Annotated in this window: 50 protein-coding genes and 1 tRNA gene (2 of these 51 only partly in view); 19 read left to right on the plus strand and 32 right to left on the minus strand. The window is 65.9% G+C overall.

From position 1 onward, the window contains the following. The 10 genes from FVD38_RS09230 to FVD38_RS09275 all read right to left on the minus strand — a co-directional run. Positions 1–175: the beginning of a tetratricopeptide repeat protein gene (locus tag FVD38_RS09230; protein ID WP_147934545.1), read on the minus strand. 848 nt of this gene lie to the left of the window's left edge; 175 of the gene's 1023 nt are visible here — the first part of the coding sequence; the start codon lies at positions 173–175; its stop codon lies beyond the left edge, outside the window. Further along, positions 172–1062, minus strand: a complete 891-nt coding sequence (locus tag FVD38_RS09235) for an ExeA family protein (protein ID WP_147934546.1) — start codon at positions 1060–1062, stop codon at positions 172–174. Before FVD38_RS09235 ends, FVD38_RS09230 begins: the two co-directional genes overlap by 4 nt. Continuing rightward, positions 1062–2870: a pilus (MSHA type) biogenesis protein MshL gene (mshL, locus tag FVD38_RS09240; RefSeq protein ID WP_147934547.1), complete on the minus strand. Its 1809-nt coding sequence runs from the start codon at positions 2868–2870 to the stop codon at positions 1062–1064. Before mshL ends, FVD38_RS09235 begins: the two co-directional genes overlap by 1 nt. 14 nt (positions 2871–2884) lie before the next feature. Further along, positions 2885–3232 (minus strand): hypothetical protein, encoded by a 348-nt coding sequence (locus FVD38_RS09245; protein WP_229493542.1) that lies wholly within the window; start codon positions 3230–3232, stop codon positions 2885–2887. After that, positions 3229–3903 (minus strand): type II secretion system protein GspM, encoded by a 675-nt coding sequence (locus FVD38_RS09250; protein WP_147934549.1) that lies wholly within the window; start codon positions 3901–3903, stop codon positions 3229–3231. Before FVD38_RS09250 ends, FVD38_RS09245 begins: the two co-directional genes overlap by 4 nt. Next, a complete protein-coding gene (locus FVD38_RS09255; RefSeq protein WP_147934550.1) occupies positions 3900–4547 on the minus strand; it encodes a hypothetical protein in 648 nt (215 codons plus the stop codon). The genes FVD38_RS09250 and FVD38_RS09255 overlap by 4 nt, the downstream gene beginning before the upstream one ends. Then, positions 4544–5476 (minus strand): type IV pilus biogenesis protein PilM, encoded by a 933-nt coding sequence (gene pilM / locus FVD38_RS09260; RefSeq protein WP_147934551.1) that lies wholly within the window; start codon positions 5474–5476, stop codon positions 4544–4546. The genes FVD38_RS09255 and pilM overlap by 4 nt, the downstream gene beginning before the upstream one ends. A 73-nt stretch (positions 5477–5549) precedes the next feature. Next, positions 5550–6008 (minus strand): type II secretion system protein, encoded by a 459-nt coding sequence (locus FVD38_RS27140; RefSeq protein ID WP_147934552.1) that lies wholly within the window; start codon positions 6006–6008, stop codon positions 5550–5552. Positions 6009–6207: 199 nt separating this feature from the next. After that, on the minus strand, positions 6208–7440 hold the full coding sequence (locus FVD38_RS09270) for a type II secretion system F family protein (protein ID WP_147934553.1): 1233 nt from the start codon (positions 7438–7440) through the stop codon (positions 6208–6210). A gap of 11 nt (positions 7441–7451) precedes the next feature. Next, positions 7452–9155 carry a GspE/PulE family protein gene (locus FVD38_RS09275; RefSeq protein WP_147934554.1) on the minus strand — a complete coding sequence of 568 codons (1704 nt, stop codon included), beginning with the start codon at positions 9153–9155 and terminating at the stop codon, positions 7452–7454. A gap of 302 nt (positions 9156–9457) precedes the next feature. On the opposite strand from FVD38_RS09275, the gene FVD38_RS09280 reads away from it, so the two are divergent. Both FVD38_RS09280 and FVD38_RS09285 read left to right on the plus strand, forming a co-directional pair. Further along, a complete protein-coding gene (locus tag FVD38_RS09280) occupies positions 9458–13561 on the plus strand; it encodes a response regulator (RefSeq protein ID WP_147934555.1) in 4104 nt (1367 codons plus the stop codon). An 11-nt stretch (positions 13562–13572) separates the two neighbouring features. Further along, a complete protein-coding gene (locus FVD38_RS09285) occupies positions 13573–14511 on the plus strand; it encodes a diguanylate cyclase domain-containing protein (protein WP_147934556.1) in 939 nt (312 codons plus the stop codon). Between the two features lie 55 nt (positions 14512–14566). Here the strand turns inward: FVD38_RS09285 and FVD38_RS09290 are convergent, their stop codons facing one another. From FVD38_RS09290 to FVD38_RS09350, 11 genes are all read right to left on the minus strand, one after another. After that, entirely contained in the window at positions 14567–15022 is a 456-nt protein-coding gene (locus FVD38_RS09290; RefSeq protein ID WP_147934557.1) for a MaoC family dehydratase, read from the minus strand. Between the two features lie 10 nt (positions 15023–15032). Next, a complete protein-coding gene (locus FVD38_RS09295) occupies positions 15033–15566 on the minus strand; it encodes a MaoC family dehydratase (RefSeq protein WP_147934558.1) in 534 nt (177 codons plus the stop codon). After that, on the minus strand, positions 15563–16819 hold the full coding sequence (locus FVD38_RS09300; RefSeq protein WP_147934559.1) for an acyl-CoA dehydrogenase family protein: 1257 nt from the start codon (positions 16817–16819) through the stop codon (positions 15563–15565). The genes FVD38_RS09295 and FVD38_RS09300 overlap by 4 nt, the downstream gene beginning before the upstream one ends. Before the next feature lie 7 nt (positions 16820–16826). Further along, positions 16827–18029 (minus strand): acyl-CoA dehydrogenase family protein, encoded by a 1203-nt coding sequence (locus FVD38_RS09305; RefSeq protein ID WP_147934560.1) that lies wholly within the window; start codon positions 18027–18029, stop codon positions 16827–16829. Between the two features lie 143 nt (positions 18030–18172). Continuing rightward, on the minus strand, positions 18173–18916 hold the full coding sequence (locus FVD38_RS26440; RefSeq protein ID WP_187271526.1) for a PEP-CTERM sorting domain-containing protein: 744 nt from the start codon (positions 18914–18916) through the stop codon (positions 18173–18175). A 370-nt stretch (positions 18917–19286) separates the two neighbouring features. Beyond that, positions 19287–21593, minus strand: a complete 2307-nt coding sequence (locus FVD38_RS09325; RefSeq protein WP_147934561.1) for a carboxy terminal-processing peptidase — start codon at positions 21591–21593, stop codon at positions 19287–19289. A gap of 183 nt (positions 21594–21776) precedes the next feature. Then, complete coding sequence (locus FVD38_RS09330) at positions 21777–22355, minus strand: hypothetical protein (RefSeq protein ID WP_147934562.1); 579 nt, start codon at positions 22353–22355, stop codon at positions 21777–21779. Positions 22356–22362: 7 nt separating this feature from the next. After that, positions 22363–22914: a thymidine kinase gene (locus FVD38_RS09335; protein WP_147934563.1), complete on the minus strand. Its 552-nt coding sequence runs from the start codon at positions 22912–22914 to the stop codon at positions 22363–22365. 97 nt (positions 22915–23011) lie between these two features. After that, on the minus strand, positions 23012–23539 hold the full coding sequence (locus tag FVD38_RS09340; protein WP_308616798.1) for a sugar O-acetyltransferase: 528 nt from the start codon (positions 23537–23539) through the stop codon (positions 23012–23014). A gap of 45 nt (positions 23540–23584) precedes the next feature. After that, entirely contained in the window at positions 23585–25828 is a 2244-nt protein-coding gene (locus tag FVD38_RS09345) for a penicillin acylase family protein (RefSeq protein WP_147934565.1), read from the minus strand. Positions 25829–25851: 23 nt separating this feature from the next. After that, positions 25852–26643 (minus strand): ParB N-terminal domain-containing protein, encoded by a 792-nt coding sequence (locus FVD38_RS09350; protein WP_147934566.1) that lies wholly within the window; start codon positions 26641–26643, stop codon positions 25852–25854. Positions 26644–26853: 210 nt separating this feature from the next. Between FVD38_RS09350 and FVD38_RS09355 the strand changes: the two genes are divergently transcribed. From FVD38_RS09355 to paoC (FVD38_RS09400), 9 genes are all read left to right on the plus strand, one after another. Continuing rightward, positions 26854–26940: transfer RNA gene (locus FVD38_RS09355), tRNA-Leu, on the plus strand. A 979-nt stretch (positions 26941–27919) separates the two neighbouring features. Next, complete coding sequence (locus FVD38_RS09365; RefSeq protein ID WP_147934567.1) at positions 27920–28204, plus strand: Rap1a/Tai family immunity protein; 285 nt, start codon at positions 27920–27922, stop codon at positions 28202–28204. Between the two features lie 203 nt (positions 28205–28407). Then, positions 28408–28683 carry a hypothetical protein gene (locus FVD38_RS09370; RefSeq protein WP_147934568.1) on the plus strand — a complete coding sequence of 92 codons (276 nt, stop codon included), beginning with the start codon at positions 28408–28410 and terminating at the stop codon, positions 28681–28683. Between the two features lie 395 nt (positions 28684–29078). Continuing rightward, positions 29079–29927: a universal stress protein gene (locus FVD38_RS09375; protein WP_147934569.1), complete on the plus strand. Its 849-nt coding sequence runs from the start codon at positions 29079–29081 to the stop codon at positions 29925–29927. 10 nt (positions 29928–29937) lie between these two features. Further along, the gene (locus FVD38_RS09380) at positions 29938–31749 is read left to right on the plus strand and encodes a PHA/PHB synthase family protein (protein ID WP_229493544.1); all 1812 of its coding nucleotides are present in this window, start codon (positions 29938–29940) and stop codon (positions 31747–31749) included. Positions 31750–32032: 283 nt separating this feature from the next. Next, entirely contained in the window at positions 32033–32686 is a 654-nt protein-coding gene (paoA, locus tag FVD38_RS09385; protein WP_147934570.1) for an aldehyde dehydrogenase iron-sulfur subunit PaoA, read from the plus strand. Further along, complete coding sequence (locus FVD38_RS09390; protein WP_147934571.1) at positions 32683–33636, plus strand: FAD binding domain-containing protein; 954 nt, start codon at positions 32683–32685, stop codon at positions 33634–33636. The genes paoA and FVD38_RS09390 overlap by 4 nt, the downstream gene beginning before the upstream one ends. A gap of 4 nt (positions 33637–33640) precedes the next feature. Then, positions 33641–35848 (plus strand): aldehyde oxidoreductase molybdenum-binding subunit PaoC, encoded by a 2208-nt coding sequence (paoC, locus tag FVD38_RS09395; RefSeq protein WP_147934572.1) that lies wholly within the window; start codon positions 33641–33643, stop codon positions 35846–35848. A gap of 88 nt (positions 35849–35936) precedes the next feature. After that, positions 35937–38138, plus strand: a complete 2202-nt coding sequence (paoC, locus tag FVD38_RS09400; RefSeq protein WP_147934573.1) for an aldehyde oxidoreductase molybdenum-binding subunit PaoC — start codon at positions 35937–35939, stop codon at positions 38136–38138. 4 nt (positions 38139–38142) lie between these two features. Here paoC (FVD38_RS09400) and FVD38_RS09405 read toward each other — a convergent pair whose 3' ends face one another. The 3 genes from FVD38_RS09405 to FVD38_RS09415 form a co-directional block, all read right to left on the minus strand. Further along, positions 38143–39120 (minus strand): diguanylate cyclase, encoded by a 978-nt coding sequence (locus FVD38_RS09405; protein WP_147934574.1) that lies wholly within the window; start codon positions 39118–39120, stop codon positions 38143–38145. 99 nt (positions 39121–39219) lie between these two features. Further along, a complete protein-coding gene (locus tag FVD38_RS09410) occupies positions 39220–39429 on the minus strand; it encodes a hypothetical protein (RefSeq protein ID WP_123070961.1) in 210 nt (69 codons plus the stop codon). Then, positions 39430–39834 carry a hypothetical protein gene (locus FVD38_RS09415; protein ID WP_147934575.1) on the minus strand — a complete coding sequence of 135 codons (405 nt, stop codon included), beginning with the start codon at positions 39832–39834 and terminating at the stop codon, positions 39430–39432. Between the two features lie 111 nt (positions 39835–39945). On the opposite strand from FVD38_RS09415, the gene FVD38_RS09420 reads away from it, so the two are divergent. Beyond that, positions 39946–40626: an SOS response-associated peptidase gene (locus tag FVD38_RS09420; RefSeq protein ID WP_147934576.1), complete on the plus strand. Its 681-nt coding sequence runs from the start codon at positions 39946–39948 to the stop codon at positions 40624–40626. Positions 40627–40693: 67 nt separating this feature from the next. Here FVD38_RS09420 and FVD38_RS26640 read toward each other — a convergent pair whose 3' ends face one another. The 4 genes from FVD38_RS26640 to FVD38_RS09440 all read right to left on the minus strand — a co-directional run bounded on the left by FVD38_RS26640 (position 40694) and on the right by FVD38_RS09440 (position 45543). Further along, entirely contained in the window at positions 40694–42079 is a 1386-nt protein-coding gene (locus FVD38_RS26640; protein ID WP_222706910.1) for a right-handed parallel beta-helix repeat-containing protein, read from the minus strand. Between the two features lie 251 nt (positions 42080–42330). After that, positions 42331–43485 (minus strand): right-handed parallel beta-helix repeat-containing protein, encoded by a 1155-nt coding sequence (locus FVD38_RS26645; protein WP_222706911.1) that lies wholly within the window; start codon positions 43483–43485, stop codon positions 42331–42333. 272 nt (positions 43486–43757) lie between these two features. Then, on the minus strand, positions 43758–44912 hold the full coding sequence (locus FVD38_RS09435) for a right-handed parallel beta-helix repeat-containing protein (RefSeq protein ID WP_147934577.1): 1155 nt from the start codon (positions 44910–44912) through the stop codon (positions 43758–43760). Positions 44913–45105: 193 nt separating this feature from the next. Next, complete coding sequence (locus tag FVD38_RS09440) at positions 45106–45543, minus strand: hypothetical protein (protein ID WP_147934578.1); 438 nt, start codon at positions 45541–45543, stop codon at positions 45106–45108. A 221-nt stretch (positions 45544–45764) separates the two neighbouring features. Here FVD38_RS09440 and FVD38_RS09445 point away from each other — a divergent pair, with 221 nt between their 5' ends. After that, the gene (locus FVD38_RS09445) at positions 45765–46136 is read left to right on the plus strand and encodes an Lcl C-terminal domain-containing protein (RefSeq protein WP_147934579.1); all 372 of its coding nucleotides are present in this window, start codon (positions 45765–45767) and stop codon (positions 46134–46136) included. A gap of 24 nt (positions 46137–46160) precedes the next feature. Here FVD38_RS09445 and FVD38_RS09450 read toward each other — a convergent pair whose 3' ends face one another. Together FVD38_RS09450 and FVD38_RS09455 are read right to left on the minus strand one after the other, a co-directional pair. After that, entirely contained in the window at positions 46161–47603 is a 1443-nt protein-coding gene (locus tag FVD38_RS09450; RefSeq protein WP_147934580.1) for a M20/M25/M40 family metallo-hydrolase, read from the minus strand. A gap of 112 nt (positions 47604–47715) precedes the next feature. Continuing rightward, positions 47716–48846, minus strand: coding sequence for a metallophosphoesterase (locus FVD38_RS09455; protein ID WP_147934581.1), 1131 nt, complete (start codon positions 48844–48846; stop codon positions 47716–47718). Positions 48847–49041: 195 nt separating this feature from the next. Between FVD38_RS09455 and FVD38_RS09460 the strand changes: the two genes are divergently transcribed. From FVD38_RS09460 to FVD38_RS09480, 5 genes are all read left to right on the plus strand, one after another. Then, positions 49042–49554: a glycine zipper 2TM domain-containing protein gene (locus FVD38_RS09460; RefSeq protein ID WP_147934582.1), complete on the plus strand. Its 513-nt coding sequence runs from the start codon at positions 49042–49044 to the stop codon at positions 49552–49554. 89 nt (positions 49555–49643) lie between these two features. Continuing rightward, positions 49644–50606 carry a protein kinase domain-containing protein gene (locus FVD38_RS09465; protein WP_147934583.1) on the plus strand — a complete coding sequence of 321 codons (963 nt, stop codon included), beginning with the start codon at positions 49644–49646 and terminating at the stop codon, positions 50604–50606. After that, a complete protein-coding gene (locus FVD38_RS09470) occupies positions 50603–52948 on the plus strand; it encodes an FtsW/RodA/SpoVE family cell cycle protein (protein ID WP_147934584.1) in 2346 nt (781 codons plus the stop codon). Before FVD38_RS09465 ends, FVD38_RS09470 begins: the two co-directional genes overlap by 4 nt. Beyond that, positions 52918–54495: a hypothetical protein gene (locus tag FVD38_RS09475; protein ID WP_147934585.1), complete on the plus strand. Its 1578-nt coding sequence runs from the start codon at positions 52918–52920 to the stop codon at positions 54493–54495. Before FVD38_RS09470 ends, FVD38_RS09475 begins: the two co-directional genes overlap by 31 nt. Before the next feature lie 8 nt (positions 54496–54503). Then, on the plus strand, positions 54504–54968 hold the full coding sequence (locus FVD38_RS09480) for an SH3 domain-containing protein (RefSeq protein WP_147934586.1): 465 nt from the start codon (positions 54504–54506) through the stop codon (positions 54966–54968). 39 nt (positions 54969–55007) lie between these two features. On the opposite strand, the gene FVD38_RS09485 is transcribed toward FVD38_RS09480, so the two are convergent. Continuing rightward, a complete protein-coding gene (locus FVD38_RS09485) occupies positions 55008–55406 on the minus strand; it encodes a nuclear transport factor 2 family protein (protein WP_147934587.1) in 399 nt (132 codons plus the stop codon). Beyond that, positions 55406–56194, minus strand: coding sequence for an NAD(P)H-dependent oxidoreductase (locus tag FVD38_RS09490; protein ID WP_147934588.1), 789 nt, complete (start codon positions 56192–56194; stop codon positions 55406–55408). The genes FVD38_RS09485 and FVD38_RS09490 overlap by 1 nt, the downstream gene beginning before the upstream one ends. An 88-nt stretch (positions 56195–56282) precedes the next feature. On the opposite strand from FVD38_RS09490, the gene FVD38_RS09495 reads away from it, so the two are divergent. Further along, positions 56283–57129: the 5' portion of a LysR family transcriptional regulator gene (locus tag FVD38_RS09495; protein WP_147934589.1), read on the plus strand. Its footprint extends 47 nt past the window's final position; 847 of the gene's 894 nt are visible here — the first part of the coding sequence; it begins with the start codon at positions 56283–56285; its stop codon lies off the right edge, out of view.

Below are 57129 nucleotides of genomic sequence, written 5' to 3' on the forward strand. Positions count from 1 at the left end.
CGATCACGCCGGCCGCGGCGACGGCGATCACCGCCCCACCCGCCAGCGCGCCACGCATCCACTGTCCCCGCGGCTCGGGCGCCGGCGGCAAGCGCACGTCGGCCGGCAGCGGCGTGGCGCCGGGCTGGCCGGCGCGCGCATCGAGGTCTTGCAGCATCTTGTTAATCAGACTCATAACGCGAACGCCCAGGCCAGGCCGCCCGCCGCGCCGGCGACGACGGCGCCCCCTAGCAGCCAGATCCAGATCGTGCGCGTCACGCCCACCGTATCGCGCGCGGCGATCGCCACGTGGCTGCCGGCCACCTGCTGCTTGCCCTGGCCGTAGCTGAGCATCAGCGCCTTGTGCGCCATGATGTTGACCAGGCGTGGCACGCCGCCGCTGGCTTTATACAGGCCACGGATCGCCGCGCCAGTGAACAGGCGCGCGCCGTCGAAGCCGGCCACGCGCAGGCGATGCGCCACGTAGAAATCGAGGTCGTCGCGGCTCAGGGGACCAAGGTGATAATGAAAGGTGATGCGCTGGGCCAACTGGCGGATCGCGTCGAGTTCGAGCTTGCGGTTCAGTTCCGGCTGGCCGAACAGGACGATCTGCAGGAGCTTCCTCTTCTCGGTCTCGAGATTGGTCAAGAGACGCAGCGCCTCCAGGCTCTCGACCGGAATTGCCTGCGCCTCGTCGAGGCACAGCACCACGCGCAAGTCCTGGCCGGCCAGCTCGAGCAGGCGCAGGTTGATCGCCTTGAGCAGCTGGTGCTGGTCGACGTCGCGCTCGAGCGGGATGGCCAGTTCGTCGGCCAGCGCCAGCATCAGGGTGCGCGGCTCCAGGTAGGGGTTCGGGATATAGGCGGTGACGAAGCCCTCGCCCAGCGTGGCCATGAACTTGCGGCACAACAGGGTCTTGCCGGTGCCGACTTCGCCGGTGATCTTGATGAAGCCTTCGCCGCCGCGCGTGGCCACCAGCAGCGTGTTCAGCGCTTCCTGCGAGCGCGGGCTGCCGAAGAAGAAGCTGGTGTCGGGCGTGATCCCGAACGGCAGCTCGCGCAGGCCGAAGTGCGTCGCGTACATCAGTCCGCGCCCAGGGTACGGCCGCGGCTGCGCGGGTCGAGCTGTTCGATGCGGCGGCCGGCGTCCAGCATGTCCTGGCTCCAGTCGCTCGCCCCTTCGACGATGGTCGGCTTGATCAGCACCACCAGCTCGCGCTTCTGGCTCATGCGGGCCTTGTTGCGGAACAGATTGCCCAGCAGCGGGATCTTGTCGGCGCCCGGCAACTGGTCGGTGTCGCCGCTCGAGGCCTGGCGCATCAGGCCGCCGATGGCGACCACCTGGCCGTCGCGGCCGCGCACGATGCTGTCGAGCTCCGAGGTGCTCGACGCCGCCAGCGGCAGGCGCAGCGTGCCGCCGGAGCCCAGGTCGACGTCCTTGTTGACGGTCGTGACCTGGCTTACCGAAGGGTGCACGTGCAGCAGGATGTTGCCCTTGTCGTCGATCTGCGGCGTCACGTCCAGCACCACGCCGGAGAAGAACGGCTGCACCGTCACGCTCGGGCTGACGATGGTGCTGTTATTGCTGGTGTTGATGTTGTTGGTGATGCCGGTGACGAAGAATTCGTCGGTGCCGATCTTGAGCACAGCCTTCTGGTTGTTGATCGCCGCGATGCGGGGGCTGGACAGCACGTGCACGCTGCCCTGCGACTCCAGGAAGGTGATCAGCGCCGCGAAGTTATTGGTCTGGAAGGCGAAGCCGAATAGCGAACCGGCCGCGCTGGCCGCGTTCGACAGCGAAAAGCCGGTGCTGGCCGCCAGGCCCGAGCCGTTGTTGATCGGGGCCGGCTGGCCGCCGTTGTATGGCAGCGGCGCCAGGTTCGCGCCGGGCGAGATCATGCCGCCCGAGACGCGGTTGGCGGTGCCGCCGCGGAACGAGGCGAACGAGGCCCAGTTGATGCCGCTCTGGAAGCTGTCGGAGAGCTCCACTTCGAGGATCTTCGCCTCCAGGATCACCTGGCGGTCCACCGACAGCTGGGTCGCCTTCAGGTAGGCGTCGACGTTGCGCAATTCGTCGGGCATGGCGCGGATCACCAGCACGCCGGACTGCGGGCTCACCACCACGCTGCGCCCGCCCTCGAGCGTGCCGACGATGGCAATGATCGATTCCTTCAGGTCTTTCCAGAAGTCGTTGTCGGAGCGGGTCTGGACGTCGGTGCTGTTGAGCTGGCGCTGGCCGTTCTGGTTGTTGCCGTTCTGGCCGTTCTGCCCGTCCTGGTTGCCGAAGCCCTGCCCCATGCCACCGCTGTTGCCGCCGCCATTGTTACCGCCGTTATTACCATTGTTGCCGGCATCGGCGACCGAGGTCGAGGACACGCGCGTGTTCGACATCCCGCTCCGGCTGGCGGTCAGGTAGTTCACCTGGAACATGCGGGTCTGCATGGTCAGCGGGCGAATGCTGATGCGCGCGCCGTCGATCCTGTAGTCGTAGCCGTACATATCGCGCACTGCTTCCAGCGTCTCGACCAGGGTCACGTCCTTCAGGTTGGCGCTGATATTGCCGCTCACATCAGGGTGCACCAGCATGTTATAGCGGGTGCCGGCCACGATCGAGCGGAAGAACTGCTGCGCGGGCACGTTGTTGAAGGCCACATTGAAGCGCTCCTCGAGCGCCGGCCGGGCCTTGGGCAGCTGGCTGGCCAGGGTCGCTGCCGGCGGCAGCAGCGCATTGGCCACCGCATCGTCGACCGCCGGCCGTGGCGCCGGCTGGGCGTTGGCCTTGGCCATCTCCTGGGCGATGGCGTCATAGGTGGCGTTCGGCGGAGCGCTTTGGCAGCCGGCCAGGAACAGCGCCGCCGCCAGCGCGCAGGGAGTCGCGAAAAGCTTGGTCATGATGGATTGCCTTGTCATTTGGCGGCCGGCGTCATGCCGGGCAGCGGTGCGTCCATGCGCAGCACCTGGCGTTCGGCGCCGCGCACCAGCACGACCTCGTTGGCGCTGACGCGGGCCACGCGCGCGCCCTTGAAGCGCTCGCCCAGGCGCACCGTCTCGCCGTCGATCACCGCAACATGGCGGCCACCCGCATGGCGCGCGATCAGCACCGACTGCAAGCGCGGCGCATCGTCGTCGGCGGCCAGTTTCGGGGCGATCCGGTCCATGCCCGGCGGCGGACGGGTGGGGTCGAGCAGCGCTTGCGCGGCGGCGGGTTGGGCCAGCGCCAGGCAGGCCAGCGCGGTCAGGAACAGGTTCTTCACAGCTTCATCCATTGTCGGTCCAGGCTCAGGGTATGCAGGGTGAGCGTCAGGCGCGCGGCGGGATACTCCTCCACGTCGAGCTGGGCACGGCCCCAGAACATCCGGGTCGGCATCGCATCGAGTGCGCTCATGTAGTCGACCATGTCGAGATAATTGCCGCGCACCGTGACTTCGATGCCGTGGCGGTATAGCAAGGGCGAGGCGGCCGATGCCGATGCCGCGGCTGGCGCAGGCGCCTGCTTGTCTGCCAGCGGCTCGACTGGCAAGGTGCGCATCGACACCAGTTTCAGGCGCCCGTTGGCGCGCAGGATGCCATCGACCAGGGGTCCCATGCGCTCGGGCGGCAGCAGGCCGTGCTCGATGGCCAGCAGCTGGTCGCCGAGCTGGCCCATTTCCTGGCGCAGCGCATTCAGGCGCGCGCGCGATGCAGCATCGGGGTCGAGCTGGAAAGCCTGCACCCGGCCCGTGATGGCCTCGTCGATCGCCGCCATCTCGGTGCGCTGCTGCGCGATCTGGCTGCGCAGCGTTTCCTGGGCCGCTTCCATCGGCGCCAGCACCAGGGTGTGGCCGGCGAAGGCCAGCAGCGCACACGCAGCCAGGCATACCATGCCGCGTTCGCGCAGCGACAACGCGTCGATGCGCGCGCGCAGGATCAGGATCCGCTCTTTCATTTACCCTGCTCCTCGGGCACCGATTGCAGGCTGAATTCGATGTAGGGCGCCGGGCGCATGGCGGGCTTGCCGTCCGCATCCTGCACCTGCAGTGGCGCGGCCTCGCCGATCTGCAGGCTGGCGAAGGATTTACCCCGCATCAGCGGCTCGTGAGTCAGGCGGTTCAGGTAACCCGGCACCATGGCCGGATCGACCGTGCGGCCTTTGATGCCGATCTGCGCGCCGCCGGCGCCGACCGTCACGCCGGTCAGCCACAGGCCCTGCGCGCTCTGGCGCGCCAGCGCCTTGAAATAACCGGCGAAGCCGCTGGTGTCGCCCAGTTCACCGCGCGACAGCGCGCCGGAGATGTGGCGCATCGCGGCCAGCTGGGAGTTGGCCTCGGCGATCTGCGTCTCCAGTGTGGCGTCCTTCTGGCGCGGGGTGAATTCGCGGTTGGCCGTGGCCAGGCGTGCCTGGCGCTTTTCGAGCTGGGTGGCGCCGCTGCTTGCCTGCTGCTGCAGTTCAGCGGTTTCCATCTTGCCGGCCACGGCAAGGATGGCGATGCCGACGATCACGACACCCACGGCCAGCGCGATGGTGGCGCTCGACAGCACCTGCTTCTGCGGCTGGAAGGACGGATTGAACAGGTTGATCTGTTGCTTCATGAGCCCTCGCCTTCGCGCAGCGCGGCGCCGATCGCGAGAAAGAAGCGCTGCTGCTGCGCCTTTTCCGCCAGCTCGGGCGTGCGCGACAGGTCGAACAGCGTGGCCAGGTCGAGCGTCTCGACCGGCGTGTACAGATTGCTCGACAGGTATTCGTCCAGGCCGCTCACGGGCGACGGTCCGAGCACCAGCTTGGCGATGCTGATGAAGGAATACTGGCGCTCGAAATGGTCGAGCGAGCGTTGCAGCTCGAGGGTGATCTTGTCGAAGCTCTGGTGCTTGCGCTCGTGGTCCGGCTCCAGCAACTGCGCCAGGGTGACGTCGAAGCGGCGCGACAGATACAGCTCGCCGCGATAGGACACGGTCAGCAGGCCGCCGTCGTCGCCGAACGACAGCATGGCGATGCCGCGCCCTTCCGGCTCCAGCATGGCCGACACATTACGCTGGGCCATCTCGGGGATGTCGATCGCGTGCAGATCGACTTTCGCGTCGAGGAAGAGCTTCTGGCGCGGCTGGATCACGGTATTGCGGGCGGCGACAGCGAAAATCGATTGCTGGGCGCGCGAATTGGCGTCGAGGGGGATGTCGAGCACGTCGATGGTCGCTTCCGCCGCCGGGAAGTCGAGGAGGTCCTTCAGGCGCCAGCGGATGGCGGTCTTCAGCTCTTCGCGCGGCACGTTCGGCGCTTCGACGTTGAGGATCTGGTATTCACCGCCGGACAGCAGCGTGACGACGTGGTGCGAGGCGGCCTGGCCTTGGCGCGCCACCTTGTCGATCGTCTCGACGCCAACCGGACCGGCAACGAACGCAGCCAGGCGCAGCATGGGAGTGGCGTTGGCGACGCGTTCAATGGCGGTGACGGCAACGCCGTCGCGCGCGATGGCGATGGACAACCAACCATCCCATTTCTTCGCTCTCTTAAACAAACGCATCCGCAAGGCCATATAACGTCTCTAACAAAACAGGCGCTGACTGGCAGCGCCTGTTTCCGGGTTCATGCGCAGCTTATTCGCACTTACTTGCCGTGATCACGATCGCCGGCGCGGCAACCGCCGCGGTCGCTTCGGTATAGGTGACTTTACAGGTCTCGGCAAGTGCAGCAGGCAAGTTCTTCGGATGCACGGTCATGGTCTGTCCGTTGGTACTGATGTCGAAGTCAGTGTCCGCAAGGCCTGCTGCCGTTTTGATGGTGGCCACGTCCGGGTAACCAAGAACGATGGCGATATTAGATCCTTCGGTCACGATCGGGTTCGCGTTCGAGATCAGCCATTTACCGTGGACCATCGCCGACGCGGCGCTGATCGATCCTTTGGCCCCCTGCAACGCGGCAGCGCGCGCATCGCCGCTCAAACTGGCGAACTTCGGCAACGCGGTCGCCGCCAGGATACCCAGGATAACGATCACAACGATCAGTTCGATCAGGGTGAAACCACTCTGTGCATTTTTATTGAAACGAACCTTCATTTTCTTTTTTCTCCTAACGATGATTGGGACGAGTGGTCGTCCTGATATGTATCGACTGCTGCAACAATTCTACCGTGAGAATGTGCAACTTTGATGTCGTGACAGCAAAAGGATCGCCGCAATGCAATGTTTCGTTGATGAAAGTTTAAGTTTGATCAAGCCGATGCGTTCTTTTTGCAACAGCGCACTCCAAGCACGCTCATTTCGGATGCAGCGCCGCCTGTCCCAGGTCCCAGATCGGCAAGAAAATTCCCAGCGCCAGGATCAACACCATCACCCCCAGGAAGGTGATCAGGATCGGCTCGATCTGGCTCGACAGGGTCTTGAGCTCATAGTCGACCTCGCGCTCGTACATCTGCCCGATCTCGTCCATGAGGTCGTCGATCGATCCGGTCTCTTCCCCCACTGCGATCATCTGCAGCACGATCGGCGTGAACACGTTGGCCGCGGTGGAGGTGCGCAGGATGCTCTCGCCGCGCTCGACGCCGTCGCGCATCTGCTCGATGCGCGAACTCAGGTAGGCGTTGTCGGCGGTCTGCGACACCACCGTCAGCGCATGCACGATCGGCACCCCGCTGCGCATCGACAGTGCGAAGCTGCGCGCGAAGCGGGCCATCGTGCCCTTGTGGATAATCTTGCCGGCGATCGGCAGGCGCAGCTTGTAGCGGTCCCAGGTCAGGCGCCCTTGCGCGGTACGGGTCCAGGCCCGGAAGCCGAACCAGCCAAGGGCCGCGACACCTGCCAGCGCCGGCCACCACTTGACCGTGAACCCCGACGTCGCCAGCAGGATGCGCGTCATCAGCGGCAATTCGGAGCCGAACGACTTGAACACCGAAGCGAACTGCGGAATAACGAAAATGTTGACCACCACCATGGCGATAATCATGGCGATCACCACGAAGCTCGGATAACGCAGCGCCGTCTTGACCCGCTCGCGCATGTCGCGGTCGAACTCCAGGTGGTCGAACAGGCGCAGGAACACTTCTTCCAGCCGTCCCGTCATCTCGCCCACCTTCACCATCGACAGGTAAAAAGGCGAAAAGCATTGCGGGTGGCGCATCATCGCGGCCGACAGTTCTCGCCCGGCGTCGAGCGACTCGCGCAAATCCTTGATCACGCGCGCGAACGATTTGCTGATTGCCGACTCCTGCAACCCGGCCAGGCCGCGCATGATCGGTACGCCGGACTTGAGCAGCGTATAGATCTGGCGGCTGAACAACTGCACGTCCATCGACGTGACCTTCTTCTCGAACAGGCGCTCGCGCCATCCCAGGCCGCCATTGGTCGCGGCTTTGCGCGTGACCGTGATCTCGATCGGCGTGACGCCGCTGCCGAACAGCTGGTCGGCCACGGCTGCGCTATCGGCGCCTTCGAGCACGCCGTGTACCGGCTCGCCGCGTCCGTTGCGGCCCTTGTAGGCGAAATATGGCATGGGCTGTTAAATCAGTCGTCCATCTGGTTACTGACCCGCATCGCCTCGGCGATCGTCGAGCGTCCCTGCACCGCCAGGCTCACCGCGTGGCGGCGCAAGGTCTCGCCGCGCATCTCGGTGTGGGCGACCTTGAGGAAGTGGCCCGGATCCGGATGGTTGACCGCGTCGGTGACGGCGCGCGTCATCTCCAGCAGTTCGTAGACCCCGGTGCGGCCGCGGTAGCCGGTGCCGTTGCAGTGCGAGCAGCCCTTGCCGTGATAAAAGCGCGTGGTCGCGGCATGTTCGCCCAGTTCGGCGCGCAGCCAGTCGGTCTCGTTGGCGGCCGGCTGGTAGTCGACCGTGCAGCTCTCGCAGATCACGCGCACCAGGCGCTGGGCCAGCACCGCCTGCAGCGAGCCGCTCACCATATAGCGTGGCACGCCCATGTCCATCAAGCGCAGTGGGGTCGAGGCGGCGTCGTTGGTGTGCAGCGTCGACAGCACCAGGTGGCCCGTCATCGCGGCGCGCAGGCCGATGGCGGCGGTTTCCTGGTCGCGCATTTCGCCGACCAGCACAATGTCCGGGTCTTGCCGCAGCGCCGAGCGCAGCACGCGCGCGAACGACAGCTCGATCTTGTCGTTGACCTGCACCTGGTTGATGCCCGACAGGCGGTATTCCACCGGGTCCTCGACCGTGATGAGCTTCTTCTCGACCGAGTTCAGTTCCGACAAGGCGCTGTACAGGGTGGTGGTCTTGCCGCTACCGGTCGGCCCGGTCACCAGCACCAGGCCGTTGGGCCGGGCGACGATGGCGCGAAAGCGCTCGACCAGGCGCGCCGGCATGCCGATCGCATCCAGGCGCAGGTTGGCGCTGACCTGGTTCAAGAGACGCATGACCACCGATTCGCCGTACTGGGTCGGCATGGTCGAGATACGCACGTCGATGCGCTGGTTGCGCACCTTGACCGCGAAGCGGCCGTCCTGCGGCAGGCGTTTCTCGGAGATGTCGAGATCGGCCATCAGCTTCAGGCGCAGCGCCAGCGGCGTCGCGACCTTGAGGTCGGCCTCGGTCTGCAGGTGCAGCACGCCGTCGATGCGGAAGCGGATCTGCAGCCGCCCTTCCTGCGGCTCGATGTGGATGTCGGAGGCGCGCACCTGGGCCGCGTCGTCGAACACCGATTGCAGCAGCTTGACGATCGGCGCTTCCTCGAGCCCCGGATTGGCGGCCAGCGCGCCAAAGTCGATCGAGACGTCGCCCAGGTCGGCCTCGACCTCGCGCGCGAGGCCCGTGATCTCGCCGGTGCGGCGGTAGATGCGGTCGATCGCCGCCAGCACCTCGGTCTCGTTGACCACCGCCAGCTCGACGCCCTTCTTGATCAGGCGCGCGATCTCGTCATAGGCGAACAGGTCGGTCGGGTCGGAGACGCCGACCAGCATCGTCTCCTTGCGGTCTTCCAGCACCAGCGCGCGGAAGCGCCGCGCCGCGGTCTCGGGCAGCAGGCGCACCAGCTCGGCGTTGATGTTATAGAACTTCAGGTTCAGGTAAGGGATGTCGAGCTGGCGCGCCAGCGCGCCCGAGATCTGGTCTTCGGTGACGAAGCCGCTTTCGACGAATACACGGCCCAGCTTGCGTCCGGTGCGCTTCTGGTCGGCAAGCGCCTGCTGGAGTTGCTCTTCGCTCAACAGTTTCTGCTGCATCAACACTTCGCCGAGGCGGACTTTCTCTGGCCTTGCCATACCATCCCTTGGGTTAATTCTTGCAAGAGGGATTTTAATGCCTGAGGGAACAATAGTGATTATCGGCATCGCGCCGGCTTGCAATTCTGTCGCGGTTTCGCCTCGCTGCCTACGCTTGATGGTAACAATCCGCCATCGACCGACGATTATTTCGCATTTCATAACGGCAATATGGCCGTTCCGCCATGTTGCAGAGTGAAGACGATGCACTGCGGCAATCAAATGCGCCGCTATGCGGTATGGATGGGGCCAGCTAACATGACGCCTTGCGCCCTTTACCGTGTTGAAACCAGGAGTCGTCTTTGCCGTTTGCCCGTCTTTCGCTGCCCTCGATCCGCGCCAAGCTCTATATCCTGGTGCTGGCATGCGCGCTGCCGATCCTGGTCGGCTACGTCGCCCTGGCGCGCGATGCCGCCTTGCGCGAACGCGACCACGTCTCGCGCGATGCCCAGACCGTGGCCGAGGTGCTGGCGGCGGCGGTCGACCGCGATATCCAGAGTGGAGAGACCGCGGCCCGGGTCCTGGCCGCGACGGCGATGATGGCCAGGGGCGACATGGTCGCCATCCACGCGGTCGCCAGGAGCCTGCTGCGGCCCGACTTCCCGGCCCAGGCTTTCGTACTGAGCCTGCCGAACGGCATGCCATTGATCAATACACGCTATCCCATCGGCGTCCCGCTGCCGCGCACCGGCAACGAGGACGATATCCGGCGCGTGGCCGAGACCGGCAACACCGTGGCGTCCGGCCTGCACCGGCTGGACGGTGGCGGCCAGTACGCGCTGTCGGTCGAAGTGCCTATCTGGCACGAGGGCGAGGTGCGCTTCGTGCTGTCAGTGCACCTGCGCCCGCGCCGCATGGCCGAGCTGCTCGACAGCCAGCACCTGCCGGACGGCTGGATCGCCAGCATCCATGACCGCCACCTGTTGACCGTCTCGCGCAGCGCCGATGGCGGCCAGCACCTGGGCTTGCCGATGGAGCCGGCGCTGGCCAAGGCCGTGACGTCGGGCAGCGCCGGCACCGTCGCACTGCCGCAGGATGGCGGCGGGCGCGGCTTCGCGGCCTTCGCCCACTCGCCGGCGCACGGCTGGGTGGTGACGATCCGCTATCCGCACAACGCAGCCGGCGAACTGCTCGGGCAGTCGATGGCCAAGACCGTGGCCGCGATCGCCGGACTGCTGGCGATCAGCCTGGCCCTGGCCTGGGCCCTGGGCGGCTCGATCGCGCGCGCCGTGCAGGGCCTGGCCGGTCCCGCCGAGCGGCTGGGCAGCGGCGAGCCGCTGGTCTTGCCTCCGTCCGACATCCGCGAGGTGGAAGCGGTGGCGCATGCGCTGCGCCGGGTCGACGCCGAGCTGCAGGAACACCGGCGCGGCCTCGAGACGCTGGTGGCCGAGCGCACGCAAGAACTGAAGCGCTCCAAGGCGCAGCTGGAAACCGTATATGCCTCGATTCCCGTCGGCCTGTGTTTCATGGACGCCGATCTGCGGGTGGTGATGGTCAACGACTACCTGGCCGACATCAACGGCCGTCCGGCGCGCGACCATGCCGGCCGCAGCCTGCCCGAACTGCTGGGACCGGTCGGCGAGGAATACGAAGCCAACTACCGGCGCGTGATCGCCAGCGGCCGGCCGCTGGTCGAGATCGAGGCCACCGGCGACGCCCCATCGGCGCCGGGCAGCGCGCGTCACTGGATCTCCAGTTACTTCCCGGTGTATGGGCCGGACCGCCAGCTGATGGGCGTGAACGCGGTGGTGCTCGACATCACCGAACGCAAGCGCCAGCAGCAGCGCGAGCGCGATCACCAGGAGATGTTCCGCGCCCTGTTCGAGGCCGCCGGCGACGCCCACCTGCTGCTGGCCTATGGCGCCAGCTACGTCAGCGCCAACCAGGCGGCGGCCGACCTGTTCGGCTTCGCCACCCCGGCCGCCCTGCTCGAAGAGTCGCCGGCCAGCCTGTCGCCGCTGTTGCAGATCGACGGCCGCCCGAGCAACGAGGTGGCGCTGGAGCACATGCGGCGCACGCTGGACGAGGGCCGCGACGCCTTCGAATGGCTGCACCTGCGCGCCGACGGCAGCGAGTTCCATGCCGACATCCTGCTGACCCGGGTCGACATCGGCGGCGTCGGCATGATGCAGGCCACGATCCGCGACATCAGCACCCGGGTCGCGGCCGAGGCCGCGCTGCGCGCGACCGGCGTCCAGCTCGAGGCGGCGCTGCGCCTGGCTGAACAGGCCAGCCGCGCCAAGAGCGAGTTCCTGGCGAACATGAGCCACGAGCTGCGCACGCCGATGAACGCCATCGTCGGCCTGGCGCGCCTGCTCGAGGAAGGCCAGCTGGGCCAGCGCGAACGGGGTTACGTGGCGCGCATGCGCACCGCCGCCCGCTCGCTGCTGGGCATGCTGAGCGACCTGCTCGATTTCTCGCGCATCGAGGCCGGCCAGCTGACCCTGGAGCGCATCCCGCTGCGCATCGACGACATCCTGGCCAGCATCGCGGTACTGCACGGCCCCGGCGCCTGGGCCAAGGACGTCGAGCTGGCGTTCGCGGTCGATCCCCACCTGCCGCCGCTGCTGCAGGGCGACCCGGTGCGGCTCGAGCAGGTGCTGCTCAACCTGGTCGGGAATGCGGTCAAGTTCACCGACCGGGGCGAGATCGTGCTGTCGATCGCGCTGCGCGGCGAAGCCGGCGGCCAGGCGCGCCTGGCGTTCGAAGTGCGCGACACCGGCATCGGCATCGCCCCCGAGGTGCAGGCCGGCATCTTCGAAGTGTTCTCGCAGGCCGACAGCTCGACCGTGCGCAAGTATGGCGGCGCCGGCCTGGGCCTGTCGATCGCGCGCCGGCTGGTGGAGCTGGCCGGCGGCGCCCTGCGCCTGGACAGCGTGCCGGGCGCCGGCACCACATTCCGCTTCGAGCTGTCGTTCCCGGTGCTGGAAGCCACGCCCGGGGCGCCCGCCCTCGAGGACGACGCCCTGCGCGTCCTGGTCGCCGACGACAATGCCAGCGCGCGCGGCGCCCTGGCCGCAGCCTGCACCGCCTTCGGCTGGCGGGTGGAGACGGTACACGATGGCGATGCGGCCCTGGACGTCCTGCGTCGCAGCCGCTATGACCTTGCCTTCGTCGATCAATCCATGCCGGGGCTCGACGGCGTGCCCTTGATCGCGGCCGTGCGCTCGGCGCAAGTGCAGATGCCCCGCCTTTGCCTGCTGGCGCCCGATCCCGATACCGAACGCTACGCCGAGCTGGCCGACGAACTGGGCGTGGCGGCCGTGCTGGGCAAACCCTTTACCGGCGCCAGCCTGCGCGCGGCCGTTGACCGGCTGCTGGGCGGCGCCGGCGCGGCGCATCCCGCGCCCGCGAGCACGCCACTGGCCGGCGCCCTGCGCGGCCTGCGCGTGCTCGTGGTCGAAGACAATCTAATCAATCAGGAGGTGGCCAGCTTCATCCTGGCCCACGCCGGCGCCACGTTCGAGATCGCCGCCAACGGCCGCGCCGCGCTGAGCATGCTGCAGGAAGACGCGGCCTACGACGTGGTGCTGATGGACTTGCAGATGCCGGTGATGAACGGCTTCGAGGCGACCGCCGCGATCCGCGCCGCCGGCCTGGACCTGCCGATCGTCGCCATGACCGCGAATGCGATGGACGAGGACCGCCAGCGCTCCCTCGACGCGGGAATGCAGGCCCACCTGGCCAAGCCGATCGACGTCGACGCGCTGGTGGCAACCCTGTCGCGGGTCACCGACCGGCCGCAGGGCACGCCCGCCGCCGCCAACGCCGAGCCCGCGCTGCCAGCCTCGCTGCCGCACCTGCCCGGCATCGACCTGAAATCAACGCTGCCGCGTTTCGCCGGCAGCGTCGAGCGTTTCTGCGAGCTGTTCATCCGCTACGCCGAAGGCCAGGCGCAAACCTTCGGCGAGCTGCGCGCGCACGTCGAGGCCGGCGAGCGCGGCGCCGCCGGCCAGCTGGCGCACCGGCTGCGCGGCGTGAGCGCCAATCTCGGCGCCACCGAGGCAGCCGAGACGGCCCATGCGCTCGAACACGCGCTGCGCGACGCCGACGACGGCACGGTGCGCCTGCGCCTGGCCGACCTGGCGCGCGCGCTCGAGGCCGTGACCGCGACCGCGCGTGAGCTGGCGCCCCCAGCCGCCAAGCTGGTCTCCCAGGAGGCGGCCCAGGACCTACCCGGTATGGATGAGGGCGCCACGCTGCACGATACACTGGCGCGCCTGCTCCACTTACTGGAGAATAACAATATGAGGGCGATCGCCGCCGAAGCCACCTTGCGGCCGGCCCTGGCGCTCGATGCCGGGCAGCCAGCCGCGGCCGCGCTGGCCGACGCCGTCGCCACCTTGCGCTTCGACGAGGCGGCGCGCCAGGTGGCAGACCTCATGATGCGAAAGGGAACCCTGTGAGCTGGACCGAGATGGCACTCAATGGCCGCATCCTGGTGGTCGACGATGCGATGGAAAACATCCAGATCCTGCATGCGGCGCTGCAGGAAGAGCAGGAAGTGCTGTTCGCGCTGGACGGCGCCCGCGCGCTCGAGCTGGCGCGCACCCAGCACCCCGACCTGATCCTGGTCGACGCCATGATGCCCGACATGGACGGCTACGCCGTGTGCGGTGCCCTGCGCGCGGCGCCCGAGACGCGCGACATCCCGGTCATCTTCGTCACCGCGCTCAAGACGCCGGAAGACGAGACCCGCGCGCTGGAGGCCGGCGCGGCCGACTTCATCACCAAGCCGGTCAACGCGGCCGTGGTGCGCGCCCGCGTGCGCACCCAGCTGACCGTCAAGCGCCAGGCCGACGCGCTGCGCGCGCTGACCCTGACCGACCCGCTGACCGGCGTGGCCAACCGCCGCGCCTTTGACGAGCGGCTGGAAGCCGAGTGGCGCCGCTGCGCGCGCGCCGGGCTGCCGGTGGCGCTGATCCTGGCCGACGTCGACCATTTCAAGGCCTATAACGACCACTACGGCCACCAGGCCGGCGACGCCTGCCTGGTGCAGGTGGCGGCGGCCCTGCGGCGCGGCGCCGGCCGCACCCATGACCTGGTCACGCGCTATGGCGGCGAGGAATTCGCGATCCTGCTGCCCCAGCTCGACGCGCTCGGCGCCGAAGGCGTGGCGCACCGCCTGCTGGAAGAACTGGCCCAGCTCGGCCTGCCGCATGCGGCCTCGCCCACGGCGCCGCAGCTGACGATGAGCCTGGGGCTGTCGAGCCTGGTCCCGCGCGATGCGCAAGGGGCCGATGTATTGGTAGCCAGCGCCGACGCCCTGCTCTACCAGGCCAAGGCAGGCGGGCGCAATCAATACCGGATGGGTGGCGTGGGCGCGCTCGGCAACGCCGTCGGCCACGGTTCATGAAAGCATCGCCTCAGGTGCCTTGGGTGCCTCTGTTGCCTTAGTTACCTTAGTTGCTTCAGGCGTAGCAGCGGATCAGGAATTCGGCCACGCACACGGGCTTGGCCGCCCCTTCGGCCTCGATCGACACATCCCAGTTAAATTGCCAGCCGCCGGCGACCGCGTCGGCGCCGCGCAAGGTCCAGCGCCCGCGCACCCGGCTGCCGGCCGGCAGCGGACTTGGGAAGCGCACCTTGTTCAGGCCATAGTTCACGCCCATGCGCATGCCCTCGATCGCCAGGGCGCTGGTGAGCATGGACGGCAGCAGGGAGAGGGTGAGAAAGCCATGCGCCACCGGCTGGCCGAATGGCGACTCGCGCTTGCAGCGCTCGGGATCGAGGTGGATCCACTGGCGGTCGTCGGTGGCTTCGGCGAAGGTGGCGATGCGGTCTTGCCCGACCTCGAACCAGTCGGAGACGGCGACTTCGCTGCCGACGCGCGCCGGCAACGCTTCGAGTGCGATCGTGGTGGCCATTAGCTTTCCCTTAGTTATTCCTGGTAGGCCGGCGCCCGTAGAGGCCGATGCCGTCGACCGTGCACACCTGGTCGCCGTGCTGGTTGGTGGCGATCCAGGTCGACCAGACGACGCCGCGATCGGGTTTGCTGGCGGACGCCTTGACCTGGCGCGTCAGGTAGCGCACGCGCAGGATGTCGCCGGGCCGTACCGGTTGCAGCCAGCGCACGCCATCCAGGCCGGGCGAGCCCATACCGTCGGCCTCGTTCAACAGGCCATCGACCACCATGCGCATCATCATGCTGCAGGTGTGCCAGCCGCTGGCGATCAGGCCGCCGTAGGGCCAGGCTTGCGCCGCGCCGGCATCGACATGGAAGGACTGAGGGTCAAAGGCGTGTGCGAAGGCGAGGATTTCGGCCTCGGTGACGGTGCGCTCGCCCAGGTCGATCTCCTGGCCGGGATAGAAGTCTTCGAAATACCAGCGCTTGCCGGCCGGCGCATCGGCCTGGACGTGCCCGCGCTTGTCCGCCAGCATGCCCGCTCCCTCGTCTGGTCCTGCCGTCATGCGGCCTCCCGGAAGCCTGGCTGCGCGATGAAGCGCTCCAGGTGGTGGTCCATATCGCCCAGCGTCAGTTCGATCATCGACAGGCGCTTGAAGTAATGCGAAGCCGGCAGCTCGTCGGTGACGCCCATCCCGCCATGCAGCTGGATGGCGCCCTGGCCGATAAAGCGCGCGGCCAGGCCAACGCGATACTTGGCGGCCGACACCACGCGCCGGCGCATCGCGAGGTCGCCGTCGGCATCGCGACCGGCGCCGGCATTGACGCCGGCATTGACGCCGGCATCGGCATTGGCACTACCGGCGCTGCCAGCCGAACGCGTCAGGGCCAGCGCCGCCAGCAAGGCCATCGACCGCGCCTGCTCGAGATGGATCGCCATATCGGCCATCCGGTGCTGCAATGCCTGGAACTTGCCGATCGGCGCGCCGAACTGCTGGCGCGTCTTGAGATACTCGAGCGTCGTGTCGAACAAGGCCTGCATCACCCCCAGCGCCTCGGCGCACAGTAGCCCGGCGCCATAATCCAGCGCCGCATCGAGAATGGCGGCGCCCTCTTCCACCGGACCGATCACGGCATCCGGCCCGACCATAACGCCGTCGAGCACCACGCTGGCCGCACGCAAGCCATCGAGCGTGCGGTAGCCCGTGATGCGCAGGCCGGCGCTGTCGCGCGGCACGACGAACAGGCTCACGCCATCCATGCCTTGCACATTGCCCACATTCGCTGCGCTCCCCAAGCCCACCGCGCTCTGCGCGCTTCGGGCCGACACGATCAGCGCATCGGCTTCGGCGCCATGCAGCACCACCAGCTTCTCGCCGTGCAGGCGGTAGCGGCCATCGATATCCTCGGCCCGGGTCGAGATGTCGAAGGCGTCGTGACGCGACTGTCGCTCGCCCAGCGCGCAGGCAAGCTTCGTTTCGCCGGCCGCAACCCGCTCGAGCAGCGCGCCGTGCCCGCCACCCTGGCGCAGGAATTCGGCGCCCAATACCGTCGCCACATACGGTTCGACCACCAGTCCACGGCCGAGTTCCTGCATCACGGCGAACATGGAGAGGGCGTCGCCGCCGAATCCTCCGTGTGCCTCGGGCACCGGCAGCGCCGTCAGGCCCAGTTCGACCATCGTCGCCCAGGCTTCAAGCGAGACGCCCGATTCGGAATGGACGATCGCGCGCCGCGTCTCGAAGCCGTAGTCGCGGCCAATCCAGCGCCGGATCGCATCGGCCAGCTGCTGCTGTTCCCCGTTCAGTTCGAAATGCATGCCGTCCTCACAGTCCCAGGATCATCTGGGAGATGATATTGCGTTGGATTTCGTTCGACCCGCCATAGATCGAGGTCTTGCGGTAGTTGAGATAATAGCCTGCCAGCGGGGCCGCATCGTCGTCGCCCGCGATGGCGTGTTCGCGCGCGCCGTCCAGGTAATCCGGATCGAAGGGCAGCGCCAGCGGACCGGCCGCTTCGACCATCAGCTCGGTGAGCGCCTGCTGGATCTCGGTGCCCTTCACCTTCAGCATCGACGCTTCTGGGCCTGGCGCGGCCTCGCCCCTGGCCAGCACGCGCAACACCGTCATTTCGAGCGCCATCAATTCGATCTCGAGCGCCGCCACCTTCGCGCCGAACAGCGGGTCGTCGAGCAGCGGCCGTCCGCGCTTCTGTTCGCGCAGCGCCAGGCGCTTGACGAAGGCCAGCTCGCGCTTGGAACGGCCGACGGCGGCGATGCCGGTGCGCTCGTGGCCAAGCAGGTACTTGGCATAGGTCCAGCCGCGATTTTCCTGGCCCACCAGGTTGGCGACCGGCACCCTGACGTCGTCGAAGAAGACTTCGTTGACTTCGTGATCTTCGTCCAGCATCGCGATCGGGCGTACCGTGACGCCGGGACTGCGCATGTCGATGAGGAGGAAGGAAATGCCCTCTTGCTTGCGCACGCCGGGATCGGTGCGCACCAGGCAGAAGATCATGTCGGCGTGCTGGGCCAGGGTGGTCCAGGTCTTCTGGCCATTGACGATGTAATGGTCGCCATCGCCGTCCTGCACGTGGACCGCTCTGGTCTTGAGCGCCGCCAGGTCGGAGCCGGCGCCGGGTTCGGAATAGCCCTGGCACCACCAGTCCTCGCAGGACAGGATGCGCGGCAGGTAATAGTCCTTCTGCTGCTGGCTGCCGAAGGCCATGATCACGGGCGCCACCATATTGACGCCGAACGGCAGCACTTGCGGCGTGCCGGCCAGCGCGCATTCTTCCTCGAAGATGTGGCGCTGCAGCGGCGTCCAGCCGGGGCCGCCGTATTCGACCGGCCAGCCGGGCGCGGCCCAGCCCTGGGCGGCCAGGATGCGGTGCCAGCGGACGTAGTCGTCGCGGGTCAGGCGCAGGTGCTGCCGAACCTTGTGCTGCAGTTCAGGGGGAAGATGGGAAGCGAGAAAAGCGCGGACCTGGTCGCGAAAGGCCAGGTCCCCGTCGGAATAGTACAGGTCCACGTCGTCTCCTTGTTGTTGTCGTCATGAATAGCACGATCGTTCACAAGGATTGTACCTGAATCGACCGCGCCGCCAAGCGTGGACGGCGCGGATGGCCGGAACTGGCCCGGGCGCGACGCGACCAGGCCAGGCCAGGAAGCCGATTACTGCTTGGCGTTGCGGCGACGCGAGAAGGCGCCGGCGCCCACCAGGCCAGCCAGCATCAGTGCGATGGTGCCTGGTTCCGGCACGGCGTTGACTTCGTCCGGCAGTGCGCCGATCTGGTCCTGGACCGGCAGGGTGAAGACCGGATCGGCATCCGGCGCCGGCACGGTCACGTTGCCGCCACCGCTGTCGCTGCCCGTGCCTGGCGTGGCAGGGCTGCCGCTATTGCCGCCAGGGGCCGGGCTGGCGCCACCCACTGGGGCGCCGCCACCGCCGACCGGGGCACCGCTGCCACCACCGCCACCGCCACCGCCACCGCCGGCAGCCGGGGCGCCGGCCGCTGGTGCGCCAGGAGCGACGCTGCCGCCCCCCCCATTCTGGCCAGGCACGATCTTCACGCCGTCGCCATCGTTGATGACCGAGACCGAATTACCGTAACGGGCCGCCAGCAGGCCGTTACCGGCGCTCAGCACATAGGCGGCGTCGATGCCTTGCTGAACGAAGAGTTTCTGTGCATCGGCGGACGACAGGCTGGCGCTGGCCTTGCCGATCAGGTTGCCAGTGGTGCCGTGTGCGACGCCGCCAACTAGGCTAACGTCACTACCCAGCACACCCGAACCGATCACACTGGTGCCGTTCCCGGCGGTCCATCCATTCTGGAAGCCTGTCGTGGAGACGACATCTGCCTGGGCTGCACCGGCGCAGGCCAGCAGGGCAGCAACAACGAGGTGACGTGTTGACATGAAGATAACTCCTAAGAGAAGTGAGGATTATTATTTTTACAACTACAGAGTTATCGTATCACAAACCAAAAAAACTTAAGTTTTGATCAACCGCAAATCGTGCATGCGATTTTATTGCTGAGTTATAGTCGTTCTGTGCCTCCAATCTATCTACTGACAGCAAGTTCATTTTATTAGGAGCGTTACTGCCAGAACATGTACTTTCGAAGGGGGCGCTGGAGGATGCGGTGTGCACCCTGATAAACTTGCTAGTTATTCTGGCAAGAAACGTGATGGAAACGAATTGTTTTGAGCAGCAGAAAAAAGGCCACACCGTCACGGCGTGGCCTTTCATGGCATCGCGCGACGTTATGCCGCGCTTCGTAGGTTATTACTTGCTGTCAACCACCGTCATATACGGCATGACGCGCGACGCCATCCGGGTATCGGTCTTCAGCATGCCGACCTCGTCCGCCAGGATATTGGCCGCTTCTTGCAGCATCACGTCCTTGGCGTCCTTGGCCGCCTTCTCGGCCGCCAGTTCGGCCTGGAGATCTCGCTCGTCGCCTTGCAGGCCATCGTCCTGGCGCGGGGTGCCGCGCAGGGCAACCACCGATTTCTCGGGCTTGGTCGGGTCCGGCGCCTCGGCGCGCTTCTCCGCGCTGCCCGGACCGCTGGAAGGCTCGCCCGGCGTGGCCGAGGTGCCAGCCAGCCGTGCTTCGCGCAGCTTCGAGCGGGCATCCTGGGCATCGCGCTCCTTGCGGCGCACTGCCTCGTTCAGCGAGATGACATTCTCCTTGCGCAGCTTCAGCACCTCGTTGATGTCTTCTTGCAGGAACTGGAAGTCCTTGTCGTTGGCAATGCGTTCTTCATGGCGCTTCTGCAGCGGTGCGACAAGTTCCTTCAGGTCGCCCAGCGGCATGTATTGCGCCGGCTTGATCGCCACCCATGGCAAGGCATTGTCGTAGGACGATTCGCCAAAGGTGTCCAGATCGGTCAGCACCGGCAGCTTGATGTCCGGCGTCACGCCGCGCAGCTGGGTGGTGCCGCCATTGATGCGGAAGAACTGGGCGATGGTCATCTTCAGCTCGCCATAGCGCATCTTTTCGTTCGGCGCAAAGCGGTCGAGGTCGATCAGTGTCTGGACCGTGCCCTTGCCGAAGCTCGGTTCGCCGATCACGAGGCCACGGCCGTAATCCTGGATCGCCGCCGCAAAGATCTCGGACGCCGAAGCCGAACCGCGGTTGATCAGCACGCCCATCGGACCGTCCCAGGCCAGGCCGGGTTTAGTGTCGCTTTCGACTTCGACCCGGCCTTCGGCGGTGCGCTGCATGACGACCGGTCCCTTGTCGATGAACAGGCCGGTCAGCTCGACCGCCTCGGTCAGCGAGCCGCCGCCGTTATTGCGCAAGTCGATCAGGACGTTGTCGACCTTCTCTTTCTTGAGTTCGACCAGGATGCGTTCGACGTCGCGGGTCGCGCTGCGGAACTCGCGGTCGCCCTTGCGGCGCGCTTCGAAGTCCTGATAGAAGGTCGGCAGCGCAATGACGCCGATGCGGCGCTCAACGCCGTTTTCCTTGACCTTGATGATCGACTTCTTGGCGGCCTGCTCTTCCATGCTGATCTTGTGGCGCACCATCGTGACGGTCATGTGCTTGGCGTCGACGCCGCCGGCGCCGGGGATGACGTCCAGGCGCACGGTCGAACCTTTCTCGCCACGCACCAGCGCCACCACGTCGTCCAGGCGCCAGCCCAGCACGTCGACGAACGGCTTGTCGCCCTGGGCCACGCCGACGATGCGGTCGCCGACCTTAAGCTTGCCGGACTTGTCGGCCGGGCTGCCGGGCACGATCTCGCGGATGATGGTGTAGTCGTCGCGCGACTGCAGCACGCAGCCGATGCCTTCGAGCGACAGGCGCATCGCGATGTCGAAGTTGTCGGCCGAGCGTGGGCCGAGGTAGTTGGTGTGCGGCTCGATCGCGGTCGCATACGCGTTCATGAACATCTGGAACACGTCCTCGTTGTTCAGCTTGCGGATGCGGTTGACGTAGTTGTCGTAGCGTTTATCGAGCGTTTCGCGGATCGATTTGTCGTCCTTGCCCGCCAGTTTGAGGCGCAGCCAGTCGTTCTTGACGCGCTTGCGCCACAGGTCGCGGATTTCGTCCTCACTCTTGGCCCAGGACGCCTTCTCGCGGTCGAGCTCCATCGTCTCTTCGGTGGTGAAATCGAAGTTGGTCTTGAGCAGGCCGCGCGCATAGGCCATGCGTTCGGCAAAGCGCTTCTGGTAAAGGTTGTAGATGGCGAACGGCGCGGTCAGGTCTTCGTTGTTGATGGCGTCGTCCATCTGGGTGCGCAGCGCGGCGAATTGATCCAGGTCGGCCTGCGCGAAGTACAGCTTCTCGCCGTCGAGCCCATCGAAGTAACTGTCGAAGATCTTGGCCGACATCGCGTCGTCCAGCGGCACCGGACTGTAGTGGTAGCGGCCCAGCACGCGCGAGGCCCACAGGGCGGCCTGGGTCTGGGCAGCAATCGGCTTCATCTCGAGCGAAGCGGGGGCCGCGGCGGTTTTCTTGGTGGAGTCTGGGGCCTTGGCGGGCGCCGCGGGCGTTGCGATGGCAGCCGATTTCTCGGGCTGTGCGGTCACCACATGGGCGGACATGGCAAAAGCCATGGCGGCGATGAGCACGTGCTTCTTCATTCTGCGTTTCTCCGTACGGAATTCCTTGCGGATGCGACATGACCAAATATCGATAAGCCAGCCATACCGCGCTTTGCGATCCATTCTACAGGATAGAACCACGTGCCAGAGGCGGCTTGTCCCACTTGAAACGCCGGAATCGCCGCAAATTAAGTCTGCCGTAAGCGATTTATTTCCGAGTATTTACGCCTTGATAATACCCAAGGCCGCATCCTTGAAATACCAGCATGCCAGGACCAGCGCCAGCAGCGGCGCCCAAGGCCAGGACCGGGCCGCCAGCCTCCAGTCGACCGGCGATGGCCAGAATGACAGGAACTGGGGCGCGAGGAAGAACATGATGGCCAGGTCGACCGGCTCGAAGGCCAGCCCCCCACGCGTGCGCCACCACGCCACGCCGAGCGGCACCAGCAGCACCAGCAGCGGCGCCAGCGCGGCCGGGGCCGCGTTATACCAGCGCAGGTTGGCGAAGGTGACCGAACCGAGTTCCCAGTTATGCCCTCCCTTGGGCCGCTTGATGCGGCGCGGGAAGACGCTCATCCCGACTGGTTCGGCATTGGTCAGCAAGCCCACCGAGAAATGGGCGAGCTCATGGCACAGGGTGCCGGCGGCGGTGAAGACGAAGAAGGCGGGATGGGCGCTGGAGGCGATCCACAGCAGCACGGCCAGCGCGGCCGAAGGAATCAGGTAAACAAAGATGTCGAGCGCGGGCCCGGCCGCGGCGCAGGCGGCGACCGGGAGCCAGGCGCCGCAAGCGAAGGACATGGCGGGCTCAGGCCGAATAGAAACAGCGCCCGCAGGCCTGGCGGTAGCTTTCGTTGCCGCCGATGCTGACCTGTTCGCCTTCGCGGATGCGGCGGCCCTGTTCGTCAACGCGGATATTCATGGTCGCCTTCTTGCCGCAGGTGCAGATATTCTTGATTTCCTCGATATCGTCGGCCAGCGCCAGCAGGTAGGCCGAACCGGGGAACGGTTCGCCGCGGAAATCGCTGCGCAGTCCATAACAGATGACGGGCACGCCGCGCACCTGCGCCAGCTGGTGCAACTGGCTGACCTGGGCGCTGGTAAGGAATTGAGATTCATCGACCAGCAGGCAAGCCACGCCGGACACTTGCTCAAGGAAATTGGTCTCGGTCTCGAACACCTCGGCATTGCGCTGGGCGCCCAGGCGCGAGGTGATCAGGCCGACGCCGTAGCGGTTGTCGATCGCCGCCGTATAGAGCTTGACCTGCTGGCCCTGCTCTTCGTAGTTATGGGCGACCTGCAACAGGGCGGTCGATTTGCCGGCGTTCATCGCCGAGTACCTGAAATAGAGTTTGGCCACTGCCCTGTCCTGCCTTGCTGTCCTTTGATGCGAAGCTGGGATTATAGCAAGCGGGAAACAGGCACCGCCAGCCATTCAGCGCCGGACGAGACCGCGATCAGGCCGAAATCGGCTGCGCCGGATTGCCTGCCACCTGGGCGCCTGCTGCCACGTCATGGGTGACCACGCTGCCGGCGCCGACGATGGCATCGTCGCCGATCGTCACGCCCGGCAAGATGATGGCGCCGCCGCCGATCCAGACGTTGCGGCCGATGGTGACCGGCCGCCCGGATTCGAAGCCGGCGCGGCGCAGCGCCGGATCGCGCGGGTGGTCGGCGGTATAGATGTGCACGCCCGGGCCGATGCGGCAATCGTCGCCAATGACGATCGGCGCGACGTCGAGGAAAACACAATCGAAATTGATGAAGACGCGCGCGCCGAGCGTGATGTGCCAGCCGTAGTCGCAGTGGAAAGGCGGACGCACGGTCGTGCCCTGCCCTGCGCGCGCGATCCTTTCCCCCAACAAGGACTGCCAGCTGGCCGGATCGCCCAGCGCGCCGTTGTAGCGCGCCAGCCAGGCAGCCGTCGCATTCTGCTCGGCACGCAGATCGGGATCGCTGGCGTGATACTGCATACCAGCCAACATTTTTTGCTTCTCGCTCAGTTCCACGCGGTCCCTTCTGTAGTGGGCTTACTGCCCCGGATGATATTTGCGCTCCAGGTTGCGCTCGATGTCTTCCTTGTAGAACAGCACGTCCTTGAACTCGCCGCGCGCATACATCGCCGCCTGGTCGTTGAAATGCGGCGAGCGCGGATCGCCGCTCTGGCCACCGGCCAGGATGCTCTTGGCCTTGATGCGCGGGCCGAACTCCACCGCCGCGACGAAGCTGTTGCCGCGATCGCCATAGATACGTTTGGTGTTCTGCTTGGCCGACATGCCGAACGAGGCCAGCGAACCCCAGTTGGCCGAGGCGAAAGCGACCGGAATGCTGGGCTTGCTGTCGTCATACTGCTGGTCGACGTCGCCGCTGATGCGCTGGAAACGGTTGATCTCGCCCCATGGTGTGCGCCAGTCGCCGAAGTCGGCCTGCAGCTTGTTGGAGGCGCGCACCAGCGCATCCAGGCGGTCGGCCGGGCTCAGGCGGGAAGCGATGTAATCGACCGCCGGGATGTTCTCGGCGCGCGCACGCGCGCCATGCTCCGCCACCATCTCTTGCCCCCAATAGACCGCGAGCGAAGTCGGCACCGAATCGATCGCGTAACGCAGGTTCCAGTTGCGCAGCACGGCGATTTGCTCAAGCAACGCGGCCTTGCGCGCATCGCTGTCGTGCAGCGCTTCATAATCTGCCACCACCGCCGGCACCAATGGCTCGAACGCGGCCAGGCGCGTATCGTAGGACGCCGCGATCAGGCCATCGATCGTGAGGCCCTTGGCATCCTTGAACACGCGATCGGCGTTGCGGCCACGGGCATTCTCGGGCAGCGACCACATATAGGCCGGATAACTCGCGCATTTCGGGCTGCTGCCGGCGCCGGCCGCATTACACGGCCAGTTGTTGGTGTTGGAGATGTAGCCGCTGGCCGGGTTCAGCAGGGTGATCGTTTCCTTGATCTCGTGCAGACCCTGCCACTCGGTGGCCGGATTGCTGCCGTCGACCGGGCGGGTCCAGTCGAAGCGCGGGTCGCGTTTCGGGATGAAATTGCCGTGGAAGTAGGCAATATTGCCCTGCGCGTCGGCGTACACCGTGTTATTCGAGGAATTGGTCCGCAGCTCCATCGCCTTATAGAAAGCGTTGTAGTCGCGCGCCTTGGTACGGGTATAGGACTGGGTCAGCGCATTGAGCGGGTCATCCATCAACTTGACCGACACCCATTTATTTCCCTCCTGGCGCACGACCGGGCCGTGGTGGGTGAAATAGGCGGTGACGGTGCGGCTGGCCATGCCGCCGTTCGGCGTTTTATAGGGCAGGTTGATCTGCGCGGTGCGCATCCGGCCTTCGTGCTTGCCGTATTTATAGAAGAACTCGCCGTCGCGCTCGACCACGGTCTCGAGGTATTCGTCGATCACGTCGCCGCCGCCCGAGGTGTGCATCCAGCCCAATTTGTCGTTGAAGCCCTGGTAGATGAAGAACTGGCCCCAGGTTACGGCGCCGTAGGCATTCAACCCCTCCTCGCTGACCATGTGCACCTCGGGACGGAAATAGAACGAGGTGTGCGGATTGATCATCAGGAGCGCATGGCCGCTGGCCGAGCGCTTGGGGGCAATCGCGAAGCCATTCGAGCCGCGCGGCTCTGGGTCGAAACCCTTGTCGACGCCGGCCTGGGCCAGCACCGGACGCTTGCCATAGAAGCGTTCGAGTTCCTTGAGGTCGATCGATTCGATGTCGCCGCCGATGCTGCCTTCGCTGAACGTCAGGGCCATCCAAGGTTCGAAGCGCGTGATGAGCTTTGGCTTGACCTCGGGGTGGGTGTGCAGGTAATAGTTCAGGCCGTCGGCGAAGGAATTCATCAAATTCTTCAGCCAGGCTGGGCTGGCGGCGTACTTGGCCTGCATCTCGGCCGGCTGGATGTACATCTTCATGCGCAGGTCGCGCCAGATTTCCTTCTCGCCCTCGACCTCGGCCAGGCGCCCCATCGCATTGATGTAGTTGAGCTCGATGCGGTTGAAGTCGTCCTCGGCCTGGGCGTACAGCATGCCGAACACGGTGTCGGCGTCGGTGCTGCCGTAGATGTGCGGAATGCCCCATTTGTCGCGCATGATCGTCACCCGGTGCGCGGTCGCTTTCCAGCGCGCAACGTCGGCGGCGCTGAACGCCTGCGTTGCGGGCGCGGCACTGGCCGGCGCCTTGGCCTGGGCGACGGCGAGTCCTGGGGCGCCCAGTCCGGCCAGGAGAGAGCCCAGCAGGAGCGGCGTGAACGAACGTGGAATGCGCATCTTTGGTCTTCCTTCAGGTCGTGTTATTCGTCGTCCAGGCCGGCATTGGCCAGGCGCTGCTTGAGCCGCTGGTTATCGGTGAGCAGCGTTGCCATGCGATCCTTGAGGCTTGCCACTTCCTTGCGCAGGGCCGCGAGCTCGTCTTCGGGATCGAGCTCGACCTTTTCCTTTTTCGGACGGGTGGCCATCTTCTGTTCACGCACCTGGCGCGCGGCCTGCTGCAACTCCTTGCGGCCACCGGCGACGGCGGCGATCTGCTGCTCTTCCGGCAACTGCGCCACGTTGGCGGCGGCATTGATCGAGATGGCGCCGGTGCGAACCGCCTCGCGCAACTGCGGGGTAGCGGCCTTCTGGATGCGTTCGATCTGGCTGATGGTATTGCTCGAGACGCGGGCTGCGCGCGCAACGTCCTCGCGGGTATTCCATGGCGGCGAGGTCTCGTCGGCCGGGGCGTTCTTGTCGCCCTCTTCCTGCGGCGGCTGCTCGGCCATCCGCGCCGCGACGAGTTCCTTCTTGCGCAGGGCGAGCACGCCGCGCTGGAAGTCCGACACACTGCGGCGCGCCAGATGGTTGTCGATCATCCACAGCATCACGTCTTCGAGCGAGGCGAAGTTGTTGTTGTGGACGGTGCGGAAGGGAATATTGTGCTTCGTGCAGATCTCGTAGCGGTTATGGCCGTCGATCAGCGTGTCGCGCCAGAGCACCAGGGCGTCGCGGCAGCCCTCGGTCTGCAGGCTGCGCTCGAGCGCGGCGTATTCGATATCGGTGAGCGGGTCGACGAAGGACCGCAGCTCGTCGTTGATTTTGATGTCCAATTCTTGTCCTTGCTTGGTCTTGCCAGTGGTAGCGTCAGCTTGGGTGACGCCGGTTGGCATGCTACACCATCCGGGCGGGGGTTCCAAAGATGCAAGAGACCGGTTGGGAGGGACCGGCGGGCGATCATGCCGCGTGGAGGGGCTTATCAGGAGGATAAAGTTGCCAAACCGCTCCGAATTGAGCACGCTTGTGCTAGAATCTCGGGCGTTGCCCGGATGGTGAAACTGGTAGACACCGCAGACTTAAAATCTGCTGCCAGCAATGGCGTGCCGGTTCGATTCCGGCTCCGGGCACCAAGAATTTACGCGGCTTTGCAGGTAAGTACCTGCTTCGTTTTACTGTTGCAGCTTTTCCGCAAACTGCGGGCGTTTCCGCAAAAGCGCACTTCCCCCCACCCTCTTCTACCTCGTCGGATTGACCAGCTTGCCATCGCGGTGGCGCACACATTTCTGGGTCGTCGGCGTCGTAGGAACAAGTGTTCCTGCGCGGCCCGGATCCCAGCCACTTCGTCCACGTCCGTGACCGCTTTCGGGTCGAATATCCTGGAATTGACGCTCCTCGACACATGCGCAACGCAGCTAGCCCGCATCGATCAGAACTCGAGCTGCTCGACTGAGATCCCGAGCGCCTTGGCGATCTTGCCAACGGTCGGACGACGCAGCGAGTCGCTGGCCTCCTGCTTGGCGTACGACGGTTGCGATCTCGTTTGCTCACCTCGTAGATTTCGACGATTTTAATCTCCCCGTCCCAGTCAAACAGGCCCTGTAGCTGCCAACTCGCAAGCGATAGCCGCTAGCGTGGTTCGTCAGCGCCCTGACGTTCTGGAGATTCCGCATCGCCGCCAGCTTCGTCACTGCATAGGAAATCTGGAGCTGTACCAGCTTGTCCAGTTTTCTGAACTGCTTGGCCGCTTTTGGGGTCCAGCTGACCGAGTTCAAAAAATTAGTTATAGCCTTTTTATAGCCTTTAACAAGAGAAGGCTAAAGCTGTTTTGACCTATCCGTGCCATCTCTTTGCTGAGGCGACGCTTGCAGCCCAGCCAGTGCCGAACCACAAGGCCGTCTTGCTCATCCGCATCTTTCAATTGAGAGTTGATCTGCGCCAATCTGCTATACATAGCCCCCTGCGAATATGGGTGGGCTATAAAAAGGAGATCCGATAGAAAAATTGAAAGGCGAAGCCCCACACAGGGGTGTCGTAGGCGCGCTCGGCGCACTGGTTCTGGCTTGGGCCGCGCCAGCCGTTGGAGCGCCGCAATCGCCACATGTTCCCGCGATGACCGGCGAGCAGTTTGTGCGCGATATGCGCCCCCTGCCCGACAGCGATCTTGCTTCGATTCGCCGCGAGCGGGCAATGGGCTATATGGATGGCGTCATGGATGGCACGGTCGGCCTGCTCTGGTGCCCGGCTGGGCAGCACGTTGGGCATGAGCTCAGCTATCTAGCCGCTGAGCAAATGGAGACGCTGCCGGCGGACCAGTTGAAGAAAGGTGCCGCACCACTCATCGTGGCTGCCCTGGCCAAGATCTACCCATGCCCAACTAAAGAGAGGATGTCGTGAGAACGGCACTGCTCATAATGAGCACAGCACTCGAAGTCGCCTGAGCCGCCAGCGACCACAACGCCCGTGGTCCAGCCTTTGATTCATCCATTTCGCAACACTCGAACATCCGGAAGCAAGAGACTGAGGCCGATACCCGTTCAGTATCTTGCGCACTCACAAGTTCCGTAATACGCTGACCAGGTTAACTTCTAGCGGGCATCATGGGATTTTTCTCGGCATCAAAATCGTTCTTTTCTGCCATTACGGGCGCGCTCTCGACGACCCATTCCTGGCAGTACAACGCGTACCGAGACCAGCGCACCTGCACCTGCTGTGGCAGGCATGAAGAAATGGTCCTCGACCTGGTCAGCACGAACTGGGAAGTGCTCGTTCCCGGCGACCTGAGCGCGCACGCCGCCAAGCCTATCACCAGCGATCCGCAACCGTCCACCGCGCCTGACCTTGTCGCGGCGCGTGCCCCAGGCACCTCCAGCTAAAAAAAGGCCGCTGCCGCACGAAGCAGGCAACGGCCAAGTCCTCGGCAGGGCCGAGATGGAGACACAAGAGAACCGACCACTTCGCCGGTAATGACATAAGTATGCGGCCATGCCGGATAGTCACAAGGCCTAAAAGAGGTAATCGCTACCGCGTCCTTGCGTCAGAGCAGTCGTACGCATTGCCGACAATGCTTGCAAGCATTCATCTCCCCCTTCTTTCTCAGCTTTTTGATTCACATCAACCACGTCCCTGACACGCGTCCGATCCGGGAATAAAGTGGACTTCAAGTAATCCAAGCGTATAGGCCAGATGCCGTCCAGGGTCCATCCCCTCGGCGGGATACCGGCGTGCCTATCCGCCCGAGTCCGCTTTTACCGAGAAGAAAGGAACGAGCATGTACAAGACCATCGTGGTTCATGTCGACGGCAGTCCTGAGCAAGAGGCGCGCCTGGTTGCCGGCGCCCTGCTTGCCAATGCCTTCGACGCCCACCTCGTCGGCAGCGCCGCCACCGGCATTTCCTGGTTCGACTATTCCCTGCTGGTCGGCTCGATGGGCGCGCCGATGATGCCCGAATCCGATTTCAGCGGGGTGCGCGACGCGGTCGAGGCGCGGCTCGAAGAATTCAGCACCGCCGTCCAGCGTCACGGCGTCAACAGTTTCGAAACGCGTATGCTCGAAGACGACGCCCGCTACGCCCTGCTGCTCGAATCGCGCTACGCCGACCTCGTGATCGTCAGCCGCGACGGCGAGCCGATCGCCGTGCCGGGTATTCCGGCCCAGGCGCGCGGCTTGCCCGAATACGTCGCACTGCACGGCGCGCGTCCCGTGCTGGTCGTGCCGCCCGGCTGGAAACAACGGGCCCTGCCCGGCACCGCCGTCGTCGGCTGGGACGGCAGCATGCAGGCGATCCGCGCGATCTCCGCCGCCCTGCCCCTGCTACGGCAGGCGGATGCAGTCAAGCTCGCGCTCATCAATCCCGGCGCCATGGCCGAGATGCATGGAGAAGAACCGGGCGCCGACATGGCGCTGCACCTGGCGCGCCACGGGGTCAAAGTCGACGTCGTTATCGAGACCACTCGCAGCAGCACCGGCGAGGCGCTCCTGAAGGTCGCGCGCGAGCACGATGCCGGCTTGCTGGTCACAGGCGCCTTCGGCCACAGCCGCTACCGCGAGTTCGTCCTCGGCGGCGTCACCCGCTCCCTGCTGGCGGGCAGCACGACGCCGCTCCTGATCGCGCACTGAGCGCAACCGCATGCCGCGAGCCTCCGCCATGGCGCCCGATACTCGCCCGAATGCCCGCCCCGATGCCGCCGGCAGCACGCGCCGGCTCGAAGGCAGTGCCTGGCTCGGCGGCACCCACCGCCATGCGCGGGTCGCCGGTGGGCAAGTCCATGCCGACCTCGTACTGTGGGCCTGGCTTGGGCGCCTCACCGGCAACCTGTCGCCGGCCGCGCTCGCCATGGCCTGGTTCGACTGGGCCAGCCACCTCATGATGTCGCCCGACAAGCAGCACGAGCTGGCGACCGACGCCACCCTCGGCTGGCAGCGCTGGCTGCAATACCTGGTCACGCCGGCCGCCGATGGCGCCGACCTGGTGCGGCCGCTGGCCCAGGATAAACGTTTCGTCGATCCGGCCTGGAACACCTCGCCCTGGCACCAGCTCAGCCAGGGCTTCCTGCTGAGCCAGCAGTGGTGGCACCGCGCCACCTCCACCGTGCGCGGCGTCGCGCCGCACCATGCCGATGTCGTCACCTTCGTCGCGCGGCAGATGCTCGACTGCGTGGCGCCGTCGAACTTCGTCACCACCAACCCCGTCGTGCAGCGCGCCGTGCTGGCCAGCGGCGGGATGAACCTGGCCAATGGCGCCGCGCGCGCCTGGCGCGACGTGCAAAGCCTGCTCGCAGGCACGCCACGCGTGGTCAACTTCCGGCCGGGGCGCGAGGTGGCCGTCACGCCAGGCAAGGTGGTGATGCAGAACCGGCTCATCGAGCTGCTGCGCTACGACCCGGTCGGCCCCGACGTGCACGAAGTGCCGCTGTTGATCGTGCCGGCCTGGATCATGAAGTTCTACATCCTCGACCTGTCGCCGCACAATTCCCTGGTGCGCTACCTGGTCGAGCGCGGCCATACCGTGTACATGGTGTCCTGGAAGAATCCGCAAGCCGAAGACCGCGACCTCACCATGGACGACTACCGCCAGCTGGGCATCACTGCGGCGCTCGACGCCATCGTGGCCCAGACCGGCGCCAGCAAGATCAATGCCGCCGGCTATTGCCTGGGCGGCACCCTGCTCGCGATCGCCGCCGCCGCGATGGCGCGCGACCACGACCGGCGCCTGGCCAGCATCTCGCTGCTGGCGGCCCAGGTCGACTTTACCGAGCCCGGCGAGCTGTCGCTGTTCATCGACGACAGCCAGGTCAGCTTCCTCGAAGCCGCCATGTGGCAGCAGGGCTACCTCGACACGCGCCAGATGGCCGGCGCCTTCCAGCTGCTGCGCTCCAACGACCTGATCTGGTCGCGGCGCCTGCGCCACTACCTGCTCGACCTGCCCGAGCAGGAGAGCGACCTCATGTCCTGGAACGCCGACGCCACCCGCATGCCCTATCGCATGCACGCCGAATACCTGCACCGCCTGTTCCTGCGTAACAGCCTGGCCAGTTCGCGCTACGTGGCAGGCGGGCATCCCGTCTCGCTGAGCGATATCGACGTGCCGATCTGCGCAGTCGGCACGCTCACCGACCACGTCGCGCCATGGCGCTCGGTGTACAAGATCATCCCGCTCACCGACACCGAGATCACTTTCATTCTCACCAGCGGCGGCCACAATGCCGGCGTGGTTGCCCCGCCGGGCAGTCCCAACCGCAGCTACCAGATCGCTGTGCACCGCCATGACGATCCCTACATCGATCCCGACCGCTGGCTGGCGCGCGTGCCCCAGCTCGAAGGCAGTTGGTGGCCCGCCTGGGATCAATGGCTCTTACGCCATGCCGGCAAGCATGTCGCGCCGCCGGCGCCGATCCCACACACGGCGCCGGCACCGGGCGACTACGTCCTTCAGCAATAGCTTAGCGCTCTCGTTCTGCTCCATTGCGCCGGCCAGCGCCTCCGGCCGGCGCGCAGGCCGGCGCGCAGGCCATTCATGCCGCCATCTCTACCCAACTTCTCACCCTGTCGGCTGATATTTACAGCCCTCAAGAAACTTCAAGTTTCAAGGGAACGCGGCCTTCGCGGCAGCTGACTTAGAATCAATTCGACAACTCCGCAAGCCCTTCCACATCTGTCGGCGCCGCAGTATTGACGCCGAGAACAGGCGTGGGCAACGCACTCTAGAGAAGGAAGCCACAAGCATGGACCAATTCAGCGACGTCAAGCTCACCCGGCGCGACCTGTTGATCGCCGGCGCCCTGTCGGTATCGACCGCGGCCGTCCCGGGCGCGCATGCCCAGCAGGCCGCACCAATGGCTGACGCGACCACCACTCCCGAGCCGGTCACCACCGGCGTCACTTTCACCGTCAACGGCAAGCCGGTCACCCTACAGCTGGACACGCGCACCAGCCTGCTCGACGCGCTGCGCGAGCACCTGCACCTGACCGGTTCCAAGAAGGGTTGCGACCAGGGCCAGTGCGGCGCCTGCACCGTCATCATGGACGGCCGCCGCATCAATTCCTGCCTGTCGCTGGCCGTCATGCACGAAGGCGCCAACATCACCACCATCGAGGGCCTCGGCACGCCTGAGAAGCTCCATCCGATGCAGGCCGCCTTCATCAAGCACGACGGCTACCAGTGCGGCTACTGTACCCCCGGTCAGATCTGTGCCAGCGTGTCCGTGATCGAGGAAATCCGCCAGGGCATTCCAAGCCACGTGACCGCCGACCTGAACGTAAAACCACTGCTGTCCGTGGAAGAGATCCGCGAACGCATGAGCGGCAATATCTGCCGATGTGGCGCCTACTCGAACATCATAGACGCGATCACCGAAGTGGGAGGGGTCAAGGCATGAAGGCATTTACCTATCAGCGCGCCACTTCGCCGGCCCAGGCCGCCCAGCTCGTCGCCCGCACCCCGAACGCCCGCTTCATCGCTGGCGGCACGAATCTGCTCGACCTCATGAAACTCGAGATCGAGACCCCGACCGCCCTGGTCGACGTCAACGGCCTGGGCTTCGACAAGATCGAGCCGACTTCGGATGGCGGCCTGCGCGTGGGCGCCCTGGTGCGCAATACCGACCTGGCGGCCGACGCGCGCGTGCGCAAGGATTACGCCGTGCTGTCACGCGCCCTGCTGGCGGGCGCCTCGACCCAGTTGCGCAACAAGGCAACCACCTCGGGCAACCTGCTGCAGCGCACCCGTTGCCCCTATTTCTACGATACGGCGCAGAAGTGCAACAAGCGCCAGCCGGGCAGCGGCTGCGCCGCCATCGGCGGCTTTACCCGCCACCACGCGGTAGTCGGCGCCAGCGAAGCCTGCATCGCCGTGCACCCGAGCGATATGGCGATCGCCATGCGTCTGCTCGACGCCGAGGTGGAAACCGTGAAGGCCGACGGCAGCATGCGCAGCATCCCGATCGCCGACTTCCACCGCCTTCCGGGCAACACCCCGCATATCGAGACCGTGCTCGAACCGGGCGAATTGATCACTTCCGTCAAATTGCCAAAGCCCTTGGGCGGCGTGCACGCCTACCGCAAGGTGCGCGACCGCGCCTCCTATGCTTTCGCGCTGGTGTCGGTGGCCACCGTGATCCTGCCCGACGGTAGCGGCCGCGTGGCGGTCGGCGGCGTGGCCCACAAGCCGTGGCGCGTCGAAGAGGCGGAACGCCAGATGGCGCAAGGCGCCAAGGCGGTGTCGGATCGCCTGATGGCCGGCGCCCGCACCACCGAGGACAACGCGTTCAAGGTGGCCCTGGTGCACCGCACTCTCGCCGAAGCGATCAACGCAGCGAAGAAAGGCTGATCCCATGAAATTCACCACTGCAGCCACCACCAATCCCATCGACCGCCAGCGCTACGTCGGCCAGCCGCTCGACCGCATCGATGGCCCGCTCAAGTGCACCGGCATGGCGCCCTACGCCTACGAGCACCACAAGGAAGTGCCGAACGCCGCCCACGGCTTCGTGGTCGGTTCCAGCATCGCCAAGGGCCGCATCGCCTCGGTCGAGATCGAGGCCGCGCGCCGCGCGCCTGGCGTACTGGCCGTGGTCACGGCCGCCAATGCCGGCAAGCTGGGTAAAGGCGACATGAACGTCGCCCATCTGCTGGCCGGCCCCAAGGTCGAGCACTACCACCAGGCCGTGGCGCTGGTGGTCGCCGAGACCTTCGAGCAGGCGCGCGCCGCGTCCCACCTGGTGCGCGTGAAATATGTCGAAGAGAAAGGCAAGTTCGACCTGGCCGCCGAGAAGGACAAGGCGGTAAAGCCCACCTGGGAATCCGACCCGCCCGACTCCAAGGCCGGCAACTTCCAGCGCGGTTTCGATACCGCCCCGGTAAAACTCGACGCCACCTATACCACCCCGGACCAGTCGCACGCGATGATGGAGCCGCACGCCACCACCGCGGTCTGGGAAGGCGACAAGCTGACGGTATGGACCTCGAACCAGATGATCGCCTGGTGCGTCAACGACCTGTCGAAGACGCTGAACATCCCGAAGGACAAGGTGCGCGTAATCTCGCCCTATGTCGGCGGCGGCTTCGGCTCCAAGTTGTTCCTGCGCGCCGACGCCCTGCTGGCGTCCCTCGGCGCGCGCGCGGCCAAGCGCCCGGTCAAGGTGGCGCTGCACCGTCACCTGATCTTCAATAACACCACCCACCGCCCGGCCACCATCCAGCGCATCCGCATCGGCGCCGGCCGCGACGGCCGCATCACGGCCATCGGCCACGAATCCTGGAACGGCAACCTGCCCAAGGGCAGCTCGGAAGTCGCCACCCAGCAGACCCGCCTGCTGTACGCCGGCGCCGACCGCATGACCGCGACCCGCGTCGCCATGCTCGACCTGCCGGAAGGGAATGCGATGCGCGCGCCGGGCGAGGCGCCGGGCATGATGGCGCTCGAGGTGGCGATCGACGAAATGGCCGAAAAGCTCAACATCGACCCGGTGCAGTTCCGCATCCTGAACGACACCAAGGTCGATCCCGAAAAGCCGATCCGCAAATTCTCGGAGCGCCGCTTCGTCGAGTGCATGCGCATGGGCGCCGAGAAGTTCGGCTGGAACAAGCGCAATCCCAAGCCGGGCCAGACCCGAGATGGGCGCTGGCTGATCGGCTACGGCGTGGCCTCGGCCTTCCGCAACAGCCCGGTGATGAAGTCGGCGGCGCGGGTGCGGCTCACCGGCGAAGGCAAGGTGATCGTCGAAACCGACATGACCGATATCGGCACTGGCAGCTACACCATCATCGGCCAGACCGCAGCCGAAATGCTCGGCGTGCCGCTCGAGCAGGTCGAGGTGCGCCTGGGCGATTCCAGCTTCCCGACGTCCGCCGGCTCGGGCGGCCAGTGGGGCGCGAACAGCTCGACCTCGGGCGTGTACGCCGCCTGCGCCAAGCTGCGCGAACAGGTCGCCGCCAAGCTTGGCGTCAAGGAGAGCGAGGCCGAATTCGTGGACGGCACGGTCCGCACTGGCGGGCGCAACCTGCCGCTGGCGCAAGCCGCCGCCGGCGGCGAGCTGGTGGCCGAGGACACGATCGAATTTACCGGTGGCCTGGACAAGAAGAACCAGCTGTCGACCTTCGGCGCCCACTTCGTCGAAGTCGCGGTCGACGCGGTCACTGGTGAAGTCCGGGTGCGGCGCATGCTGGCCGTGTGCGCGGCAGGCCGCATCCTTAATCCCAAGCAGGCGCGCAGCCAGGTGATCGGCGCGATGACGATGGGCGTGGGCGCGGCGCTGATGGAACACCTGGTGGTCGACAAGCGCCTCGGCTTCTTCGCCAACCACGATCTCGCCACCTACGAGGTGCCTGTGCACGCCGACATCCCGCACCAGGAAGTCGTCTTCCTCAAGGAAGAAGACGAGCTGTCCTCGCCCATGAAGGCCAAGGGCGTCGGTGAACTCGGTATCTGCGGTGTCGGCGCCGCGGTCGCGAATGCGATCTACAACGCCACCGGCGCGCGGGTGCGCGAATACCCGATCACGCTCGACAAGCTGATCGAGAAGATGCCGCTGCCGGCCTGACGCCGCATGCGGGGCGGCGCCGCGGCGCCGCTCCGCTTCTTTTCTTGATGCGAGCGCCGCGATCGCGGCGCCTGGAGAGGTCACGCCGATGAAATTCAACACTCCCGCCACCACCAATCCGATCGACAGGCTGCGCCACGTCGGCCGCCCCTACGACCGCGTCGACGGCCCGCTCAAGTGCACCGGGCGCGCCACCTATGCCTATGAACACCACCGCGAAGTGCCGGGCGCGGCGCATGGCATCGTGGTCGGTTCCGCCATCGCAAAGGGGACGGTCGCCGCCATCGACGTCGAGGCGGCGCAGCGCGCGCCGGGTGTGCTGGCGGTCGTCACCGCCGCCAGCGCCGGTAAACTCGGCAAGGGCGAGAAGAACACCGCGCGCCTGCTCGGCGGGCCGAAGATCGAACACTACCACCAGGCACTGGCCCTGGTCGTGGCCGAGACCTTCGAGCAGGCCCGCGCCGCCGCCAGCCTGGTGCGCGTGCGCTACCGCGAAGAGAAAGGCAGTTTCGACCTGGCGAAGGTCAAGGACAGCGGCATCGCGCCCAAGCCGGAGCGCGACTATCCGCCCGATACCCGCGCCGGCGACTTCGAACGCCATTTCGAGCTGGCACCGGTCAAGCTCGACGCGGTCTACACCACGCCCGACCAGTCGCACGCGATGATGGAACCGCATGCCACCACCGCGCGCTGGGATGGCGGCAAGCTGACGATCTGGACCTCGAGCCAGATGATCGACTGGTGGCGCAGCGACCTGGCCAAGACCCTGCACATGCGCAAGCAGGACGTGCGCGTGGTCTCGCCGTATATCGGCGGCGGCTTCGGCGGCAAGCTGTTCCTGCGCGCCGATGCCCTGCTGGCGGCGCTCGGCGCGCGCGCCGCGGGGCGTCCAGTCAAGGTGGCCCTGCAGCGCCACCTGGTCTACAACAACACCACCCACCGCCCCAAGACCATCCAGCGCCTGCGCATCGGCGCGGGCCGCGACGGCCGCATCGCCGCGATCGGCCACGAAACCTGGAACGGCAACCTGCCGGGCGGGCGACCCGAGGTCGCAACCCAGCAGACCCGCCTGCTGTACGCCGGCCAGCACCGCATGACCACCACCCGCGTGGCCGTGCTCGATCTACCCGAGAGCAATTCGATGCGCGCGCCGGGCGAGGCGCCGGGCCTGATGGCGCTCGAGATCGCGATGGACGAGCTGGCCGAGAAGCTGGGCATGGACCCGGTCCAGTTCCGCATCCTGAACGACACCCGGGTCGATCCCGAGAAGCCGATCCGGCCCTTCTCCGAGCGGCGCTTCATCGAGTGCCTGCGCACCGGCGCCGAACGCCATGGCTGGAGCAAACGCAACCCGAAGCCGGCGCAGGTGCGCGAAGGCCGCTGGCTGATCGGGCATGGCGTGGCGGCGGCCTTCAGGAACAGCCCCGTGATCACCTCGGCCGCGCGCGTCAGGCTGCGCGCCGACGGCACGGTGGTCGTCGAGACCGACATGACCGATATCGGCACCGGCAGCTACACCATCATCGCCCAGACCGCGGCCGAGATGCTGGGCGTGCCGCTGACGCAGGTCGAGGTGAAGCTGGGCGACTCCGACTTTCCCGTCTCGGCCGGCTCGGGCGGCCAGTTCGGCGCCAACAGCGCCACCGCCGGCGTGTACGCGGCCTGCGTCAAGCTGCGCGAGCAGGTGGCCGGCAAGCTGGGACTTGACGGCGAGACGGAATTCGTCGACGGCGCCGTGCGCGCGGCGGGCCGCAGCCTGCCGCTGGCGCAGGCGGCGCGGGACGGCGAACTGGTGGCCGAGGACGTGATCGAGTTCGGCGACCTGGCCAAGAAGAACCAGCTGTCGACCTTCGGCGCCCACTTCGTCGAAGTGGCGGTCGATGCCGTCACCGGAGAAACCCGCGTACGGCGCATGCTGGCCGTGTGCGCGGCCGGCCGCATCCTCAATCCGAAGGCCGCGCGCAGCCAGGTGATCGGGTCGATGACGATGGGCGTCGGCGGCGCGCTGATGGAGCACCTGGTGGTCGACCAGCGCCTGGGCTTCTTCGCCAACCACGACATGGCCACCTACGAGGTGCCGGTGCATGCCGACATCCCGCACCAGGAAGTGATCTTCCTGGACGAGGAAGACGAATACTCGTCGCCGATGAAGGCCAAGGGCGTCGGTGAGCTGGGCCTGTGCGGGGTCGCGGCGGCGGTGGCCAACGCGATCTACAACGCCACCGGCGTGCGCGTACGCGAGTATCCGGTCACGCTCGACAAGCTGCTGGACCGGCTGCCTCCCGTGTGAAGGTTCAGGCGGCGGCGTCCACCGCGTCGCCGTCGGCGACCACGCGATTGCGGCCGCCGCGCTTGGCCGCGTACAAGGCCTTGTCGGCCGCCTCGATCAGCGCTTCCGGCGCATTCAGGCGCGCGCGGTCGAAAGCGGCGACGCCGATGCTAAGCGTGACCTGCGGATGGTGGGCGGCCGGCGCCTGCTGCAGGCCCAGGCCGGCGACGTGGGCGCGGATGCGGTCGGCCAGCACGCGCGCCTGTTCCAATGTGGTGTCGGGCAGCACGGCCGCGAACTCTTCGCCGCCGTAGCGCGCCGCCAGGTCGGCCGGCCGCTTGAGCATGCCGGCCAGCTCCTGGGCCACCATGGTCAGGCAGCTGTCGCCCTGCTGGTGGCCGAAGTGGTCGTTATAGGCCTTGAACGAATCGATGTCGACCAGCAGCAGCGCCAGTGCGCTATCCGCGCGCTGTGCGCGGCGCAGTTCGCGCTCCAGCGCCACGTCGAAGTGGCGCCGGTTGGCGATCCCGGTCAGGCCGTCGATATAGGAACGCGCACGCAGCGATTCGGCATGTTCCAGCAAGCGCCGCTCGCGCACGGCGACGCTGCTCACGTCGCGGATCTCGACCAGGCAGAAGCGCCGGCCGTCCTCGTCGAAGGGCGTGACCGAGACCGCCTGGTCGATCAGGGCGCCGTCGAAACTGCCCGGCTCGCGCAGCGGGAATGGCGCGCGGCTATGCGAGAGCGGCACGTGCTCGGTAACCACGCCTTCGAGCAAGGCGGCGAAGATGGCCGCCTCGACACGCGAGCCGCGCAGGTCGGGAAAGACTTCGATCAGCGCATGGCCCTGCATGCGCGCCGCGCCGCGGCCGGAACGCGGCACCAGCCAGCCGTTCCAGAGGACGATGCAGCCTTCATGGTCGAGCACGATCACACCGCAATCGACGAGATTGAGCACCCGCGTCGGCAGGCTGCTGATGGATTCTGGCTTGGAGTTGGTCACGGATCGGCAAATGTTGAATTTGGGAAACAATTCAAATCATACCGGAAATTCCTGGACCAACGAAAGAAACGGGTTTGCCGGCAGCCGCGCCGGCCGGGGTCAAGGCGGGCTTTGCAGCATATGCCAGGCCATCGCCACGCAGACGATCGCCACGAAGAACAACAGGCCAAACACGAAGATGCGCATCGAATTGGCCAGGCCCGACACGGCGCGGTTGGCGCTGTCGTTAAGCTTGCCGCGCCGGCGCGCCCCGTTCAGCAGCATCGAAATGAAGATGAACAGGGTCGCGCAGATCAGTACCAGTTTCATTTATGTCCGCACTGCCACCAGGATCAGGGCCACCACCGCCAGCAAGGCCGACAGGCCGGCGGTCACGCTGAGCCAGGTGATCTTCTGGCGCTGCACGTCCATCTTGGCGATCAGCTGGGCATTCTGGTCGGCCAGGTTGGCGATCAGTTCGGAGGCTGCACGCATCTGGTTGCGCAAGTCGTTCAGCTCCGCATCGTTCTGCTCGGAGCGCGCGATCAGGAGACCGATGACGTCGTCCTCTTGCGCGGCCATCTCGGGGCTCAAGCCGGTCGCCGGGTCTACCGCCCCCGGTTTGCGATTGACCGTGTCCCACAGGCGACGCGCGCCGGTCGCCACCTGGGGCGCGGCGCTGATCACATCGCTCCACGGAACGGTCTTCAATACGGTCCACCAGCCTGCTGCCATACCTGCTCCTTGTCAATCATATTAGCCCGGAGCATACCATTGCCGGACGATGCGGCCAAACGCCACACACCTCGCGCGCTGCCTCGAGCAGGCTTGCGCTAGTATCGAGCCATGTGTGGACGATTTGACCAGAGCCAGACGGCTCGCAACTACGCCAGCGCGATCGGCTGGCTCGACGCGGTGTACGACAGCGAAGCCACGCCTGCCTATAACGTGCCGCCCGGCACCTACCGGCCGCTGCTGCACATCCAGGATGGCGAGCGGCGCGTGGACGACGTGTACTGGAGCTACCAGGCGCGCTGGGCCAAGGGCAAGGTGCCGGTGACGATCAATGCGCGCATGGACAAGCTCACCAACCGCTACTGGCGCGGGCTGCTCAAGTCGGGGCGGGCTCTGGTGCCGGCCCAAGGTTGGTATGAATGGACCGGAGAGAAAGGGCATAAACAACCCTGGCACATCCACCGCCGCGACGGTGCGCCGCTGTTCATGCTGGCCCTGGCCAATTTCGGCAGCTTTACCGAAAACCGCGCCGAAGCCGGCTTCGTGCTCGTGACCGACGATGCCACGGGCGGCATGCTCGACATCCACGACCGGCGGCCGGTGGTGCTGGATGCGCGCGATGCCGAAACCTGGCTCGATCCGGCGCTCTCGAGTGAAGAAGCGCTGGCGTTCGCGCGCCGCGCTGCCCTGCCCTCGGACGCGTTCGAGTGGCACGCAGTCAGCACGCTGGTTAACCGGGCCGGGCTCGGTGGGCCTGAAGTCGTGCAGCCGATCGATACCGACGCCGATTAAAAAAATGGCCCGGACGCTCTCACGTCCGGGCCATTCACCCCGCGGTCATGCCGCCATCACAACCCCATTAACGCTGGTATGCGCCCAGGTCGATGCTGCTGCCACGCGCCTTGCCGTCGATGTCGTTCTTCGGCGCGTAGGTGGCGATGCCGCGGCCGACCGCCGGCGAGCTCGCCGTCAGCTTGTAGTCCGGCGTTGCCGCGGTGCGCGAGTAGCCGGAGAACAGCGGTTCCGAGCTGATGGTGCCCGTATGGGTCAGGCCGTTGCGCAGCTGGAAGTTATAGGTCGTGTTCTTGGTGACCAGGTTGTTTTTATACGTGTTGCCCTTGCCGGTCGTGCCCTGCTCCGAGATGCCGTACTTGTTGTCGTACACGATGTTGTTGTGCACGTGGACGTTGTTGGCCCCTGCACTCGTGAAGTAAAAGTCGCCGCCACCGACGATGATGCCAAACACCGACGAGCTCACCGTGTTGTTGACGATCTGGAGGTCGGTCGCATCGTGCCACAGGTGGATCGCAGCCGAGCCCACGCGGTAGACGATGTTGTTCTTGATCGTGCCCGAGGTGCTGTGATAAATGCCCTGGACGTAGGTGCAGCCGGCCGGGCCGATATCGTGCACGACGTTGCCGATCACATCGCCCTTGACGCCCTTGTAGTAGCTGTCGACGCCGATCGCCGAGCCACCGGCGCTATTGCACGGAATGGTCGTCGCCATATGGTGCACGCGGTTGCCCTCGATGATGTTGTACGAACCGCCGGTGTAGATACCGAGCACCCACTTGGTGCCAGTGCCGATCTTGCTGCCGTCGACATCGAAACCAATGATGCTGACGTAGTTGCCGCGGTTGTCCCAGGCAGTTTTGTTGGTCGACTTGGCAGGTGGCACGATCTTGGCTCCCCACTTCGTGGTCGACACCCAGTAGATGCGGTTGCTTGCGGTACCGCTGGCGGTGGTCCTGATGCCGCCGGCATAGGTGCCAGGCGCCACGAACACGGTGGTACCGGCCTTGGTCGCGACCTGGGCGGCGCGCGCCAGCGTCTTGAAAGGCGCGGCCTTGGTGCCGGCGGCGCTGTCCGAGCCGGTCGGCGAGACGTAGTAGTTATACGGCGTGGCCGGGATCGTGCTCGGGCCGGCCACAGGGCCTGGATTGCGCTTCGTGTATTCGGTGCTGCGCTTGATTTCCGTTTCGACGGTCGCCAGGCTCACCCCACGGCTCACGGCCTGGGTCCAGTACTGCAGGCCGGCCGCATCCGGCTCACGGCCGAGCAGGGTCAGGTACAGCTGACGCACTTGTTCCTGGGCCGAGGCAGCGGCAGTGGCGGCTGGCGCCGCGCTTTGCGGAACGGCGGCAGCCTGGGCCGATGCGGTAGCGGCCAGCAGCAAGGTTGCTGCGGCGGCGACACGGGTCATAGTGGTGCGAAGGTTCGAGGCGATCATGGTGCTGCTTTTCATCTAAGGTTTCCTTCTAGTCCGGAAAAAAGACCGGGCAATGGAGGGGCCGCGCGCAGGGCGCGACTGTCCACGCGAGGCGTGGGCTTCTCCTGATGTGTCGGAGCGGACGGGGCGCATGCGCCCGTCCACGAGATCGGCCAGCTGGCGCTGGCGCGGGTGACGCCGGATGAAGCTGGCCTGGGCTGGCTTCGGTCCGGGTCGGTGCTGCCGGGGGTGCTGCCGGGGTGCTGCTTAGTACTTCCTGGTACTGCTTAGTGTTGATAAGCGCCCAGGTCGATGGCCGTGCCGCGCGCCTTGCCGTCGATGTCGGCAGCCGGGGCGTAGGTCGCGAGGCCGCGGCCGATTGCCGGCGAGCTGGTCGACAGCTTGTAGTTCGGCAGTGCCGCGGTACGCGAGTAGCCGGCGAACAGCGGTTCCGAGCTGATGGTGCCCGTATGGGTCAGGCCATTGCGCAGCTGGAAGTTATAGGTCGTGTTCTTGGTGACCAGGTTGTTTTTATAGGTATTGCCCTTGCCGGTCGTGCCCTGCTCCGAGATGCCGTACTTGTTGTCGTACACGATATTGTTGTGTACGTGGACGTTGTTGGCGCCGGCTTTCGTGAAGTAGAAGTCGCCACCGCCGACAATGATGCCGAACACCGACGAGCTCACCGTGTTGTTGACGATCTGGACGTCGGTCGCGTCATGCCACAGGTGGATCGCTGCCGAGCCGACGCGGTAGACGACGTTGTTCTTGATGGTGCCCGAGGTGCTGTGATAAATGCCCTGGACGTAGGTGCAGCCGGCCGGGCCGATGTCGTTGACGACGTTGCCGATCACGTCGCTCTTGACGCCCTTGTAGTAGCTGTCCACGCCGATCGCCGAGCCGCCCGCGCTATTGCACGGAATGGTGGTCGCCATGTGATGCACGTGGTTGCCTTCGATCACATTATACGAACCGCCGGTGTAGATGCCGAGCACCCATTTGGTGCCGGTGCCGATCTTGCTGCCGTCGACGTCGAAACCGATGATGCTGACGTAGTTGCCACGGTTGTCCCAGGCCGTCTTGTTGGTCGAGTTGGCAGGCGGCACAATCTTGGCGCCCCACTTCGTGGTCGACACCCAGTAGATGCGGCTGCTGGCGGTGCCGCTGGCGGTGGTCCTGATGCCGCCGGCATAGGTGCCAGGTGCTACGAACACGGTGGTGCCGGCCTTCGTCGCGGCCTTGGCGGCGCGCGCCAGGGTCTTGAACGGTGCGGCCTTGGTGCCGGCGGCGGTGTCCGAGCCAGTTGGCGAGACGTAGAAATTATTCGGGGTGGTCGGGATGGCGGCAGCGTTAGCCGAGAAGGCAGCGGCCAGCAAGGCGACGGCGGCAGCGGCGCGGGTAGCGGTGGTACGGATCGAAGCGAAGGTAGCGAAAGTTTGCATGAATGTGTCTTACCCTAATTAATCAATGTAACCCTTTGAGCGCAGGAAACTTCCTAAGTTCAACTTTTTTAGGAAATCTTTTCTGACGGTATTAGATTTCTAAGAGCAATTTCTCTATGGAAATCAAACGCTTGCCAGAAATGGCCCATGTGAGCCGCGCCAAGGGTCGGTCTTGCTGAGTTTTTGGAAGCGGACCCGCGCTCGGTGCGCGGTGTCCGCAAGACGCGCATGCGGGGGCATGCGCAGGGAGTCGAGCTGCTCGATCCTGATGCTTAGCGCTGGTAAGCGCCGAGGTCGATGGCGCTGCCGCGTGCCTTGCCGTCGATGTCGGCAGCCGGTGCATAGGTGGCCAGACCGCGGCCGATTGCCGGCGAGCTGGTCGACAGCTTGTAGTCCGGCAGTGCGGCGGTGCGCGAGTAGCCTGCGAACAGCGGTTCCGAGCTGATGGTGCCGCTATCCTTCAAGCCATTGCGCAGCTGGAAGTTGTAGGTCGTGTTCTTGGTGACCAGGTTGTTCTTGTAGGTGTTGCCCTTGCCGGTGTTGCCCTGCTCCGAGATGCCGTACTTGTTGTCGTACACGATATTGTTGTGCACGTGGACATTGTTGGCGCCTGCCTTCGTGAAGTAGAAGTCGCCACCGCCGACGATGATGCCGAACACCGACGAGCTCACCGTGTTGTTGACGATCTGGACATCGGTCGCGTCATGCCACAGGTGGATCGCTGCCGAGCCGACGCGGTAAACAACGTTGTTCTTGATGGTGCCCGAGGTGCTGTGATAAATGCCCTGCACGTAGGTGCAGCCGGCCGGGCCGATATCGTTGACGACGTTGCCGATCACATCACCCTTCACGCCCTTGTAATAGCTGTCGACACCGATCGCCGAGCCGCCCGCGCTGTTGCACGGAATGGTGGTCGCCATATGGTGCACGTGGTTACCTTCGATCACATTGTACGAACCGCCGGTATAGATGCCGTGGACCCACTTCGTGCCGCTGCCTAGCTTGCTGCCATCGATGTCGAAACCGATGATGCTGACGTAGTTACCGCGGTTGTCCCAGGCGCTGTTATTGGTCGAGCTCGCAGGCGGCACGATCTTCGCACCCCACTTCGTCGTCGACACCCAGTAGATGCGGCTGCTTGCGGTGCCATTGGCCGTGGTCTTGAAACCACCGGCATAGGTGCCCGGCGCCACGAACACGGTCGTGCCGGCCTTGGTCGCGGCCTTGGCGGCGCGCGCCAGGGTCTTGAACGGCGCGGCCTTGGTGCCGGCAGCGGTGTCGGAACCGGTCGGCGAGACGTAGAAATTGTTCGGGGTGGTGGGGATGGCGGCAGCGTTGGCCGACATGGAGGCGGCCAGCAAAGCGACGGCGGCAGCGGCGCGGGTAGCATTGGTACGGATCGAAGCGAAGGTAGCGAAAGTTTGCATGAATGTGTCTTACCCTAATTAATCAATGTAATCCTTTGAGCGCAGGAAACTTCCTAAGTTCAACTTTTCTTGGGAAATATTTTTCTGCAGGAACTAATTTTGTTAGAGCAATGTGCTTATAGAAACGGAATACTCAGCAGTTTCCTACCGAACACAGCAGATGCTGGAGCGGGCTATCGGATGAGGGAGCTTCCTACGCTGCTGGTAGCTGCGTGGCTTGCTGGCCGTTCGCGCTGGCGGTTGCCGGCCTGGCCTGGGACGAGGCGTCGGATGAGGATGCGGTGTCCTGATAGCCATTGAGATTGAAATCGTTCGATGCCGGGGCGCTGCCGTCGGCGGTCCCGGTGGCCGGCGCGGCAGTAGCGACGCCCTTGTCCATCGGAGCCGGCGCTGGGTCCGGCATGGCCATTTCCTGCGCGACAGTCTCCGGCGCGGCGGGGCCAGCGTCGATGGTGCCCGTGACCATGGCGCTCGGTGCTTCCGTGGTCTCGCTGGCCACCGTGTCAGCCAGTAATTGCTGGTTGGCAGACTCGTCGGCCATACCGCCGCAGGCGGTGAGCAGGACGGCGACACTGCAGCACAGCGCGGCCTTGATGCGGAATGACGAAACGAAGGTCACAGGTTTTTTCATCGGGGGAGTTCCTTACCTCAATTAAAGAATGTACCCCTTTGAGTGACGTCAATTTCCTTAGTTCATTCATTCCAGGAAATTTCTCCACGCAATACCAAATCCCCACGAGATCATTCCCCTTAGAAATTAGACGCGACCATGATCTAGATCGAACCCAACACGAAACCAAAAGTCGCGCTCAGCAGTCTTATCCCACTGCTACTTAACGCGAGGAGATTTCAATGGGCGAATACATGCAAATCCGGGGCATGCTGCAAGATGGCGAAGAATACGCCGGTCTGATCTTGGGCAAGGATGAACCCGACTACCACCTGGTCCTGCTGCCAGGCGACTCCTCCGACGTCAGCTGGCCCACGGCCGTGGACTGGGCCAACGGCCATGGGGGCGCGCTGCCGACGCGGCGTGAACTGGCGCTGCTGTTCGCGAACCTGCGCGAATCGTTCGAGCGCAACTGGTACTGGTCGAGCGAGCCGCACGCCACCCGCGCGCAACTGGTCTGGGGCCAGAATTTCGCGAGCGGCATCCAGACCATCTATGGCCGGCCCTACCGCGGCCATGCGCGCGCGATACGGCGCATCAGCACAGCGGCCTGAGCCGGCAACGCGGCCGGGCCGGGTTCAGGGCTTCGGCACGCTGGAGCGGCCGATGTCCTGCTCCATATTGGCCAGGTACCAGGCGGTCGCGGTCATCAGCGCCACATGGCGGCGCAGGATGTCGGGGTCGACCTTGTCCAGGGTGTCGGCCGGCGTGTGGTGGTAGTCGAAATAGCTCGAGGTGTCGACGATCGGCGCGAAGCTCGGCACGCCTGCGCGTTCCAGGCCGGCCAGGTCGCCGGTGGCCAGCACGTCCTGGCGCTGGAACACGTTGGCGCCGATCGGCTGCAATGCCGCTTGCAGCGGCGCGAACAGCTTGACCGACTGCGGCATCACGCTGGCGCGCATGCCGAAGGGGCGGCCGACGCCGTTGTCGCTTTCGATCGCGCCGAAGTGCTTGCCCGCGTTGGCCTGTTCGGCGGCCAGGTAGGCGGCCGCGCCGCGCTGGCCGTTCTCTTCGTTCATCCAGGCGACGAAGCGGATGGTGCGGCGTGGGCGGTAGTCGAGCTTTTTGAGCACCTCGAACACCGCCATCGCGCTGGCGACGGCCGCGGCATCGTCGTGCGCGCCCGGCGACAGGTCCCAGGAATCGAGGTGGCCAGAGACGATCACGATCTCGTCCGGTTTCTCGGTGCCAGGCAAATCGGCGATCACATTGAAGCTGTCGGCGTCCGGCAGGTTCTGCGGGGTCAGCACCAGCTTCATGCTCAGCGGGCCGCGCCTGGCCAGGCGCGCCATCAGCATCGAGTCCTCCGCCGTCACGGCGGCGGCCGGGATGCGTGCATTCTCGAGCAGGCCCGACGAACCGGTATGCGGCAGGCGATAGGCCGCGCCGCCGACCGAACGCACCAGTGCGCCGACAGCGCCGAGCTCGGCCGCCATGCGCGGGCCGTTGCGGCGGTAGGCCGAACCCTGTCCGTAGGCGTGGCCGGCCAGGCCGCGATCGGCCATATGCTGGTCGAACGCCACATCGAACAGGACGATCTTGCCCTTCACTTCAGCGGCACGGGTTTTCAGTTCTTCAAAACTCTTGAGCACCAGCACCGGCGCCACCAGGCCCTCGGCCGGAGTCGCACCCGAACCACCCAGTGCGGTCAGCACCACGCGTTGGGTCACGCCCTGGGGTCGCCCCGTGTACTCGACCAGCTCGCCGGTCTCGATGCCGCGCACCCAGTGCGGCACTTTGACTGGTTGCAGGGTCACCTTGGCGCCAAGCTTGCGCATCGCTTCCGCCACCTGGGTCACCGCCGCCGCCGCACCGGGCGAACCGGACAGGCGCGGACCGATCAGGTCAGTCATGTCTTCGGTGCGCTGCCATGCGTAGTCGCTGCTCATCGCCGTGTCGCGGATCTTGGCGAGGGCGGCGGGATCGTTGCCGGGGCCGGCGGCCAGGGCCGGGACACTCAACAGCGCGGCGGCGATGACGCCCATGACGGGAAGGTGGTGGAGACGGAAGCTGCGTTTCATGCGGGAAACCCTTGCTAGTTCGAAAGGATTCAAACGATAGCGCATTCGGCAACTTTTCGCTGCTACTTTCTTGCCGTACGTACAGTCAGAAAAAGGCGCGCGGACGCCTTGATCAGGCCGGCACCAGCCGCACCAGGGTGATCTCGGATGGCGCGCCGAAGCGCTTCGGTGGTCCCCAGTAGCCAGTGCCGCGGCTGGTATATACCCACATATCGCGTACGCGATTGAGCCCGGCGACGAACGGCTGCTGCAGCGGCACGAACAGATTCCACGGGAAGAACTGGCCGCCATGGGTATGGCCGGACAACTGCAGGTCGAAGCCGGCCATGGCCGCCTCGGGAGCGCTGCGTGGCTGGTGCGCCAGCAGCACCTTCACCCCGGACGGCGCGCCACGGACGGCGCGCTGCGGGTCGCTCTTGTGCTCCGGGTGGAAATGGTGGGCCGTATAGTCGGCCACGCCGGCGATCACGAGAGAGGCGGCGCCACGCCGGCGCACCACGTGCTCGTTCATCAGCACCGTCAGGCCCAGGCGCCGCACCTCGGCGATCCACTCCAGCGCGCCGGAATAGTATTCGTGGTTGCCGGTGACGAAGAACACGCCGTCGTTCGCCTTCAAGCGCGCCAGCGGTTCGGTATGCATGGCCAGGCGCTGTACGCTGCCATCGACCAGGTCGCCGGTGACGGCGATGGCGTCGGCGCCCAGCTTGTTGACCTTGTTGACGATGGCGTTCAGGTAGGCGCGCTTGATGGTGGGGCCGACATGGATGTCCGAGATCTGGGCGATGGCGTAGCCGTGCAGTTCGGCCGGCAAGTCCCGGATCGGCACGTCGACCTTCACCACCCGCGCCACCCGCCGCGCGTTGACGTAGCCGACCACGGTCACGGCCAGCGCCGCCAGCGGCACGGCCAGTGCGCTGGCATAGGCCATCACCGGCGTCAGGGCGCCGAAGGGCAGCAACACCAGCAAGACCACATCGCGCAGCAAGGTGGTGACCAGCAGCGACGAGAACAGGCCCATCGACAGCAGGCCGAGCCAGGCGAGCAGGTCCGACCAGCGCCGCCGGCGCAGCGAGGACGACATCAGCCCGACGGGCACCAGCGCGCCGAGCAGGCCCAGCAGCAGGACGCCGACGCTATTGCCGGCCAAGCCGAGCCCGAGGTCGGGCAGCAAGCGCATGCCGATATAGACCAGCAACAAGACCAATAGGGAGAGGACGACGACGAAACTACGGCTCGGGCGCATGGCAGTGATGGGATGACGTTGGTCGTGCCTAGATGGGGCGCCCGCTGCTGCTTGCAAGGCAGAATGTTACCAACCGCGATGCAGTTGTAAAAAACTGTATTAACGAATGGCACGATTCGGGCCCAGGAATATAGTACGTCCATACCCGGTGTCGCAGTCATCATTCCGATCTCCGCCAGGGTAAAAGGAAAGACCATGTTGAAATCGACAACCCTTGGTGCTGTGCTGCTGGCCGCTGTCGCGGTATCGCCGGCGGCAATGGCCGGTGATCGTGGTACGAACACGGCCGTTGGCGCAGTGCTTGGCGCCGTCGTCGGCCACACGGTCGGCGGCACCGGCGGCGCCGTCGCCGGCGGCGTGATCGGCGCGGCGGTGGGCAACTCCATCAACACCCGCGACGACCGCCGTCATTACGGCCACCACAATGGCTACAACAACGGGTACAACAACGGCTACTACCAGTCGCAACCGGTGTATGTGCAGCAGCGCCCCGTGTATGTGCAACCGCGTCCGGTGTACGTGCAGCCACGCCCGGTCTACGTGGAATCGCGTCCGGTCTATGTCCAGCCCCGCCCGGTGTACGTGCAACCGCGCCCGGTCTACGTCGAGCACCGCGGACGCGGCTGGGATCGTCATGACCGGCACGACCGGCGTGACCGCTGGGATCGCGATGACCGTCGCGGTCACCACCACGGCCACGGCCGCTGATCCAACAAGCCGCGCACTGCGCGGCTTTTTTTCATCCCCCCTCCGCTAGTTCCCCGCATCGGCGCCATGCGCCAGGTTCGGGGGACACCATGTACGAAGCAGGCACCGTCATCTCGCTGGCCGGCGGCCAGTACCGCTTGCGCGAGGCGCTGGCCGGTTCGGCCTATGGCGTCGTGTGGCGCGCCGACAGCCTGCACGCGAACGGTTGCGTCGCTCTGAAGCTGGTCAACCTGGAACAGATGGAACGTGCCCCGTCCGGCCTGCGCGCACGCTGGCTGGCCAGCGCCAGCACCGAAATCGCCTTCCTGCGCGGCCTGGCGCCGTGGGATGGCCGCCACATCGTGCGCCTGCTCGACAGCGGCGAACACGCCGGCATGCCGGCGATGGCGCTCGAACTGCTCGACGGCGACCTGGCCGGCCACTTGACCCGCGAAATGGCGCTGGGCCGCACGGTCGCCCCGGCCCGCGCCCTGGCCTGGATCGGCCAGGTCAACCAGGCGCTGGCCAAGGTGCACGCCAGCGGCTGGCGCTACCTCGACCTCAAACCGGGCAACCTGCTCCTCGACGGGGCGAACGACGCCGTCAAGCTGGCCGATTTCGGCACCAACCGGCGTCTCGACGACCTGCGCGCCCACACCTACGCCGGCACCGCCAACTGGCAAGCCCCGGAACAGTTCTTCCCGGACGCCGACGGCTACGCCACCGAGGCGCGCACCGATTATTTCGCCCTCGGCGCCCTGTTCTACTACCTGGTCTGCGGCCGGTTGCTGCGCTACAGCAGCGCCTGCGGCCAGGCCTGGCAGGCGCACGGGCGCGACGCGGCGGCCAGCCTGCTGGCCGAGCGCCAGACGCGGCCCGCCGTCCTGCAACCGGACGAAGCGGCGCTGTTCGCCAGCTGCCTGGGCCCGGCCGCCGCGCCTGGCCTCGCGCTGCTGCGCGCGCTGGTGGCCGAGCGCCCCGCCGACCGCCCGCGCCATGCGCTGGACATCAGCCGCGGCCTGGCGGACACCGTCTCCGCCCTGAGTGCTGAGCCGCTGCGGAGCGCCGCATGAGGCGCCCTTTCATCGGCGCCGGCCTGGCCTGGACCCTGCTCGCGCTGCTGTGCGCCGTGCAGCTGCTGGCCCTGATCAAGACGCCGGCCGCCTGGACCCCATCCGAGATCGCCGTGACCCTCGCCCCCGGCGAATCGGTCATGTTGGGCCGCCAGGAACTGGGCGCGCCGCGCGCCGCCCCGCGCCAGCTGGTGCTGCGCCGCGACCGTGACGGCGACTGGCTGCTGCGCAACGCCGAACCGCTGCAGCCTGTCGTGCTGCGCCATGGCGACGCGCGCCAGCGCAGCAGCGACCTGCCGCTCGCGGCCGGCCAGCGCATCCAGGCCGGCGCGCTGCAATTGCAGGTGGTCGCGGCCGCGGCCGAGACCGGACGCGTCACCCTGCACGACGGCGAACAGACCTGGGACTACGACGGCGCCACCGTGCTGCGCGACGGCCAGCCGCAGCCTGCCTGCCCCGACACCGGCCTGTCGGCGCGCGCGGTGGCGGCCTGGAACCGCTGGCTGCCGCAGGGCGCGAGCCTGGCCCGTCCCCTGAGCCTCGGCGGCCTGCTCTACTGCGGCAACCGCATCGCCGCGGCCGCGATCGAACCCGGCGACGCCCTGCTGCTGCGCCAGGACGACGGCCGCATCGCCCTGTCGGCGCGTGGCGCCCAGCCGGTGCTGGTCTCGAACGGCGTCGGCTGGATCGATGCCGCCCAGCGCGAGCTGCCGCTGGCCGACGTGGATGCCTTCGCCGTCGGCCGCACCCTGTTCACCCTGGCGCAGGACGGCGCCACCTTGCGCCTGTCGCCGTCGCGCCAGGTCGCGCTGTCGGCGGCGCCTGCGAACGGGTTGCCGGCCGCCGTGAGCTGGCGTTGGGAGCAGCGCGACCATCTGGCCCTGCCCGCGCCACCGCCACTGGCCTGGGCCGCCGCCTGCCTCGTCCTGCTGATGGGGCTTGCCTGCATCGCGCCCTTGCTGCGCGAGCGCGGGGTGCGCTCCGATCTTGTGCGCCCGTTCGCAGCAGCCCTGCTGGCCGCCAGCGCCATGCTGTTCCTGGTCACCCAGCGCACCGTCGGCGCCCCCGGCGCCGTCATCTCCCTGCTGCTGGCCTGGGCCACGCTCTGGCTTACCCTGCTGTATCCGCGCCGCGCCTCGTTGCTGGCCTCCAGCGCCGTGCTGCTGCTCGGCGCCGGCCTGCTGGTGCAGCTCGAAATGGGCCTGGGAGCCGGCGACACGGCCTGGCTGCGCCACTTCCAGAACACGACCGCGCTGCTGGGTCTCGGCCTGCCGACCGCCCTGCTGCTGCTGTCCTGCTTCGCCCGCGGCGCCGTATCGCGCCCGGTCACCGAGCGCGTGCTGCTGGCGTTCGCCGCGCTCGCGCTGGGTGGCCTGCTGCTGCAGGTGTGTTTCGGCGGCGAGACCGGCGTGTTCGACATTCAGCCCTTCGAATTCGCCAAGTTCGCCCTGGCCGCGCTGAGCGCGCACTGCCTGGCGCTGGCCGCCGGCGGCAAGGCGAACGGCCGCCATGACTGGCGTTTCTGGCTGCGCATGGCGGCGCCGGTGCTGCTGTTTATATTCCTGCTCGCGGCGGCCCTGGTGCGGGTCGACGATTATTCTCCGCTGGTGCTGCTGCTGGTCTGGAGCGGCGCCATGCTGCTGGCGTGGTGCGCCAGCCATGGACGGCGCGCGGCCTTGGCCTCGATCCTCGTAGCGGCTGGCCTGCTGCTGGCGGGCGGCGTGACGATGCGCGCCGGCGGCGACCTGCTGGGCGCCTTCGGCTTCTATCCCGAGCGCTTCCAGGTCTGGTCCGAACCGACCATCCACCCGCACACCGGCCAGCAGATGCTGCAAGGCAGCCGTGCCATCGTCCAGGGTGGCTGGCTGGGCGCGGATAATCTGCTCGGTCTGGCGGCGCTGGGCGGCGCGGCCGGCGAGGCGCTGGCCATTCCCGCCATCCAGGACGACTTCGCGCCCTCCTTCCTGCTGCACCGCCATGGGCTGGCGGCGGGCCTGGCCTTGTGGACCCTGCAGGCGCTGTTCCTGGCGGCGCTGCTGCGCGCCGCCGCCGGCGCCTGGCGTGGCGCCAATGGGGCCAAGGACTTCCGGCGCGCCTGGATCGGCCGCTTCCAGTGCTTCGCCCTGTGCGGCGGCGCGGCCTTCATCGCCGGCCACCTGCTGCTGTCCTGGGGCACCAACCTCGCCATGTTCCCGATCATGGGCCAGCCCATGAGCTTCCTGTCCGCGGGCGGCTCGCACCTGCTGTTTTTCATCTGCCCCCTGCTAGCGTTCGGCATGGCGAGCACCCAATTCAACGAGGAGAGTCAATCATGCCGGTCTATGTCCAACACGAAGTCCTAGGCAAGGTCCAGGATGTGTTCAACGCTGACGCCCTGTGGCAGGCGCCTGGCCTTGCGCTGTTCTCGCGCCGTCCGCTGCTGCGCGACCTGCTCGAGCGCTCCCCGCGCGAGCAGCGCGGCCGCGCGGCCACCCGCTGCTTCTCGCACGTGACCCTGGTGCTGCCGCAGGACGAGGTCGACGACGACCGCCACCTGACCCGCGGCGCGCGCGTGCGCGACCTGGCGCAATCGCTGGCCGCCCTGCACCAGAAGGATTTCGGCGACCTGCTCGGCGGCGACGAGGTGCGCTACCACGTGCTGGGCAGCGACGACCTCGATCCGGGCGAAGTGCAGGTCAAGTTCGGCCACGCCGTCTACCTGCCGGCGCCGGGCGAACAAGTCCAGTACACGGTGACCGCCTCGCGCGACAGCGCCATCTGGCAGCCGGTCTGCGCCATCTACCCGAACCAGCGCCTGACCCTGGTCGGCCTGGACGGCGCCAACGCGACCTTCGCGGTGCCCGGCTGGCCGTTCGGTTCGGAAGGCGGCCTGCTGCTGGTGAACGACGGCCCTGGCGTCCCGCTCGAACTGCAGGTGCGTCCGAAAGACAGTTTCGAATGCCGCTTCGACGCCGCCAATGGCTACTACGTCCTGCGCGGCAAGGGCGCCAGTGCCCAGCGCCTGCTGCTGAAAATCAGCCGCACCGGCGCCAGCACCAGCGCCCGCCCGCAACCCGCGCCAAGCTCCAGCGCCGCACCCGTCATACCAAGCGCGCAGCCGCAGCGCAGCCCGGCGGTGTGGAAGTCGCGCACGGCCACGCCGCCGGCCGCCGACATGACCGCGATGCCGCTGGCCGCCTCAAGCCCGGCGGCCCGGCCGGCGCCAGCGACGGAGCTCGATGCCACCTACGCCCCGGTGGCGCGCCACCGCATCACGCTGGCCGCGCTGGCCCTGCCGCGCCTGAGCCGCTACCGCGAGACTGGCGCCCAGGAACTCGAGGTCGGCCTGAACGCCCAACTGCTGCCAAGCGCACCGGGCAAGGACAGCGTCATCCGCTTCGCGGTCGACGACGCCGACGAGCTGCACGCGATCACCCCGGCCGGCCGCCAGCGCATCGCCGTGCCGTCGCAATTCGCGCCGCTCGACAACGCCAGCATCCGCCTGCTGGCGGTCCAGCAGCAACTGGCCGAGCGCTACAGCGCATTGCTGGTGCTGCCGGAGGGTCCGTCGCAGCCGGCCGCATCGGGCACGCGCCTGACCTTCGGGCGCGGCATGCCATCGCTGGGCGCCCTGCGCGTGCTCGATACGCCGCAATTCGTGCGCCAGGGCGACGGCGCCCCGGCCGCCAGCGCCGACCGCCTCGGCCTGTCGCGCAATGCCTTCAGCTGGGAAGCCTCGGGCGATGGCCTGCGCATCGCACGCCTGTCGCCCACCCAGGCGTTGTATCACCTGGACGAGCAACTGGCCCTGGTTGCCCAGATCGAGAGTGCGACCCAGGATCAGCCTTATGTGATCCCGCCTGGCCATCACCTGGTGGCCGGACACTACGTGCTGCGCTTCGACGCCTGAGGACGGCGATGGTCACCTGGACTCATGCGGCCGCTTATGTGCTCGCCTTCGGCGCGGCGCTGGTGCTGACCCTGTGCCTCTGCGCCTGGCTCACGCCGCGCGCCTGGTGGCGGCGGCCGAATGCGCGCGCGCTCGGTGTGCTGGGAGTCGGCACCGCGGCCGGTGGGACGCTGTTGCTGGCCATGTTCGGGACTCCGGCACCGGCCCCGCAATTGGTGCAGTCGGCACAGGCCAAAGAGGTAGCGGGCATCGACGTGCCGGTCGCTGGCGCCCGCTATCGCGTGCACGATGCGCTCAATCTGCGCGTGGCCGGTGGCGTCGGCGCCGAACGGCTGCTGGTGGTGCCGGCCGGCACGCGGGTGGAAGCGACCGGCTTGCGCGACGGCGACTGGTGGCAGGTGCGCGCGACGGTCGCTGGCAAGGAAATCGAGGGATGGGCTAGCAGCCTGTGGCTGCGGCGGGCCGATGAATGATTTGTTACTGGGGACGAACAAAAAAGTTCGCCATACCTTCTAACGCAGCACCTCGACCGCATGCATGGGATCAGTGTACTCCCGTACTTCAACGATTTCCCCATCGCGAAATCGAAACAATATGTGGTATTCGTTCTCATAGTGCCTTCCACTCTTCGTCACCCCATAAGAGCGCGCTTCAACGGCCACCATATCGCCTTCGCCAATCAAGCTTTTCAATTCCATTCTTAATCCACCGTTAAAGAAGGCGAAAAGCTCATCGAGGGCGGGCCGCACTTCAGCTTTGGTTTTTAATCCGGCAAAAGCGAACAAGTGAGGTTTGCCATTGACCCACCATGTCGCATCGTTACTCAGCATATCGAGAAGCTCGTCGACGCTGCCCTTTTCAAAGTGGCTGAGAAAACGTCCAACGAGACCTTTATTTGCCTTGGCATTCATTAGTACTCGCGATCTGCGACGTGTATCGACAGCCCGGCTTGCCCCGGGAGAATGTCGTCTCGCAAGGTCAGCGCCGGAATGTTGTAATCGCCCTTGTTCTGAGGACGGAAAGCAATGGGATCTGCGCTGAAGAGGGTATCGAGCCGCTGTCCGAGTTCGTCACAGATATGAGTAAATCTGCGCTCATCTGTACTGCCAGCTCGATACACGACATACGGCGGCATCACGTCGAAGCCCGGATAGAAAAGAATACCGTGCTGGATGGGATAAAGCATGTCGTGGATTGGTCCGTTGATGCCGCGCGGGCCGTAGTGTGATTCCCAACCACCTGCTGTCACTATCAGCATGGCGCGCTTCCCGGCCAACGTCCCCTCACCAAATCGATCCCCCCAGTGTGTGTCGGAATGCTCGCCTACGCCATAGGCGAAGCCGAAAGCATATACCCGCTCGATCCAACCTTTGAGGATCGCTGGCATGGAATACCACCACAGCGGGAACTGAAGAATCACCGCATCGGCCCACAGCAGCTTTTCCTGTTCGCGTGCAATGTCGACACTTTGAAAGCCGTTTTTGAAAGCGTGCTTGGATTCGATCGCTACATCGAACCGGGTAGTGAACAACCGTTGGGTGGAATCTTCGGCATCGACAGCGGCTTTCCACTGCATTGCGTACAAGTCGGAAACCTGCACCAAGTGTCCCGCACTTTGCAGCCGCTGCACGGTGAACTCTTTCAACGCCCCGTTCAAGGACCTGGACTCTGGATGCGCATGGACGAGAAGAATGTTCATAACTGATCTTTCAACGTAAGCAAGGAAAGACAGAATAGGTTCGAGTCAGGTATATTGGAAATGAATTATCAACATACTAGCTATTAAAATGCTTAATTTGCGAACGCTTGACCTGAATCTGCTGGTCACCCTTGACGTGCTTTTGGCAGAGCGGAATGTGACCCGAGCAGCGCGTCGCCTTAACTATTCGCAGCCGTCCGTCAGCGTTCATCTTGCAAAGCTCAGGGAGATTTTCGGTGATCCCCTGTTGCTGCCTGGTCCGCGTGGAATGCAGCCCACCGCACGAGCCGAGGAACTGGTTCAGCCATTGCGTGACGCGCTTGAATCGTTGGAGCGCGCAGTGGCGCCAGCCCGCCCGTTCAACCCGGCAGAGTCCCAACATACCTGGCGCGTCGCCGCTTCCGACTCCAGTGGCTCGACCATACTTTTGCCTGCGATGGCCGCTATCCGCGCGGCGGCGCCGGCAACCCGGCTTGCAGTGCTGGATTTATTACCGTCACAGATTGCGAAGCAAGCTGAACAGGGTGACATCGATCTCGCCTTCCATACTGGCGAAGGCTCCCCTCCCGGTCTGCGCCGTCGTACGCTTTTCGCCGAGCGCTATGTGCTTGCTGGCAGAATGGATCATCCGCGTTTGCATCCGCAACTCACGCTAGCCGAATTTTGCGAACTGGAGCATGTCATTGTGTCGCCAGATCGCGGCGGTTTCCATGGACCGACTGACGATGTGCTTGCAAAAGCAGGATTGAAGCGCAAGGTGGTGCTTTCTGTTCCACAGTTCCTGTTCATGATGTCCGTCCTGGCTAGTACGGATCTTGTCGCCATGTTGCCTTCGCGTCTGGTACGCAGTACCAGAGTGCTGCAGGTCGTAGAGCCACCTGTGGACGTTCCCGGATATGAAATGGTCATGCTGTGGCATGAGCGTTCCCATCGGG

Source organism: Massilia arenae (assembly GCF_008014745.1).
GTDB classification, from domain to species: domain Bacteria; phylum Pseudomonadota; class Gammaproteobacteria; order Burkholderiales; family Burkholderiaceae_D; genus Telluria; species Telluria arenae.

Bases quoted from the DNA above. Each gene is read 5' to 3' on its own strand.
- FVD38_RS09235 (WP_147934546.1), bottom strand. From the start codon at position 1,062: ATGTACGCGACGCACTTCGGCCTGCGCGAGCTGCCGTTCGGGATCACG.
- mshL (WP_147934547.1), bottom strand. From the start codon at position 2,870: ATGACCAAGCTTTTCGCGACTCCCTGCGCGCTGGCGGCGGCGCTGTTC.
- FVD38_RS09250 (WP_147934549.1), bottom strand. From the start codon at position 3,903: ATGAAAGAGCGGATCCTGATCCTGCGCGCGCGCATCGACGCGTTGTCG.
- FVD38_RS09255 (WP_147934550.1), bottom strand. From the start codon at position 4,547: ATGAAGCAACAGATCAACCTGTTCAATCCGTCCTTCCAGCCGCAGAAG.
- pilM (WP_147934551.1), bottom strand. From the start codon at position 5,476: ATGCGTTTGTTTAAGAGAGCGAAGAAATGGGATGGTTGGTTGTCCATC.
- FVD38_RS27140 (WP_147934552.1), bottom strand. From the start codon at position 6,008: ATGAAGGTTCGTTTCAATAAAAATGCACAGAGTGGTTTCACCCTGATC.
- FVD38_RS09270 (WP_147934553.1), bottom strand. From the start codon at position 7,440: ATGCCATATTTCGCCTACAAGGGCCGCAACGGACGCGGCGAGCCGGTA.
- FVD38_RS09275 (WP_147934554.1), bottom strand. From the start codon at position 9,155: ATGGCAAGGCCAGAGAAAGTCCGCCTCGGCGAAGTGTTGATGCAGCAG.
- FVD38_RS09285 (WP_147934556.1), top strand. From the start codon at position 13,573: ATGGCACTCAATGGCCGCATCCTGGTGGTCGACGATGCGATGGAAAAC.
- FVD38_RS09290 (WP_147934557.1), bottom strand. From the start codon at position 15,022: ATGGCCACCACGATCGCACTCGAAGCGTTGCCGGCGCGCGTCGGCAGC.
- FVD38_RS09295 (WP_147934558.1), bottom strand. From the start codon at position 15,566: ATGACGGCAGGACCAGACGAGGGAGCGGGCATGCTGGCGGACAAGCGC.
- FVD38_RS09300 (WP_147934559.1), bottom strand. From the start codon at position 16,819: ATGCATTTCGAACTGAACGGGGAACAGCAGCAGCTGGCCGATGCGATC.
- FVD38_RS26440 (WP_187271526.1), bottom strand. From the start codon at position 18,916: ATGTCAACACGTCACCTCGTTGTTGCTGCCCTGCTGGCCTGCGCCGGT.
- FVD38_RS09325 (WP_147934561.1), bottom strand. From the start codon at position 21,593: ATGAAGAAGCACGTGCTCATCGCCGCCATGGCTTTTGCCATGTCCGCC.
- FVD38_RS09330 (WP_147934562.1), bottom strand. From the start codon at position 22,355: ATGTCCTTCGCTTGCGGCGCCTGGCTCCCGGTCGCCGCCTGCGCCGCG.
- FVD38_RS09340 (WP_308616798.1), bottom strand. From the start codon at position 23,539: ATGTTGGCTGGTATGCAGTATCACGCCAGCGATCCCGATCTGCGTGCC.
- FVD38_RS09345 (WP_147934565.1), bottom strand. From the start codon at position 25,828: ATGCGCATTCCACGTTCGTTCACGCCGCTCCTGCTGGGCTCTCTCCTG.
- FVD38_RS09365 (WP_147934567.1), top strand. From the start codon at position 27,920: ATGACCGGCGAGCAGTTTGTGCGCGATATGCGCCCCCTGCCCGACAGC.
- FVD38_RS09370 (WP_147934568.1), top strand. From the start codon at position 28,408: ATGGGATTTTTCTCGGCATCAAAATCGTTCTTTTCTGCCATTACGGGC.
- FVD38_RS09375 (WP_147934569.1), top strand. From the start codon at position 29,079: ATGTACAAGACCATCGTGGTTCATGTCGACGGCAGTCCTGAGCAAGAG.
- FVD38_RS09380 (WP_229493544.1), top strand. From the start codon at position 29,938: ATGCCGCGAGCCTCCGCCATGGCGCCCGATACTCGCCCGAATGCCCGC.
- paoA (WP_147934570.1), top strand. From the start codon at position 32,033: ATGGACCAATTCAGCGACGTCAAGCTCACCCGGCGCGACCTGTTGATC.
- FVD38_RS09390 (WP_147934571.1), top strand. From the start codon at position 32,683: ATGAAGGCATTTACCTATCAGCGCGCCACTTCGCCGGCCCAGGCCGCC.
- paoC (WP_147934572.1), top strand. From the start codon at position 33,641: ATGAAATTCACCACTGCAGCCACCACCAATCCCATCGACCGCCAGCGC.
- paoC (WP_147934573.1), top strand. From the start codon at position 35,937: ATGAAATTCAACACTCCCGCCACCACCAATCCGATCGACAGGCTGCGC.
- FVD38_RS09410 (WP_123070961.1), bottom strand. From the start codon at position 39,429: ATGAAACTGGTACTGATCTGCGCGACCCTGTTCATCTTCATTTCGATG.
- FVD38_RS09415 (WP_147934575.1), bottom strand. From the start codon at position 39,834: ATGGCAGCAGGCTGGTGGACCGTATTGAAGACCGTTCCGTGGAGCGAT.
- FVD38_RS09420 (WP_147934576.1), top strand. From the start codon at position 39,946: ATGTGTGGACGATTTGACCAGAGCCAGACGGCTCGCAACTACGCCAGC.
- FVD38_RS26640 (WP_222706910.1), bottom strand. From the start codon at position 42,079: ATGAAAAGCAGCACCATGATCGCCTCGAACCTTCGCACCACTATGACC.
- FVD38_RS26645 (WP_222706911.1), bottom strand. From the start codon at position 43,485: ATGCAAACTTTCGCTACCTTCGCTTCGATCCGTACCACCGCTACCCGC.
- FVD38_RS09435 (WP_147934577.1), bottom strand. From the start codon at position 44,912: ATGCAAACTTTCGCTACCTTCGCTTCGATCCGTACCAATGCTACCCGC.
- FVD38_RS09440 (WP_147934578.1), bottom strand. From the start codon at position 45,543: ATGAAAAAACCTGTGACCTTCGTTTCGTCATTCCGCATCAAGGCCGCG.
- FVD38_RS09445 (WP_147934579.1), top strand. From the start codon at position 45,765: ATGGGCGAATACATGCAAATCCGGGGCATGCTGCAAGATGGCGAAGAA.
- FVD38_RS09450 (WP_147934580.1), bottom strand. From the start codon at position 47,603: ATGAAACGCAGCTTCCGTCTCCACCACCTTCCCGTCATGGGCGTCATC.
- FVD38_RS09455 (WP_147934581.1), bottom strand. From the start codon at position 48,846: ATGCGCCCGAGCCGTAGTTTCGTCGTCGTCCTCTCCCTATTGGTCTTG.
- FVD38_RS09460 (WP_147934582.1), top strand. From the start codon at position 49,042: ATGTTGAAATCGACAACCCTTGGTGCTGTGCTGCTGGCCGCTGTCGCG.
- FVD38_RS09465 (WP_147934583.1), top strand. From the start codon at position 49,644: ATGTACGAAGCAGGCACCGTCATCTCGCTGGCCGGCGGCCAGTACCGC.
- FVD38_RS09470 (WP_147934584.1), top strand. From the start codon at position 50,603: ATGAGGCGCCCTTTCATCGGCGCCGGCCTGGCCTGGACCCTGCTCGCG.
- FVD38_RS09475 (WP_147934585.1), top strand. From the start codon at position 52,918: ATGCCGGTCTATGTCCAACACGAAGTCCTAGGCAAGGTCCAGGATGTG.
- FVD38_RS09480 (WP_147934586.1), top strand. From the start codon at position 54,504: ATGGTCACCTGGACTCATGCGGCCGCTTATGTGCTCGCCTTCGGCGCG.
- FVD38_RS09485 (WP_147934587.1), bottom strand. From the start codon at position 55,406: ATGAATGCCAAGGCAAATAAAGGTCTCGTTGGACGTTTTCTCAGCCAC.
- FVD38_RS09490 (WP_147934588.1), bottom strand. From the start codon at position 56,194: ATGAACATTCTTCTCGTCCATGCGCATCCAGAGTCCAGGTCCTTGAAC.